Raw genomic sequence first — 57,671 nt, 5'->3', positions numbered from 1 at the left:
GGTAGACGGGCAGCAACTCTATGGACTCCCAGCTCGTAAATTGGATGCGTTTCGCGGGCAACGCATTGGCTTGATTTTCCAAGAAGCCCATTTGGTAAAAAGCCTCACCATTAAGGAAAACCTACAGATTGCACAAGGATTCGCCGGGGCAAAAATAAATAACGACCGGATCAACGAGGTATTGTCGTTACTTAACCTTGTGGATAAGGCAAACAATTATCCCAGTAAACTTAGCCGGGGCCAACTGCAACGGGCAGCCATAGCACGGGCTGTGATCAACCGACCAGCCATTTTGGTGGCAGATGAACCCACGGCATCGTTGGACGATCGTAATACTTCCTCGGTATTGGAACTGCTGCTCACGCAGGCCGAAGAACACCATGCCACACTGATTGTCGCTACGCATGACAAACGGGTCAAAACGCGGATAGCACATGCGTATCAAATGGGGATAAAACAATGAATATATTACAGATCGCCTGGAAAAGCATGCGCCAAAATCCGGCAACATCCGTGTTGGGGATACTACTCACCGCTTTTGGCACGGGAATATTATGTGTATTGCTGCTTACTTCCCGCCAAATCGAAGAACAGCTCGACAATAACAGTCGCGGAATCGACCTGGTAGTCGGTGCAAAAGGAAGCCCAATACAGCTGATTCTCAGCAGCATTTACCACATGGACAATCCCACAGGGAATATTAGCCTCCGTGAAGCACAAACACTGGCAGCAAATCCAATGGTCAAACTGGCTGTTCCACTGTCATTGGGTGATAATTACAAGGGTCACCGCATTGTAGGTACCGATAGCACATTTCTTCAGTTGTACAACTTAGCACTTGCTGAGGGCCGTATATGGCAACGCGACTTCGAAGCGGTAATCGGCGCTGAAGTAGCCCGCAAACATGGACTCAGCGTGGGTGACAAGATCTATGGCGCCCATGGGCTGAGCAGCGAGGGCCATACGCATAGCGAACACCCCTATACCATCACGGGCATCTTCGAACCAGTCCATAACGTTGCAGATAGGCTTATATTGGCCAACCTGGCCAGTGTGTGGCGCATGCATGGCGACAACGATGACGATCACGATCATGAACACGGAGAAGATGACCATGACTTGTCTGGCGTGGAAGAACATGAGCACCATCATGGTGAACAGCACGATCATGACCATAGCCATGAAGAACCCCAATTGGTCAAAAGCATCATGGGCGATATCGGTACAGGCGAACGTGAAATCACCAGCATGCTCATCCAATACCGCAACCCCGCTGCTATCGGCATGTTCCCTCGGTTGGTCAACCAAAGCACCGCGATGCAAGCGGCTTCTCCCGCCATCGAAAGTGCACGGCTATTCGCCTTGCTGGGCATCGGTATTGACTCCTTGCAGGTATTGGCCTATGTGATCATGCTGATGGCCGCCCTCAGTGTGTTTATCAGCCTTTACAACGCCCTCAAAAGCCGCAAATACGATTTGGCCATCATGCGTACCTTGGGTGCTTCGCAGGGGAAATTGTTCGGCATAGTGATTGCTGAGGGAATATTGCTTACTTTTGTAGGTGCGATATTGGGTATCGTGATTGGCCATGTTGCCCTTTACCTAATCAGCGCCAGCACAGGGGGTGCAACCACATTGCTGGAGACGCTGGTACTACTTCCGCAGGAAGCGTGGTTGGTGCTTATTGGTGTATCCATCGGCTTTGTGTCCGCCATTATCCCGGCCATTAAGGCTTATAAGACATCCATATCGCAAACACTATCAGGAAATTGACATGATGAAGCAAGTTATAATCACGGTATTGATGATGTTGGGCGCCCAGCTGGTTAACGCGCAGCAAGACAATCCCTTTGGGGAGGTGCCGGACCATACCCCCATGATGAACGACACATGGGAGACCATCAATAAACTGATGTACAAGGTTACGCATAAAGACAACGAAACCATTTACACCCCGCATTTCCCCGAAGCACTGAAAGCCATCGACAAAAAAATTGTCACCCTGCCGGGTTATTTGGTGCCTATGCATGGCGGAAGGGACCATGAAACGTTTATGCTCTCCGTATTGCCTATTATGCAATGCATGTTTTGCGGACAAAACGATATCCCTCCCATGGTGGAAATCTTTATGAAGAAGGGTAAAAAGGTACGCTTCACGGAAGAACCCATCAAGATAAAAGGTCGGGTATACCTGAATGGGAATACGTTGGAAGGGAATTCCGAAATACAGCTGCTGGATGCGGAGCTAATCAATTAAAAAGGATTCAATTTCAGCGGTTCAACATAGCCACCTCTACACAAGCCACCAACGCCGCAGTTTCCGTGCGCAATCGGCTGTCGCCAAGCGTAATGGCTTGATATCCGGCAGAAAGGGCTCCAGCGATTTCACTGGCACTGAAGTCGCCTTCTGGGCCGACCAAGATGGTATAACGGTCTGAAGGATGGGCCAGCTGGCTCGGATAAGCCTTATCGCTATCCGCACAATGTGCTATGAACTTTTGGCCATCACTGGCGGCACCTATAAACTCCGTAAATTTCATCGACTCATTCAGTTTTGGATGATAAGCCTTCATGGATTGCTTCATGGCGGATACCATAACTTTATTCAACCTATCTAACCTGATATCTTTCCGTTCGGAATGTTCGCAAATAATAGGGGTGATTTCATCAATCCCCACTTCGGTGGCTTTTTCGAGAAACCACTCCACCCTATCGATGTTCTTGGTGGGTGCAATGGCGATATGTAAGTAATAAGGTCGTTTTCCAACGTTGATGCTGACATCCACAATTTCCAAGACTGTCCTTTTGGGATGTGCATCCATAATGACGGCCGTATACCGTCCACCCCTACCATCCACCAGGTTAATCTGCTGCCCGCTGGACAAACGCAGTACACGGATGGCATGCTTGCTCTCCTCCTCATTCAGCACAAAGGCTTTATGTTGGGGCAGTATTTCTGGGGTGTAGAATAGTTGCAAACCGCGGGGTTTTATTCGTCGTCCTCATCATCGGAGGTAACCATCAGCTCCAATTTCACGAATTCAATGTTCTGTTGGGTTTTCTTCATGATGATGAAATTGTATCCATGGAACTCCTTATGTTCGCCCACGTCCGGTATTTTATCAAACAAGTCGCTCACCAAGCCGGAAATGGTATCGTAATCATTACTTTCTGGCAATTCCTTCGGCAAAAACTCGTTAACATCATGCACGCTGGCACTCGCATCCACCATGTATTCCATCTCGGATATTTTTTCCACCACGGGTGTTTCCTCATCATATTCGTCTTGGATCTCTCCTACCAATTCCTCCACGATGTCTTCGAGTGTCACCATCCCTGCCGTGCCACCGAATTCGTCGAGCACAATGGCTATCTGCATGCGCTTCTGCTGGAACTCGGCCATCAGATCGTTTATTTTCTTTGTTTCAGGGATGAAATAGGGCTTACGGATAATGTTTTTCAATACCAATTCTTTGCCTTTGGCAATGATGGGCAATATATCCTTGGCGTGTACAATACCGATAATTTGGTCAATGTTATCGTCATAGATGGGTATCCGTGAATAACCCTCCTTGTTGATGTTTTCAATAAAATCGTCCACCGGGCAATTCATTTCCGCGGCGGAAATCTTGGTGCGGGGCACCATGATGTTTTTTACAATCCGTTCGTTGAAATCAAACACATTTTTGATTAGCTCATGCTCCACCGTATCCAAAGCGCCACTTTCCCTACCTTGGTCAAGCAAGTATTGTAATTCCTCGGACGAATGGTGGGCTTCCCCCACATTGACCTGGAAACCCATCAGCTTGAGGAGCAGGTTGGCGAATCCGTTTAAAACCCAAATAATGGGCCTAAAGAGAATATAGAAAAACCGCAATGGTAACGCAATACTCATGGTAGTAGCCACAGGGCGTTGGATGGCAATGGATTTAGGTGCCAATTCACCGAACACAATATGTAATACGGTGATAATACTGAACGCCAATACATGTCCTAGATTCTTGGCCACTACGCCGGTAAGTTCTACATTGAACCAGCCAAAGATATTGCCCACGATTTGGGTCATCACGGCTTCACCCACCCAACCGAGGCCAAGGGAACACAATGTAATACCCAATTGCGTGGCGGCAAGGTATCCATCGAGGTGGCTGGTGATGTGCTTGGCCACCTGAGCCACCTGGCTACCGGTCTTGATCTTAATCTCAATTTGCGAAGCCCTGACTTTGACAATCGCGAATTCGGCAGCCACGAAGAAACCGTTGGCGAAGACCAAGAATAATGTCCAGAAAATCTGCCAGCCCATTAGTTCATTATAAGGTTAGCGAACTCTTTTTGATACAATTCAATGCTTTCCTGGATAACCTTATATGCATATGAACGACCAAAAAGGCGTTCTATGGTTACGTTTTTTTGTTCTAGTGCTTTATAGTCCTGAAAGAAACGAACAATTTCCTTCATGGTATGTGGAGGCAATTCCGAAAGGTCGTTGATGTAATTGACCGACATATCGTTCTTGGCTACGGCGATGATTTTGTCATCCTGTTCCCCATTGTCTATCATATGCATCACACCAATGACCTTGGCTTCTATGATACTCATGGGATAGACATCGACGGAACAAAGCACCAAAATATCAAGTGGATCTTTATCATCGCAATAGGTCTTTGGGATGAAACCATAGTTAGCCGGATACATCACCGAAGAAAACAAAACGCGGTCTAATTTGATGAGCCCGCTTTGCTTATCTATTTCATACTTTGCTTTTGAACCTTTAGGGATTTCGATAATAGCATTGACCGACGACGGAACGTCATCGCCTGGGGACACTTCATGCCATGGGTGTGATATGCTCATTGGGATTAGAAATTATTTTGATGATTTTTGTTATCGATGTCTTTATTACTTTTATTCAGGCGTATTTTCCGTTTCACCAACGCAATGATAATAGGTATGAATGTTAACGTGATGAAGCCGACAATGATGAATGTGATGTAGTCAATAATCTGCGGAAACTCACGGCCTAAGAAATATCCAGAGAGTGTCAACGTCAACACCCATACGATACAACCACAGACATTATATAGCGTGAATTTCTTGAAATCTACTTGTACTACTCCTGCAAATATAGGTGCAAATGTACGTATTATCGGCACGAAACGGCCAATAATCAAGGCCAAACCGCCGTATTTGTGGTAAAATTCCTCGGCCATGACCACATATTTCCGCTTGAACAGCCATGAATCCTTACGTGTAAACAGCATGGGTCCCGCTCGCCATCCAAACCAATATCCGGTAAAATTGCCAGCTACACCAGCCGCAAACAACCCTACACACAGGGTGGTGATGTCCACATTCAACATTCCGGAAGCACAAAACAAGCCGGCTAAAAAAAGCAAATAATCCCCAGGAAGAAAGAAACCGAAAAAAAGTCCTGTCTCAGCGAACACGATAAACAACACAAGGTAGAAACCTCCAGATTTTATCAATGCTTCGGCATCCAACAATTGTGAAAATGACTCCCAGAACTCTTGCATATATGTCGATTACAAAAATACGAAATATTAAACGAATAGAACAGCTTTAATTCATGGGGACGGACATAACCAATTTTCGAATCTCGGTGGCAAGCGTCACATCGAGCATGGGATTTGCGGATCCATCACTCGGAGTGATGAAGCGACAAAAAGATGTCATCATGTCCTTATTATTTGTGCGTAATTCCCAAAATCGATTCCTTGATTGCTTCTGCACTCTCGGTAAGTTCAGCTTGACTAAACTGTAACTTAGGTCGGTTGAAATTAATATCACCCACCTCATTGATGGGTACCAGGTGTATATGGGCATGGGCCACCTCCAACCCGATCACGGCTACGCCTATTTTTTCACAGGGATGTACTTTCTTTATACCTTGGGCAACGATTTTTGCAAAAATCCATAACCCCATATATTCATCATCGCCAATATCAAATAGGTAGTCTGTTTCCTGCTTGGGGATAACCAGCACATGACCTTTGGCCAATGGACTAATATCCAGGAAAGCCAAATAATCATTGCTCTCGGCCACTTTATAAGCCGGAATCTCACCGGCAACAATTTTTGAAAATATAGTGGGCATGGTATTTCTTTTTTGTTTAATGATAAGCTATACAAAAACGGCTGCTTTTTTTGAATAAAACAGCCGTTGGGTACTATTGTTTGGTATGTGCGGTTATGGCAACCCGCACATAACCGTCATATACTTACCTGGAGATGTCCAGGATTTCCAGCTCTACTTCGCCTGCCGGCACCTGTATCTGGGCCTTGTCGCCAATGGATTTACCTAACAACCCCTGGGCAATTGGTGATTTCACCGATATCTTTCCGGCTTTGAGGTCAGCCTCCGTCTCGGACACCAATTGGTAGGTCATTACGGCGCCATTTTTCACATTCTTGAGTTTGACGATAGACAACGCTAATACTTTGGATGCGTCCAATGCCGACTCGTCAATCAGGCGTGCGCTTGCCAAGGTGTTTTCCAGCTTGGCAATCTTGGCCTCATGTAATCCTTGGGCTTCCTTTGCCGCATCATATTCCGCATTTTCAGACAAATCTCCTTTGTCGCGCGCCTCGGCAATGGCTTTGGCAATCCTTGACCTGCCTTCCGTTTTGAGATACTGCAACTCTTCCTTGAGTTTTTCCAACCCTTCTTTGCTGTAATATGTTACTTCTGCCATAATTGATATGAATAAAAAAATAAAGTCAAAAAAAGAAGCAAGACCACATCATCATGATAAGTGACATGGCCTTGCTCATTCATACGAAGATAGGAAATGTTTTTTAATTATACAAAAAAGATAGCGAATACTTTAAAATGAAACGCACACCTCCGTACCTACATCATCAGTATTCCATCCCACCCATCAAGGGTTATCAACAAACTTATAACCCATCCCCCTGACGGTCTGTAAATAAGCAGGTTTATCGACATTGAGTTCGATTTTCTTACGTAGACGCACGATATGCATGTCCAATGTCCGTGTGTTCACGTTGGAACTGTACCCCCAAACCACCTCCATCAGCTCATCCCTACTGATTACCCTACCTATATTCTGCAAGAAATAAAGTAGAATGCGGTTTTCCAATATGGTCAGCTCTATTTTCTTGCCATTACGGACGAGCGAGTGAATATTGGGATGATGCTCCGTATCACCAAAACTTAACAAGTCCGCACTTTGGTTGTTGACAAAATACTTTATTTTATTTTCAATCATGGCTACCAATACATCCATGCTAAACGGTTTGGTGATATAATCGGATACCCCAAAGCTATAGGCATCAATTTTATCCACATCCTGCGATTTGGCTGTCATCATGATAATGAGGTTGGAAAAGCCCTCTTTCCGTAAGTTGGCACAAACCTCAGCGCCTTGCTTGCCAGGCAGCATCCAATCCAGCAAAACGATGTCGGGTTTCTGCGCCAATACCAATTTCTCGGCATCATCGCCGTTTCCGGTCTGCACAACCAGGTAGTTTTCGGATTCGAGGCGGTGGGCCACCAAAAAACGTAAATTCTCATCGTCTTCGATAATGGCTATTTTGATGTTTTTATACATAGTCATAAATACAATTTATTGCTGATGATTTGTGATTTACTTATATTCAGTCAATAGGGAAAATGATGCTAAACGTTGTGCCGCTCCCCAACTCGCTTTCCACGGTGATATCACCTCCCATAAAATTGACCAGTTCCTTGCAGAAGGCGAGCCCAAGCCCCACACTACCTTGTTGGTTGTACTGGTTTTGTACACGGTAGAATTTTTTGAAAATATGAGCTAATTCCTTTTTGGCAATACCGATTCCTTGATCTGCAAATTGCATGGTCACTTGTTTTCTAGACTGTATTATTTTTATATCCAGTGCCTTGTTGTCTGGTTTAGAGTATTTATATGCATTGTCAATCAGGTTTTGGAAAATACTACCCAATAATACCGGATCGATATATAATGTCCGTTTCGCATCCACCTTGCACCGAATGTCCAAGTCAATGTACTTGATCTTGGAGGCGGTTATTGTCTTATCACAAAATTCGTGCAAATCAACCTCTTCCCGCTTTATTTTTATCGATTTATTTTCAATCTGTGTAAAAGAGAGCAGGGTATTCATCAAATTATTGAGTTTATCGGCCTCTTCATCCAATATTTTTCCATAAAGCAGCCTTTCCTTGTCGGAAAGTTGTTTGGCACTATAGATATTATTGCCCGCTATTTTGATTACGCTCACGGGTGTCTTAAATTCATGGCTCAAATTATTGATGAAATCGTATTGCAGTTTGAACATCCGCCTATTTACATAAAGATTGCGGTAAATCAGGTAGGCGATGATAGCCAAGAGTAGGTAAATCGTCAGGACACTGGCCATCACCGGCAAAAACCGCCTGTTTATTTCAGACCGCAGAAATACCCGGCTCGAACTGAAATACAGCTTATAATCCGCCAATGCTCCTGGCAATGGCGTTTCAGTGGTAAACAGGTCAGGATCGGTATCGATGGATTCGTAAACCAACGGCTGAATCTGTATATATTGATATAATTCGGGAACCGTGTTTTCCAATGACAGTTTATTAGCGTCGACAAAATACGTAAGGATGTCCTGTTCGTAGCCTACATTGTGGGTATGTTGCCCATACATCAATTCCTTATATGTTTTCAAGTCATCCCTTCTGGGGATGTTCATGTATGATATTTTTCCTGGGTTTACCGAATAAAACACCTTGAATATGTCATCATCATACATTGCTTTGGATGTATCCACCCGTTCGATGAAAGCGGCAAATTTTACGGCCATGTTGTTAAAGTCATCAGACAGGGAAAGGGGTAATTGCCCGTTTTGTCTTGTTCCCCTATCCGGGCTATCTCGCTCACTACGAGCACCGTACTGATAAACTCCTTTGGGGTACACCACCAGGCTGTTTGCCGAAAACCCATAATCGATGGTTTCATCATTGCTCAATAGTACATCATAAAATATGATGCGATCCACAAACGGGTAAGTATTCAGGATGCTGTCTGCATATACGGATACACTCACCGAATCGAGATAACCTTGGTAAAATGATATTTCCGGAATCCGATTATGGAAAAAATCGTTGAATGGCGCGATGTTATGTTCCAGCACCTCCACTTTCCTGGAGGCAAATTCATTTTCCACATATTTCACGGTCAAGTTACGGGCAAGGAAAGTGGCCAATATAAACGACGCAACCACCACAACGATGAAGGCAACGATCAATATATAGTTTTTACGGTAACTGTTGCGTTGGTGCTTCATACCGTATGGGTTAAAGCGAACAAACCATCATGGATAGACGCTGCTATTGTTTCAAATATTTATCAAAGAACGCCCCCAGTTCTCTGTAGAACATGATGCGGTTTTCTTCATCACGGAAATATCGACCTTCTTCTTCATGCAGAATATAAATGATGGGGATTTTCCGTTTCTTGAGTTTCTGAACAAATTGATTCGTCTCATTAATGGTACTCCTACTGTCCTTGCCACCCTGTGCAATAAAAACAGGTATCTTGATATTGTCGGAATGAAACACCGGTGACATCGCTTTAATTAAATCGGGTTCCGTTTCCGGGTTGCCGATGATTTCATAATACATCTGTAGATAAGGCTTAAAATAAGGGGGGATTTCCCTAAGGTAAGTAAACAGGTTAGTAAATCCGGAATAGGAAGCCGCGCACTTATACAAATCCGAATTGAAACAAGCACCATGCAATGCGGAATATCCCCCGAAGCCGGCACCATAGATACCTATACGCGAAGAATCAACAATTCCCTCATCAATCAGCCAGCGTACCCCGTCGGTAATATCGTCTTGTACCTTTCCTCCCCATTCCTTGAAGCCCGCCGACCAAAATTCCTTGCCATACCCTGTGGATCCCCTATAGTTGACCTGGAACACGGCAAACCCTCGGTTTGCAAAAAACTGTACTTCTGGGTTGAACCCCCATTTGTTACGGTTAGTCGGACCATTGTGGGGGTATACGATCACAGGTGTTTTTTTGCCTTTCGATTTTGGGGGTAAGGTCAAATACCCTTGTATACGGCGGCCATCTCGTGATTCGTAGGTGATGGGTTTCATTTCCGCAAGCATACGATCTTTCAATGCCGGATTATTGTCCGCAAGTTTCACGAGCTTATCCTTGGCCATATCATAAAAATACGTGGCCCCAGGATCCTTGTCTGTATAGGTGTAAACAATAAACCGGTTATGAGCTGTATCGCGATCCAATAAGTTTATTTCATACCCTTTCAGCTTCTGGCCAATGGCCTTGTACACTTCTTCGGTTTGCTTATTTAGGAAATGGCGTTGCTTCTTCCAGGTGACATACTTCGCATAGGACATCTCGCCACGATCACTGGAGTACCCATCATGGTCTATATCTACATCGGGGTGGCTGTATATCATCTTAACCTCTTTGCCCGTTTCCATGTCGATTTCAACTAAGGCCAACTTATCCCTATTGATGTTTGAAAGCGCAAATACATGGCTCCTGTTTTCGCGTGAAAACCCCAATGGCATAATCGAGTTTCTGAAACTATTGCTCATGACGGCTCTAAATACCTCTTTTTCACTATTCCGGTACAGCATGGTTTCCTTTACGCTGTCGCTGGCCAGCGCTAGCCGCAATTTCCCATCCAAATCGGCAAACCACTTTATGATATTTCCCGGATTCTTGGCGACCAATTCCTTCTTACAGGCATTGGTATGGAGCCGGTATACATCAAAGACCGAGGAATCCCGTTCATTGAGTGATACCAACACACCATTGTTCATCACTTTGGTCGGGTATATCCAGCGCATTTTTACCATAGAAGGGGGCATTAGATGCCGCACCGCCAACGAAGCACGATTTACCGCAAACACCTGAAGGCTGTCATGTAACCTGTTTTTGGTAAAGACCAATTCGTTGTCATCGGCCCAGAAATAGGAATGGATGCCCAAATCGGTTTCCAATGTGATGCGCTGCTCATCGTTTTCCTCATCGGGATGGATCACGTAAATATTCTTTTTCCCTTCAAATAATCCCAAATAAGCGATATACTCCCCATTGGGTGATATCTGAAAATTGGTTCTTTCTGGCGCGGAAAAGAAATCTTCCACAGGAATAATGCGATCCTTATGATTATTGCAGCCCCCAAAGCAGCTTACAATAACCAACACCACTAATAAAAATACACTGTTACGTAATATATTGACCATACCCAAACTCCCATACATATCATCAAAGGTGGAAAATTTTACCGTAAAACCACTTTATGCAACCTTAATTTTACACGCTTAAAACACTCCCCAAAATTACAACTTTCTATTTTATTTGGATTGTTTATCTTCGCCAAATATTCCATCAAACCATCATGTCTCTTCATGTGCTGATGGAACACCAGTTGAGTTTTGTTTAAAGGCCCTCGCATGTTTCTATATAATGTAACCATCATTGTCGAAAATGACATCCGGGATGATGTCAGGAAGCGAATCGAAACGCTATTATTCACCCATGAGGGCAAGAAACTTCCTGTCGCATTATTGGAAATGCTAGATTCCCCACATGAAGGCACCACGTACTGCGTTCAACTGCGTTCGGAAAACATGGAGGGAATCACGTCTTTTCAAACCCATCATTTGGCCGCAATCCAGCAATTGGCAACGAAGGAGTACCCTACGAAAATTTTGCTCTTCGATAGCACCATGAAATACATAAAACACGGATAACATGAACTTCACTCACCCCCCTATACAAGGCCTCGTCATCATCGAATCACAGGTATGGAAAGATGAGCGTGGCTTTTTCATCGAAACCTATAATACGAAACCTTTCGAAGCGCATGGCATTGCACAGGCTTTCGTGCAGGATAATCTCTCCTATTCCCATCGTGGGGTATTGCGTGGCTTGCATGCACAAGCCGGGGAGAATGCCCAAGGCAAGTTGGTGCGGGTATTGCGTGGCAAGGTATTGGATGTGGTGGTAGATATCCGAAAAAATTCGGAAACCTATGGGCAAAGTTTTTCCATTATGCTTGATGAACACAGCGCCAAATCATTATGGATACCGCCAGGTTTTTTGCATGGATTCCTAGCGCTGGAAGACCACACGCTATTTACCTATAAAGTAACCGGCTTTTACGACAAAAATGGGGAATTAGGTGTACGATGGGATGATCCCGACCTTGGTATTGATTGGCCAATAAGGGAAGACCAGCTTATCATTTCCGAAAAAGACAGGCAAATGCCGCTGTTGAAAGAAATCGTAAGCCCGTTTTAAACGGGTTCGTCAGCGCTCCCCATGGAGTTGGTCTTCGTATTTGGGATCGTATTTTACTTTTGGGGTAAGGTAATGCAGCAAGATAAGCCTGGAATAGCGGAAATTGAATGGCGCAAACAGCAAGATGGCAGCCATCAGCGTACCAAGATACACCCAGGGTGATTCACTTTGGGTGATTTGGTAGGTAAGTAGACCGATAGCAATCACTTGCGCTACAGAAAAGGCATAGCTCACATACATCGCCGCATAGAAGTAGCCGGGCTCGATTTCGAAGCGGAAGCCACAATGTGGGCATATGTCATTCATACGCTGCTTTTTGAAACTATAGGTTTTCCCCATAAACAACTTGCCTATCCTACATTTAGGGCATTTGGAATCGATTACCGCTTTGATTTTGGAAGTGCGTGTGGTTGCAGCCATGGAAAAAACCGGGATATCCTAAGAAATGTCTAATTCAGAACAATGGGGTCATCATCCACATCCACAGTTTTTTTACTGCGGTACTTTTTATACCATAATATCCCCACCCCCAATGCTGCCAAGTACGGAATGGCCAACAAAAACAAAATGCCCTTATTCAGTCCTTTTCCTTGACTATTGCCGTTTTCCGTGGCATTTTCTGCCGTCAGGGAACACATGGCACATTGCGATTTTGTTGTTTCTGGCATGACAGCCACCAACATAACCGCCATGACCACTATTCCGAAAAACCGCCTCGTCGTATCCATAATGCAAACTTACGAAATTTTATTTAATGGATTAAGTAAACTGGATTTACTTCCCATTAAACACCTCGAATCGATCCCAAAAACCATCTCTGGGTAATGATGCTTGCAATTCAATAGGTTCCTTTTTGATGGGATGTATAAACGACAACTTTTTAGCATGTAGACAAATGGATCGCCTTAGACTTCCCCTTGGGTAACCGTATTTATGGTCACCCACAATGGGACATCCCATTGAAGATAACTGTACCCTAATCTGATGCGTACGTCCGGTAATTGGATAAACCTCCACAAGGTAATAGCCATCCAATGTGCCCAGCACACGATAACCCAATTCTGCCCTTACTCGGCCGGGAGCTTCCTCAGCATGGGCTTTGGTGATGTTTTTCATACGATCGCGTGATAGCCAATGGACGAGGTTTCCTTCAGGTTCTTTGGGTGGTTTCCGCACCACGGCCCAATAGGTTTTTTGGATTTCCCGTTCTTTGAAAAGATGTTGCATCCGCTCCAAGCCTTTACTCGTCTTGGCAAAGAGTATCAAGCCACTCACAGGACGATCCAGTCGATGTACTACACCTACAAAAGCCCCATTGGGTTTATTATATTTTTGGGTTAAATAGCTGTTGACCATTTCCTCCAATGGCTCGTCGCCACCTGGATCGGCTTGTACAAGGTATCCCGCCCGTTTATTGACGGCTAGCAAATGGTTATCTTCGTAAATGACGTCTTTGTCGGCAATAGGCATAGTTCAGTATCCTCACATTACGCTGCAAAGATAAAAGGTTTTGGGTAAGTTTTTGAACACTGACAGCATTTTTGGACACAGATTACACACAACCATCCGCTGAATCCGTGTCATCTGTACTCTATTTACAATCACCGACCTCCTATTACCATCAAATCTACAAATTCATTAACCGACAATACCGACAATTTTTCGATGTCCAACGATGCTTCTAGAATCTGCTTTTGCTGCTTCAGTGGGAAAATCCGAGCTAAATTAGTTTTATATTTTGCTAGCAATACCGGCATGCCTTCCTGCCTACGTCGTTTATGGCCAATGGGGTATTCTACCACCACCTCGTCCAATACCGTACCATCCGTAAATGTCACCGTGAGTGCATTGGCGATGGATCGCTTTTCAGGATCATGATAGTCCAATGTAAATTGTGGGTCTTCCATCGTTTCCATCTTTGCGCGTAGGGCATCGATACGGGGATCGGTCGCTACGTTGTCTTCATAGTCTGCCGCGGTGAGTCTCCCAAAAACCAAGGGTACGGCAATCATATACTGGATGCAATGGTCGCGGTCGGCCGGATTATGCAATGGGCCCTTTTTGTCGATGATGCGGATAGCCGCTTCATGTGTACGTATTCCAATATGATGGATATCTTCGGTAGTTTTACCCAGCTCCTGGAGCTTATGATGCAACGTCACGGCAGCTTCCACGGCCGTTTGCGAATGGAACTCTGCAGGGAAGGAGATTTTGAACAATACATTTTCCATTACATACGAGCCATAGTCCCGTTGGAATCTGAATGCATTTCCCTTGAAAAGTACATCATAGAAACCCCAAGTTTTGGCAGTAAGCACGGATGGGTAGCCCATCTCCCCGGTTTGGGCAATCAACGCCAACCTTACTGCGCGAGAAGTGGCATCTCCGGCAGCCCATGATTTGCGGCTCCCCGTATTGGGTGCATGGCGATAGGTACGGAGGGAATGTCCATCAACGAAAGCGAGCGAAACCGCATTGATCAATTCCTCACGGGTAAGACCAAGGAGCTTACCTACCACCGCTGTGGAGGCCAGTTTAACCAGCAGTACATGGTCCAGACCAACTTTGTTGAATGAGTTTTCCAATGCCATCACGCCTTGTATTTCATGCGCACGGATCATGGCATCCAATACATCACGCATGGTCAATGGTGCTTTGCCATTGGCCACTGCCGTGCGCGACAGCCAATCGGCTGTAGCCAATATACCACCGAGATTATCCGACGGGTGCCCCCATTCCGCGGCCAACCAGGTGTCATTAAAATCCAGCCAGCGAATCATTGCCCCGATGTTGAATGCGGCGTGTATGGGATCAAGTTGGTAGGGTGTTCCGGGCACTTTGGCTCCCTGGGGTACGATGGTACCACTCACTATTGGTCCAAGCAACTTGGTACAGGCCGGATAAGTCAAGGCTTCAAATCCGCAACCTAAGGTGTCCAACAAACAATAATGGGCTGTTTGGAAGGCCAATTCACTCGTGATTTCATAATTAAGCGTATAATCTACAATATCGATAATAACTTTATCCGTTTCCGGACGTACGTTTGATATGGGGGATGACATGGATAACTGTTAATGATTAATTGTTTAATGGTTAATTGATAATGACTTATTTAGCTTATTGCCTATTGTCAATCGGCACAAACTTCCGATGCTCAGGGCCGGTATAATTGGCACTGGGGCGGATGATCTTACCATCTTGCCGTTGCTCGATGACATGGGCGCTCCAGCCGGTGACGCGTGCGACCACGAAAAGCGGTGTGAAAAAAGCGGTAGGCACACCCATCAGGTGATACGAAACCGCCGAAAACCAATCTAAATTGGGAAACATCTTTTTCTCTTCCCATAACAAGGTTTCCAACCGTTCGGCAATGTTGAACAAGTCCATATCACCGGCTTCTTCCGAAAGCCCCCGAGCTACCTTTTTGATTACGGCATTCCTTGGATCGGAGATGGTGTAAACCGGGTGACCGAATCCGATGATGACTTCCTTGCGCTCCAACCGCTGCTTGATATCGGCGGCGGCCTCATCGGCACTAACATAGCGGCTTTGAATCTCGTAGGCCACCTCATTGGCTCCGCCATGCTTAGGCCCCCGCAACGCTCCAATACTCCCTGTGATGCACGAATACATATCGGAACCCGTGCCGGCGATTACCCGACCGGTAAATGTGGAAGCATTGAATTCATGCTCGGCATACAGGTTGAGCGATATTTCCATGGCCCTAATCCACGATGCGGAAGGCGCCTTGCCATGCAACAGATGTAGAAAATGTGCACCAATGGATTCATCATCGGTCTCCACGTTTATGCGTTTACCATGATGTGCATAATGGTACCAATATAATAAGGCAGAACTATAGGATGCCAACAGTTTATCGGCAATATCCCGTGCTCCCACTGGATTATGGTTTTCTTTCTCCGGATAAATGGTGCCTAATACCGACGTATACGTGCGCAGCACATCCATGGGGTGTGCCGCCGCACGGATTTGCTCCAATACCTTTTTCGCAATCTGGGGCAATCCCCGCAATGTTTTTAGCTTATTTTGGTAAGCCTTTAATTGCGCCCTATTGGGTAACTTGTCATGTATAAGCAAATGGGCAACCTCCTCGAATGAGGCACCTTCAGCCAAATCAAGTATATCATATCCCCTATAGTGAAGGTCATTGCCGCTTTTGCCTACCGTACACAATGCGGTATTGCCAGCTACTACACCAGAAAGTGCAACGGATTTCTTCGGTTTAAAACTTGTTTCTTGATTATTCGTACTCATAATTTATGCGTTTGCTGTTTTGCTACTCGCCCCCTTCGGACGTGGGGTTTCCAACTTCAGATTTCAGCCTATTTTCCATACAATTCATCCAGCTTCTGCTCAAAGCCATGATAGTCGATACTCTCATACAGCTCGGCTCGGGTTTGCATGGTATCCAATATGTGTTGTTGTGTGCCGTCGCGACGGATATGCTCGTAGGTGTTCAAGGCAGCCTTATTGGCTGCGCGGAACGCGGATAATGGGTATAACACCAAGGCGACATTCGCTTCCGCCAGTTCCTCAACCGACCAGAGCGGTGTCATCCCGAATTCCGTAATATTTGCCAATACCGGAAGGCCAGTTGTATCCACAAAAGCCTTGTATTGAGCCAGATCAGTCACCGCTTCGGCAAAGATAAAATCTGCACCGGCCTCGGCGTAGGCTGCTGCCCGTTCTAAGGTTGCGCCAAGCCCTTCATTGGCCAGTGCGTCGGTGCGGGCGCCAATGGCAAACTGTTCGTCCGTACGCGCATCCACGGCTGCTTTAAGCCTGTCTACCATCTCCTGCTTGCTCACCAATTCTTTGTTTGGCCGATGTCCACATCGCTTTGCCCCTACCTGATCCTCCATATGAAGCGCCGCGGCTCCGGCTCGGATCAACTCCTTTACCGTTCGCGCCACATTGAATGCCGAAGGACCGAATCCAGTATCCACATCCACCAAAAGTGGCGTATCACATACATTCGTAATGCGCTCCACATCGACCAGTACATCATGCAACATGGATATGCCCAAATCAGGCACACCCAGCGAACCCGCAGCAACACCACCACCCGAAAGGTATATGGCCTTGAAACCAGCCCGTGTTGCCAATAATGCATGGTTCGCATTGATTGCACCAACGATTTGCAAGGGTTTTTCGGCTTTCATGGCGGTATGCCAGCGCCCTCCGGCGGATAATTGATACCTGTTCATTCTTATTTACTTTTGTGAATTTCGTAAATATACAGGATATGATTGAAGTGGACAAGTTGGCCCGGGTTCGATCAGGGCAAACAATCAGGCCTTGATGAATAAGGATGGGACCATGGGATAATTAGCTATTGCTTTGGTCAGGCTAGCGACAAAAGTCTTCTCGAAAAAGGACTTATGTGGCCTGGCGAACACTAATAAATCCAAGTTTTCAGATTTAGCTGCCTGACTTACGGCATTCATATCTACTTTCTCCACAGGAAGCGCTTTGAAAGAAATATCCCAATCGGGAAACGCTTCATGAACTTTACGTTCCCAGCGTTCCAGCTCTTTCGTCGGTGCTTTTTCTCCGTCTTTATAGAAATGAAGCATGGTTAGATATGGACTTAAGGTAACTGCCTGTTGGAAAGTCAACAAAGCATCCAATTCGACGTCATTATAATCCGTAAAAAAGCCTACCCGTTCAAATGAAAAATCTGGCGTATCGATGGGGACTACCAAAATCGGCACTGGCGATTTTTTGATTACTTCATAGGTGGTACTACCCAAAATGCTTTCCGTGATATTGGAAACACCTTTAGTGCCCATTACCACCAACGAAATGTCTCCTTTTTTTAGTTCAGTGGTGACCACATCAATCATGAAGCCCTTAAGACATTCGCCCACTAAGTCTACATTTGGAAACTGCGTCTTGAGTATCTTCAACAAATCTGCCATCGCTTTGGTCGATTCGGTCTCGGCCCATTTAATTTGTTTGGTACTGGAACCTTCTTCTCCAAACCCCGAATAAAGTGCTATATATACATGCAACAATCGTACTTGTTGTTTGGTTGTAGCGGCCAGTGAACAAGCATATTCCGCGGCTATAAACGCATTTTCAGAAAAATCAGTAGGGACTAAAATGGTCTTCATAGTATTGATTATCACAGTTAACAAACGCTTTACTTGAGAAACAAAGTTAACTCAAATTATTAAGTATTTAATGACAGCCGTCACGCTAAATGGTAATATACATGAGAACCTGTTTAATAATTCAGGTTTCCATATCATGAAATTTTGTCTTACGTTTGTCTTATGTCTGTAAACAAAGAGATAAAACGTATCACCACACACACGATCCGCGAGATGAAAACACGTGGTGAAAAAATCGCCATGCTCACGGGCTATGACTATTCCATGGCCAGGATATTGGATGAAGCAAATATAGATATCATCCTAGTGGGCGACTCGGCTGCCAATGTGATGGCCGGATATGAAACCACTGTCCCTATCACACTCGAGGAGATGATGTACCATGCTTCATCTGTAATCCGCGCCGCCAAGCACGCATTGGTTATTGTGGATTTACCCTTTGGCACCTACCAAGGCGGCAGTAGTGATGCCTTAAAGGCCGCCGTACGGGTAATGAAGGAGACTGGTGCGCATGGACTGAAATTGGAGGGGGGAATCGAAATCAGAAAAACCGTTGAGCGCATCGTCGATGCCGGCATCCCCGTAATGGGCCATCTTGGACTTACTCCTCAATCCATCTATAAGTTCGGCACCTATACCGTTAGGGCAAAAGAAGAATCAGAGGCTAATAAATTGAAATTAGACGCCAAGCTATTGGAAGGGGCTGGCTGCTTCGGGATAGTGCTCGAAAAAATCCCCGCCAAACTGGCTGCCGAAGTGACCAATAACCTGAGCATTCCCACTATCGGTATCGGGGCAGGCCCCGATTGCGATGGACAGGTATTGGTAGTGAATGACATGCTTGGATTAAACAAAGGTTTCAAACCCAAATTCCTCAGGCAATACCTCAATCTTTATGAACAAATAGGCGACGCCGTGGGCCGATACATTCAGGACGTGAAGTCGTCGGATTTCCCAAATGAAAACGAGCAGTACTAATTGCCAAGCGCTCAGCATGTAATAATATTGAAATATAGCGCTAGCTATAAGGTAGATTCGTTAATTTGCATATTCAATTACACAACTGCAAAATGATGAGACATTACCTGACTACCTTAGTTGTTATATCGATTAGCCTATTTTCTTTTGCACAAACGAAAATACCCGCGGATTCGGTAATTGCAACCAAACACGAAACCACCATCAAGGGCCAACGCATAAGCTACACCGCTCACAAGGGAACCCAGCCCGTATGGGATGCCGACGGCAAGCCCATTGCCACGGTGGATTATACCTATTATGAACGGGATGGTATAAGTGACCGTACATCGCGCCCATTGGTGATTTCCTTCAATGGCGGCCCCGGTTCGGCATCCGTATGGATGCAAATCGCGTATACGGGCCCCGCTTTGTTGGAAATAGACGACGAAGGCTACCCCGTCCAGCCTTATGGCATCAAAAAGAACCCTTATTCCATATTGGATGTGGCGGACATCATATTTGTCAACCCGGTCAATACAGGGTATTCCCGTATTCTCGATAAGGAAGCCAACAAATCCATATTTTTCGGGGTGAACGCCGACATCAAATACCTGGCCGAATGGTTAAACACCTTTGTAACCCGCCAGAACCGCTGGCCATCGCCTAAATACCTCATTGGAGAAAGTTACGGGACTACGCGCGTATCCGGCTTGGCATTGGAACTGCAAAATTCTCAATGGATGTACCTAAATGGAGTCATCCTGGTATCCCCGACAGACCTGGGTATCAAACGCGATGGACCGGTAGACATCGCCCTCCGGCTCCCTTATTTCGCCGCCACGGCTTGGTTCCACAAGGTCCTGCCAGCTGACCTGCAGCAAAAGGACTTGACAGACATGCTGCCTGAAGTGGAGCAATTTGCTGTTAATGAATTTTTACCGGCATTGGTAAAAGGGGGTACGCTTACCAACTCCGAAAAACAGGCAATAGCAACGAAAGTTGCCCGCTATTCCGGCCTCTCCGAAAAGATCTTGCTACAAAATAACTTAGACATTTCCACATCCCTGTTTTGGAAAGAATTACTGCGTGATAAAGGCTACACGGTGGGCAGGTTAGACTCCCGTTACCTGGGTTTGGATCGCCGCGATGCAGGTGAGCGGCCCGATTTCAACGCTGAACTCACCTCCTGGCTCCATTCATTCACACCAGCCATCAATTATTACATGCGCAACGAATTGAATTTCAAGACCGACGTAAAGTATAATATGTTTGGACCGGTACACCCTTGGGACAGAAGCAATGACCGGACAGGTGAAAACCTTCGGCAGGCCATGGCGCAAAATCCATATCTGCATGTAATGGTACAATCGGGCTATTATGATGGGGCCTGCGATTATTTCAACGCCAAGTACAACCTATGGCAGATGGACCTTTCTGGCAAATTGCAAGACCGGATGAGTTTTGTGGGATATCGGAGTGGGCACATGATGTACCTCCGCAAAGAAGATCTGGAAAAAGGTAATGAGGATATCCGTAATTTTATTAGGAACAGCATCCCCGAAAAGGGTGTTCCTGCTAGGTATTGATCGCTTGCCAAATCAAATCTTTCAATTGCTGGATATTCTTACCAGCAACCGATGAAATAAATACATTTGGAATCCCTTTGGGAACTTCTTGTTGCATTTCCTGCTGGAGCTCATCATCCAACATGTCCGATTTGGTGACGGCAAGGATGCGGGGCTTATCTTTCAATTCGGGATTGAAAGCCATCAATTCATTCAAGAGTATCTGGTATTCGGCGGCGATGGTTCTATCGGTATCCGCTGGAATCATGAATAGCAACACCGCATTACGCTCAATATGACGGAGGAAACGATGCCCCAACCCCTTCCCTTCAGAAGCCCCCTCAATAATACCAGGGATATCTGCCATCACAAATGATCTATTATCTCGGTAGGAGACGATACCGAGGTTGGGTACCAACGTGGTAAATGGGTAGTCCGCGATTTCAGGTTTGGCCGCCGACACAACGGAGAGTAGGGTAGATTTACCTGCATTTGGAAAGCCCACCAGTCCTACATCGGCAAGCACTTTCAGCTCAAGGATAACCCATTCTTCCTTACCGGATTCACCGGGTTGTGCAAAACGTGGGGTCTGCTGCGTCGGGCTCTTGAAATGCCAGTTACCCAGTCCACCACGGCCTCCCGAGGTCAATACCTTCATCTCACCATCTTCCGTGATGTCGAACAGGATTTCATTAGTTTCGGCATCGCGCGCTACAGTACCAAGGGGAACCTCCAGAATTTCGTCCTTACCATTAGCTCCATGCTTCTGGGCACTGCCGCCCGGTAGGCCGCTTTCGGCGATGACGTGTTTACGGTATTTGAGATGGAGCAATGTCCATAATTGGCTGCTGCCCTTAAGGATAATATGTCCTCCCCTACCACCATCGCCGCCATCGGGCCCACCTTTGGACGTGAATTTATCACGATGTAAATGTGCAGAGCCCGCCCCACCATGTCCTGAGCGGCAACACACTTTTACATAATCAACGAAATTCGAACCTTGAGGCATCTTTTCAGCTTTCGGCTATCAGCTTTCGGCTGTCAGCACAGTTTCAACTAGTCAAACGATCAACAATCTGCCTAATTTGCGCAAAAATATCTTCAATATCCCCGATGCCATTGACTTTGGTGAGCTTACCTTGCTCCTCATAGTAAGGAAGTACGTGGATGGTTTTGTTAAAATATTCCTCAATACGCTTTTTCAATTTTTCGCTATCATCGTCAGCACGGTTGCTGATGGCTTTGCGTTTGGCAATACGTGTAGTCAATTCCTCTTCCGTAACATCGAGCGCAATCACACCTGTAATATTACTGCGCTTTGATTCCAAAAAATCGTCCAGCGCCTGAGCTTGCGCTACGGTACGGGGAAAACCATCGAAGATGAAGCCTTTCGCTCCTCGGTTCTTATTGATTTCCTCCTCCAGCATGGCAATGGTAATAGAGTCGGGCACCAATTCGCCATCGGCGATCAACTTGCTCACCTGTTGTCCCAGTTCAGTCTGGTTGCTGATATGCCCACGGAACAAATCGCCCGTTGAAATATGAACCAACTGATAATGGTCAATAAGTTTTTGCGATTGGGTACCTTTCCCTGCTCCCGGAGGGCCAAACAAAACAAGGTTTAGCATAGTATAAGCGTGAAAAATAATAGCCTAATCGATACATTGATTAGGCTATATGGATGTAACATGTGCGCTTGAAGGGAGTCGAACCCCTAACCTCCTGATCCGTAGTCAGGTGCTCTATCCAATTAAGCTACAAGCGCTTTTCCGAATCGGTCTGCAAAGATAGAAATCTGATTGATATAACGGAAATATTTTTGGAAAAAATCGGGGATTGATAGAACTGACTTGGAATACTGTCCTCATATGACTACTTTTATAGACGATGGGACACGCCCAAACTAATCTATCTTTTTATTGTTATGGAATAATATGGAGTATAATAAGAGCCTAATCAAAAGAAAACGAATCCGCATCGGAGACATCAGCGTAAGTTATTTAATCAGAGAAGCAACCAAGCCAAAAAAGACGGTTGTATTCATCCATGGATTCCCATTCAATAAAAACATGTGGATACCCCAGTTGGAATCTTTGCCACCCCAAATTACTGGTGTGGCCATAGACGTGAGGGGACATGGCAACAGCACGATGGGACATGGTTTTTTCAGCGTGGATGTTTTTGCGAAGGATTTATTGGTTTTCCTGCGGAAACTGAATATAGATAAGACCGTGCTTTGCGGTATATCCATGGGGGGATACATCGCATTGCGTGCCTACCAAATCCAGCCTGATTCGTTTTCAGGCTTAATATTGAGCGACACTAACTCTGTGGCAGACAACAATGCCGCCAAAATAAAACGATTTGATAGTATACAATCCGTTCTCAAAAATGGGAAACGGGTATTTTCCATCGGCTTTGTGAACAACGTATTTTCCAAAAAAAGCTTGGCCGAAAACGAAGAGGCTATAGACTTAATTAAAAGCAGCATACGGAGAAATACGGAAAGCGGTATCTGTGCTACCTTACTGGCACTGGCCTCCCGGACGGATACTACCGATAGTTTGAAAGCCATATCCGTCCCTTCATTGGTCATCAGAGGAGCGGAAGACAACCTCACCACAAAGGAACAATCTGATATCCTGGTGACGAACATACCTGATGCAAAATATGTGGAAATCCCTGAATGTGGGCACCTACCTAATCTGGAGGATGCCGAACATTTCAATCGGGAAATGAGTGCTTTTCTAAGCCGGGTATAATGCCCTTCGAGCGGTCCCTGCTCATCATCCCAACATCTTCAACCGCTGTTGGTAAGCATCAATGCCTTGCTGTGCTAGTTCCTTGCCCGATTCGATCAAATAACCGGCCTTGTGATAATCCCACACCCCAGTAATATTACGAGGGATATCAACTATGATATCAGGATGGTAATGTTGGATAGCCATTCGCGCAAGCTGGCATCTCATGGAAAAATAAGCCTGTTGCAAAAGGGAAATATAACCTGAATAATTGCCTTTATTTCCTTGCATTTCCGGAGCTGGGTACCGCCCATTGAGATTGACCACCACCAATAGATCACCAGTTGTCCGTTTCACATGATTGATGGGCAACGGGTTGAGGACTCCTCCATCAATCAAAATATTATCTTTGTATTTTACAGGGGTAAATATTGCTGGAATAGCAATGGAAGCCCTTACTGCTTCATAAAAACTTCCTTGGGTAAACACCACTTCCTCGTCATGCATGATGTCCGTGGTGACCGCGGCAAATGGGATGGGCAGATCTTCAATACGAACGTCTGGCATAAAGGTTTTAAGTTTATTGAGCACTTTTTCTCCTTTCATTACACCCGCGCCATTCCAGGTAAAATCCATTAAGCTGAACACATCCCTGGCCCGCAGCGTAAGCAGCCATTCCTTGAATTCGGGGAGCTTGCCCATGGCATAAATCCCACCTACTAAGGTACCGATGGATGATCCGGCAATTGATGTGATGCAAAAACCATTGGCTTCCAACGCTTCTATGGCTCCAATATGTGTAAGACCGCGGGCGCCGCCGCTTGATAATACCAATGATATGTTCATCCCAGTCATTTAAGCCTCAATTAGGTTTTCCCACGTCCAAATGTAGTCAAGATATTGTAAAAATCAGGTGGACGTATTGGATTATTGTTTTTATGTGGTAGTTTTAACTACTTCGCCACATTCCTGATCATGACATGAAGCAAACTATCAAAAAAATACTAATGATCCTTATTTTCATCTTAGCTGTTTTCACGCTTACCGTACTCATCTATATTCAACAACCTAAATTTGGGAAAGTGCCATCCGGCGAGCGTTTGGAACGCATCAAGGAATCGCCCAATTACAAAAACGGAAGCTTCCAGAACCTTAGCCATACCCCCGATCTAACTGAAGGGGCCAATTTCTTTACTGTATTGTGGAAATTCATCTATAACCGTACACCAAGATTAATTCCCACAGATAGCGTGCCACATGAGAAAACAAATTTGCTATCCCTCCCTAAGCACGAAGAAATCTTGGTATGGTTTGGCCATTCTTCCTACTTCATGCAAATTGATGGTAAGCGGATTTTGGTGGACCCCGTATTTAGCGGTTCCGCATCACCTTTGTCCTTTGCCATCAGAAGCTTCCCGGGCTCCGATGTGTATAAAACAGAAGATATCCCCGAAATAGATTACCTCTTCATCACGCATGACCACTGGGACCACTTGGATTACCAAACCGTAAAAAAACTTGAACCAAGGGTAAAAAAAGTGATTTGTGCGTTGGGGGTAGCTGCCCATTTGGAATATTGGGGTTATCCACCTGAAAAAATCATCGAATTTGATTGGTACGAATCCGCAGACTTGGACAACGGATTCAGTGTCCATGCGCTACCTGCTCGCCATTTCTCCGGCCGTGGTTTCCGCCGCAACCTGACACTGTGGGCCTCGTACGCATTGCAAACCCCTTCCATGCGCATATTCATCGGTGGCGACAGCGGTTACGACACGCATTTTGCTCAAATTGGCGAAAAATTCGGGGGATTCGATCTTGCCATTTTGGAAAATGGACAGTATAATACCCAATGGAAATACATCCATGCCCTACCCAAAGAGGTGTTGCAAGCTGCGATGGATTTACAAGCCAAGCGGATATTGCCCGTGCATTCGTCCAAATTTGCGCTGGCCCTGCATTCATGGGATGATCCATGGATAAGAATCAGCGAAGCAAACGAAACATTCAACTTGAAGTTGCTAACGCCCTTGATAGGCCAACCCGTACTGCTAAAAGACAGCATACAAGTGTATTCACGCTGGTGGGAAGGATTGAATTGACCTCCACCATAACGGTCATAATACTTCACATTGGAAGCCTTGTTTCCGGAATAAGCGCACGACTTCCTCATCAATGTCTGTGGATGATTCCATCCTGAACACATGGTCACTGTCCCGAAGGTCGAAACTGAACTGGCAATCTGGAAACCTCAAGGTAAGCCTGTCCAATATGGCTTGCGCTTGCTCCTGTTCAATCACATTGGTCCGATAGATTGTAACCAATAATTTGCCATCCAAAGAAGGTTGCATATAAACACTTTCCATATCCATAAATAAAAACGTTAAGAAGCATTTGATTGCAGTCTTCAAAAATGAAAAATTCTATTCAATAGCATCCTGTGCAAGGCGGATTAAAAACCTTCCAAAAAAATCAACATGTTGATTACGTGTCAAATAAGTACTTTAGCAGGAATAATCATTAGGCAATATGGTAATAAAAAATTATTTTTGGACCACAAACGCCGGATGAGCAATAACCATAAAACATGGACATTCACCAATATCTCCCCTTCGAAAATCTGCAAAGCTTGAGCATTGAAAACCCCAATGATATCTCCGCTACGATCCATTTGTCTCATGATGGATTGGACGTCTTTTCGGCAAGCAGCAAAAAACGGCAACGGCTTTCGATGACTGATTGCCATACGGAGCCTATACTCACTATGTATTTTTCAATAGAAGGTACCTGCCAAGCAAAAGAAAAACATTGCCCAAAAGTGTATGAACTTAAGGGAAACCAACATATCCTTAGTTTTGCGCCTTATTTCGAAGGGATTTATTCAGTGAAGGGCGAACGGATAAGTAATTTCGGAGTAAGCATGAGCGAATATCATTTCAAACGTTTGATGGTCAACGACCTTGGCTGCCTGCAACGGTTTTGGGAAAAAGTGGATCGGAATGAGGAGGCAGACATTGCCCCTGTACCACTACCCATCACGCCCCAGCAGAAAATGTTGATCCATGAGCTGCAGCATTGCACGTACACTGGCGAAATGAAAAAACTATTTTACGAGTCGAAAATCGCTGAACTTTTCCTAATACAGGCCATACAAGCGGAAACGTTCGATGGCGCCAAAGTGCAAAGCTTATCTACACAAGACGAGATGCGCCTGCATATGGCCAAAGAGTTCATTGAAATGAACATACTTGAACCATTAAACATGAGACGAATATGCCAGGAAACAGGGTTAAACGATTTCAAGCTCAAAAAGGGGTTCAAGGAACTTTTTGGCACCACTGTTTTTGAATACCTTTCCAAGCTGCGTATGCAATATGCCCGCAAGCTATTGCTCGACACATCTTATAGCGTATTCGAAATAGCTTACACGTTGGGCTATAGTGAACCCTACAATTTCACCAAGGCATTCAAAAGACATTTCGGGTATGTACCCAGCAAGCTAAAAGCCTAATGCCCCGTGAGGTTGACATCCCTGAAAACCGCTATTTTTATTCTCCGCTCCTATATTTAGAAATATCCGCTTAAAATTTCCGTACATTCGTGCTAGAAAAACCTTATTAAACCATGGAAAAGGCTATGAATCTCTCCCCGCGCAGAATTGCAATCATTGCAGCTGTGGGGGTTCTTATAATTGCTGTTGTCGCATTTGCCATTTGGAAATACAGCCAAGCGAAATCTGTAAATGCGGATAATACAGCGTTTGCAAAATACATCGAAGGCTATACCACAGGTGTGATTTCGCGTGAAGGTACCGTGCGTATACGCCTCGCTTCGCAAGTGAATTCAGTTCAGCAAACCAACCAAGAAGAAAGCCGCAAGCTTTTCAGTATCAGCCCTTCCGTAAAAGGAAAAACATATTGGACAGATGCCCGTACCGTGGAATTCGTGCCCGATGAGCAGTTCAAGCCCGGACAGGAATATCATGTGCAGTTTGATTTAGGTCAAGTGACCAAAGTAAGTAACGAACTGAATATCTTCGCATTTAATTTTAAGGTAATCGAACCCTCTTATAGCGTGGAAATTGATGGGCTGAAAGCTCAAAACAACAATGCGATGGACCGTATGAAGTTCAGTGGTAGTGTCTTCCTTGCAGACATCGAACAACCTGAACAAATCGAGCAGCTATTGGCCGTTACCTACTCCGGCAAAGCGATGCCCATTAAATGGGAGCACAATGGCCAAACCCGTGTTTCTACATTCTCTGTCGATTCCCTCACAAGAGGGAAACAACCCGGAAAACTCACGTTACAATGGGACGGAGCCCCGATCGCCTCCAAAAAGAAAGATCAAAAGGAGTTTGAGGTACCACAAACCGGCTCATTCAAGGTATTGGATATCCGTGCCGTCCATGAGCCCGAGCAATATGTACTTGTCCAATTTTCGGATCCGATATTAGTGGCACAGCACCTTGATGGCCTCATTGGCATCAGCGAAATAAACGATGTCCGGTATACGATTGATGGCAGCGAAGTGAAGGTATATGCACCGGATAGGCTTGAAGGCAGCTATGCCATCGCCATAAATGAGGGTGTGGAAAATATCAATTCCCAAAAAATCACCTCCACATATTCAGCTAATGTAAACTTTGAAAACCGATTGCCATCGGTAAGCATACCCGGAAAAGGTACGATTTTGCCAGGGTCGGGCAAACTCACCATGCCCTTTGAAGCCGTCAACTTGCGGGCCGTGGACGTCACGATCGTGAAAATCTTCGAAAACAACATCCCCCAATATTTCCAAAACACCTATGATAGCAAAGATGAATTGCGCCGGGTAGCTAGGCCTGTGGTACAGAAAACCATTGCCCTAGACACCGACAAAAGTGTCAATCTGCGGCGTAAAAATCGCTTTTCACTCGATATCGACCAGCTCCTGAAAACGGAACCCGGTGCCATCTATCGCATAGTTATTGGTTTTCGCCACAGCTATTCCGTATATCCATGCAACGGTAGCGATACCCGCGAAATCGAGGAAGCGGAAGCCAACCAAGGCGGCTATTATTACAGTGACGATATTGATGAAGATGATGAATTTTGGGCAAGATACAACAATTACTATCCCTATGACTACGATTGGGACGAACGCGATGACCCTTGCCACAGCTCCTATTACACCACTGAGCGCTGGGCCAGCCGTGACATGTTGGCTTCCAACATCGGCCTCGTTGCCAAGCGGGGCAACGACAATAGCATAACCATCGTGGCCACCAGTATCCTCACGGCCCAGCCTATGGAGGGTGTAGAAGTAAAGGTGTTGGATTATCAACAACAGGTAATCCAATCGGCCACTACCAACGGTGAAGGCTTCGCCGAATTCGAGGTACCCCGAAAACCCTTCATGCTCCTGGCAGCCAAAAACGAAGAACGTGGATACCTTAAGTTGGACGATGGTTCCGCCTTGCCGTTGGGCCGGTTTGATGTAGGTGGCGACGTGGTGCAGAAGGGCATTAAGGGCTTCATATATGGTGAACGTGGTGTGTGGCGACCTGGGGATTCGCTTTTTATGGGATTCATTATGGAGGACCAATCAGCCAATCTCCCGGAAAACCATCCAGTCACCTTTGAATTGTACAATCCCAAGGGTCAATTGAGTAAACGCTTGGTCGAATCCAAACACACCAACGGCTTTTATACCTTCAAGACCTATACGGAAACCACGGCCCCTACAGGAAACTGGTTGGCTAAGGTAAGCGTGGGTGGAGCCGTATTTCAAAAGACACTGAAGGTAGAAACCGTTATGCCGAACCGTCTCCGGATAACCCTCGATTTCGGCGGCCGCAAGACACTAGGCAAAGGTAGTACCGCCCCGATAGATTTGTCGGCGAGATGGCTCTTCGGCGCCGACGTTCAAAACCTCAAGGCCCGTGTAGAGGCTACGGTATCACCCGTGAAAACCGCATTTCCTGATTTCAAGCAATATACATTTGATGACCCCACACGTAGCTTTGCAACAGAAAGCCAAGTCCTCTTTGATGGCACATTGGATGGACAAGGTAAAGCTTCGTTTGCTGACGATATTGCCGCCACCAATAATGCCCCCGGCATGCTGCGTGCCAATTTCACGACCCGCGTATTTGAGCCTGGAGGCAATTTTAGTATTGATAACATAAGCATGCCTTATAGCCCTTATAACAGTTACGTAGGGCTCAGCACGCCACAGGGCGACCGGCTCTCCGGTTTATTACTCACCGACAAGGACCATGAGGTAACGATCGTAGACGTGGATGCTGCCGGCAAGAAAATAGCTGGAAACAGGCGCGTGCAGTTAGAGTTTTATAAAATTCGCTGGCGGTGGTGGTGGAACCAAGAGGGGGAATACCTAGGCAACTTCACCCAAGACAAATACAACCAATTGCTCAAAAAAGAAACCATCACACTCAACAATGGTACTGGCAAGTGGAACATCCGCGTGAATTACCCTGATTGGGGGCGTTATCTCGTCCGTATAGTCGATCTCGAAAGTGGCCATTCCGCTGGTAAAACGCTATATGTCGATTGGCCCGGATGGGCACAGCGTGAACAACAAAACAACCCGACGGAAGCTTCCATGCTTTCTTTTACGGCTGATAAAGAAACTTATAAAGTGGGAGAAGAAGTAACGTTGACCATCCCTTCCTCTGCGGGTGGCCGCGGGCTTATAAGCATCGAAAATGGCAGCCGCGTGCTCAAAAGTTGGTGGATAGACACTGATCAGGGACAAACTACCTATAAATTCAACGTGGAAGAAAATATGGCGCCAAATGTGTTTGTGAACGTGACGTTGCTGCAGCCGCACGAACAAACGGCTAACGACCTACCTATCCGCATGTATGGCGTGATACCGCTCATCGTTGAAAACCCGACAACCATCCTTAAGCCGCAAATTGGCATAGCCGAGACACTGCGTCCCGAAACCAAATCTAGCATCACGGTATCCGAATCCGGCGGTAAAGCCATGACGTATACCATCGCCATCGTAGACGAGGGCTTGCTCGACCTTACACGTTTCGAGACACCCGATCCGCATGCCAGTTTCTATGCTCGTGAAGCACTAGGCGTCAAATCATGGGACCTTTTCGATCAAGTGCTTGGTGCTTGGGGTGGCGATCTAGAACGTATCCTCAGCATTGGGGGCGACGGCGAAATCGACCGCAATGTGAATCCCGCCAAGGCCAACCGTTTCCAACCCGTGGTCAAATTCCTGGGGCCATTCACCTTACGCAAAGGAGGGAAAAATACACATGACTTTACCCTACCTCAATATATTGGTTCGGTTCGTGCTATGGTTATCGCTGGACAAGATGGTGCATATGGCTTTGCCGAGAAAGCCGTAGCTGTGAAGAAACCCCTGATGCTATTAGCTACCTTGCCCAGGGTCATTGGTCCGAGCGAGACGTTCAAGCTGCCGCTCACCGTCTTTGCCATGGAAAACCACATTAAACAAGTAAGCCTTGAGGTGAGCGCATCGGGAGGACTAGCTGTGCAACATGGGAAGCAAACCTTGGCTTTTACTCAACAAGGTGAGCAGATGGCATACGCGACCATCACGGCTGGCAATAATACCGGCGTGGGGAAGGTGAAAGCCATAGCCAAAAGCGGTAACGAAACTGCCGTATATGAAGTCGAAATCGATATTCGCAATCCCAACCCTTTCATCACCTCAGTAGACAAAGCCGAAATCAACGGTGGGGCCACCTGGCAACAGGAAATCAAACCGCTTGGACCTGGCAATGGCAATACTGCCATGGTAGAAATATCCTCCCTACCCCCCATTAACCTGAGCAAACGACTTGGCTACCTTATCCGTTACCCTTATGGTTGTCTTGAACAAGTAACATCAAGTGTATTTCCGCAATTGATGCTCGATAAACTGGTAGAACTGACCGAACAGCAAAAGGCATCCATGGACCGTAACATCAAGGCTGGCATTAACCGTCTCCGAAGCTACCAGTTGCCTAACGGCGGATTGGGTTATTGGCCTGGTGCCAGAGACGCTAATGAATGGGGCACCAACTATGTCGGCCATTTCTTGCTCGAAGCACAAGCCAAAGGCTATACCCTACCTACAGGGTTCCTGGATGGATGGATACGCTATCAACGGAACATGGCGCAAAATTGGGCTCCCAGCCGGTATAACTGGCGAGGTGGCGACTTGATACAAGCCTATCGCTTGTACCTACTTGCACTTGCCAAGGCTCCCGAAATGGGCGCAATGAACCGGCTTAAGGAATTCCAATACCTATCGGATGAGGCCGCATGGCGACTTGCCGCTGCCTATCAGCTGGCTGGGCAAGGTATCGTGGCCAATCAACTGGTGAAAACACGATCCACCGAAGTGAAGCCTTATGAAAATGCGGGATATACGTTTGGCTCTGCGTTGCGCGACCGTGCCATGATATTGGAGACAGTGGATTTGATGGGGCGCCAAAAGGATGCCGAGCGGCTGTTGCTTTCCGTCGCCACCGGACTGGGCAACGATAGTTGGTACAGCACGCAGACTACTGCCTACGCCTTACTTGCTATCGCTAAGTTTGGCGACAATGCACAAAGCAAAAATAACTTCTCATATACACTCAATGGTAAGTCGAACGAGGTAACAGTAAACACTTACCTGTACCGCATCCCCATTGATATGAGTAATCCAAGCAATCAGCTAAACATCCAAAATACTGGCAAGAATAAGCTGTATATTCGCCTTGTACGGGAGGGACAGTTGCCGACCGGTGAAAACCCACCAATGAACAATAATCCGGAACTACTGACCATGAACGTGCGATACACCAATGGTAAAGGCGAGGGAATAAACCCTGTGACATTGGCACAAGGCACGGATTTGGTTGCCGAGGTGACGCTTAAAAATACCGGGAGTATGGGGATGTATGAACATATCGCCTTGGCTCAAATATTCCCCTCGGGTTGGGAAATCATCAATACGAGGCTCAGCGATAATGGGGCTGCACTTCGTTCCTCTCCTGCAACTTATCAAGATATTCGCGATGACCGGGTACTCACCTACTTCAACATCAAGCAACAAGAAACGCTTACCTACCGGGTATTGCTCAACGCCTCCTATATAGGGCGGTATTTCTTGCCTGCCGTAAGTGCTGAGGCCATGTATGACAATCGGATACAAGCCATCACATCTGGCCAATGGGTACAAGTGGTGGAAGAGTAAAATTAAATAAGTGCGCTTTTGGTTTGAAGTAAATGGGCCTTGAAGTCGAGCAAGGTCTTTTTTGCCATAAAATACGCATCGGATACCAATTCGGGATAATGCTGTATGGCATTGTACATCACGTCAATTGCATAGCTGTCATATTCATTCCCATTGAAATATAACCAGTCATTCGATAGGTATTCATGGAAATGTTCCTTGGCTTGCGCTGTCAGCACTTTTTGATACGTGACTTGTCCCATCAGATCGGCGATATAAACTTTCAACGTTTTTTCAACTTGCTTAAGCTCATTAATTTTTCGGGTTATTTCCGCAACGGGCAAGTTATATTGCATGAAATGGGTGGCCTGTAGCATATCCGTGTATGCACCATACCTTTGTTCATACTCCATATCCTGCTTTTGAAACGATTGGTAGGCAGAAACGTATGCATTTTTTTTATTCAGCGCTGTCGCTAACCGCAAGAATAAGCTGTAAATTTGGCGATCGTTATTGATGATGTGCCTCCTCGATTCCAATAATTCCTTTTCTAACCAATCAATTACCTTGCGGCAATCTTTCGCATCATATTTCACACCATCATAATCGAACGACTGGATCTGATGCGTCCCTTCAACTAATTCCATTAACGCATTTCGATCATTTTCAATTGCAATAGAAGAATAAATCAAATCCACTTTATCATCCCCAAATAAATCGGCCAACGTCACTTCACCATCTTTCATATCAGCTGATGAAACCTGCTCCATAGCGATCACACCTGGGCTTTTATTATCATAATAACCATTGAAAATTTGATGGGAAGCATTTGCTTTGGACCGTCTTACATAGGCCGCAATAAATTCCTTTTTACCTTCATGGCTTACCGTTTCTGGGAAGTTGATCGTGGAAAACAGGTGCGTAGTGATTATTCGCTGTATCGCTTTCATGTCACGAAAAACCATGCCGGCCGGCGTATAAGTTTCATTCTCCTTTATAATATTGAGCCGATTCAATGCCACCACCCGTTCTTCCATACTTGGGTGTGATGCCCATTGGTTGACGATAATCAGCTTAGACTTATTATATCGCTTCACTTGGGCAAGGGTCACTTGAGGGAATCCATGCTCGACAGGTAAATTGCTTTTAGTGGCTAGAAAATTCATGAGCCACTTCTGCTGGGGATAAACATTATGTGTGACCACCGCATCCGTTATTCGATCATTATAATAAGCCACCACACCATCCAATGCGTAATTGGCCAATTCCAACCGGAGCAACGAGGCAATGAGCGGCTGTGAACCCGCTACGCTTGCGGCCACCTCGTCTGCATGAAACTCCATTTCCCGCGATAACCCCATATGGGTGAGGTTGATCGATGAATAATTCTTTCGCAATATCCATTGGATTCCTTGGACAAGCTTTACCGCAAAGCTTACGAATATGGATAGGAAGCCACTCATCTTTGCCCATTTGGCAACTAATGATTCGTATGACTCATTTTCGTAGAGCAGGTTGTAGATGATCTGGTTTACATGATAAACATAACTTCCCACTTTCATGCTTTTCTGAGAGAAATGCCCAAACTCATGCGCCAATATAGCCTTAAATTCAAGCAACGATACCGCATTTACTAACCCAATACCTATTTGAAGGTTTTTCCTAACAGGGAAAAACATGCTCCAAAAGCTCGAATCATAAAAAACCGAGGCATTGACGTCCGATGAGAGGTAGATCCGCTTTGGAAATGTAGTTTTCACTTCTTTCACGATCTCCGAAATGAAACCAAACAGTTCAGGCGCTGTTTCCCTGGTAACCTGCACCAAATGCGTGCGGTTTATTGTATGTCTTTTTAAGATAAACTTCAAGAGGAAAATCAGCACCAATATTCCCATACTGATTAAACCAGCCCCAACCATAAATGTGTAGAAAGCAGGTTTCAGCACAACCAACATCACACCAGCATAGGCACATAGGATGGTCAACCCCATGGTCAACCCTATCAATAATAAATAGGTCAACATGAATAGCACCAACGAAAAGATGACGTTGGTAACCTTGCCTTTGAAATCAGCGGATACTGCAATTGATTTGGGTTGCATATTTTCTACCTTCCCTTATATTTATCGAATGTATAGGTTCCTATAAGTGGTTAGACTTATCACCTACCTGTTCAACTTAGGGAAGTGGCAAATCGTTATCGGCGATAAAAATAGAAACCCTAAGGAAAAATAGCAAAATAAAAATGAAAAAAAATAAAAAAACTTTTTTTGAGCTTATGCTTTTAACGCCTGTTCGATTAATTCACCATAGAATTCGGTTTCCGTCATTCCTGCTGCCCGGACCTGCTGCGGAATAAAACTTTGCGCCGTCTGGCCGGGAATGGTGTTGATTTCAATAAAATAGAATTTGTCCGTTTCCCGTTCAAGGAAGAAATCGACACGCACCATTCCCTTACAGTTAAGACGGATATAGATGGCTTTCACCAGCTTTTCCACCCTCGATCGTTGTTCCAGTGTCAAGGCAGCTGGGGTGACTTCATTGGTCAGGCCAGGCACATACTTAGCCTCAAAATCGAAAAATTCCCGTTCAGTAATCACTTCGGATGCGGGCAATACGAATAATCCATCCATACGCCGGTATACCCCTATAGAAAACTCCCTGCCTTCCACAAATTCCTCAACAATAACCTGTTTGCCTGTATTTTCGGCATTAAATGCCTTTTCGATGGCTTCAGCCAACTCGCCATCGTCCTTTACCTTAGTCATCCCTATACTGCTTCCACCCGCATTAGGCTTCACGAAATAAGGTAACGACAGCTCACGGCGCACCATATCTACAGCCTCTTCACGCTGGGCATCGAATACCTGAACCGATTTGGCAAGGTGCAGATCAGGGATACCGGCCAACACAGCCTTAGTATAAGCCTTGTTCATCGTCAACGCCGAGGTAAGGGCATCACATGAAGTATAAGGCAGCCCCACCATGTCAAAATACCCTTGCAAACGGCCATCTTCACCCGGAGACCCATGCAAGATGATAAAGGCTAAATCAAAGTGGATGGTCTGGTTATCCAATTCAAGCGTGAAATTATCCCGGTTGATCTTGTGCTTGACACCATCCGCTGCAATATGGAACCAGCTATCCAGTGTGACGACGATTTGATAAACATCGTACGTAGATTTATCCAACTGTTGGTACACGAATTGTGCACTTTTCAACGAAACTTCGGATTCGGCGGTATATCCCCCAGTAATTAATGCTATTTTTGCGTTCATGGGCTACGTTAAGTTGCGCAAACTTAGATAAACTTGTTTTGATATGCAAGTAGCATACAAAGCAAGTTATAGATTAAATATAATTTGCTATGCACAGAAAAACGAATAATTTTGCTCCGTATATTTCGTTTTATTTACAAGGCATAAACTGTGGCATGAATAGCGCTGAACAATGTGCTAAATGGTGCATAGTGCCTACATTACACGATCCAACATGGTGAAATTTTTCCAATACCTTAAGACAGAAACATTCAGAAAAAATCTTATTGGTGCACTTATCGGCTTGACCGTCTTCTTTCTGATCATTTTTTTCAGCCTCCGCCAATACACACGCCACAACGAATCCGTACTCGTTCCTGAACTTAAAGGAATCCTTGTTGATGAAGCCATAAAGAAACTGCAATCCCAAGGCTTTGAATATAACCTGGACTCCGTGTATCAAATGGACGCACGACCGGGGTTGGTTATCGAACAGGATCCGGATCCCAATACCAAGGTGAAAAAAAACCGGACACTTTATCTCACCATCATCACCCGCAATGCGCCCGAAGTGGCCTTTCCAGATTTGGTTGAGAAAACTTTTGTGGAGGCACGGGCCACATTGGGTAGCTATGGCCTCAAATTGGGTGACACTACTTATATTCCGGATATCGCACGCGATATGGTATTGGATGTGAAATTCGGTGGCGAACGACTCAATGCAGGCCGCCCGATCCCCAAAGGTTCGATCGTGGACCTCGTATTGGGTGATGGTAGAGGCGCAAATGAAGTACAGATACCTGATTTGACCGGACTTACCTTGACTGAAGTACGCTTTGCGCTCCAAGGAGCCTCATTGACCTTGGGATCGGTCAATTATATGGGGCCGGTGACAGATAGCCTTAGCACTGTGGTGGTTTCACAAACACCTACACCGGAGGATGCCAAAGTCAGTATTGGTACCCGTGTAAATATCGCGCTCGCCAACGAAGAATAGGTTGTTGCTACCGGGAGGTGATGACTTGAAAGACAGCGGTACATATCAAAAACGGTTAAAATGGAACCATCATGATTTATTTAACCACACAGGGGAATGAATAAACGGCTCAAGCCTTCTTGAACACCGTTGAAAACAGAAACAATAGTGAAAAATCTGATAGCTTCATCACCGTTAAAAACAAATTATATACAGATGAAAAAAAAGAAGAAAAGACTTTACATCAAAATCTTCCTAGGCCTTGCCCTTTTGGCGGTCATGGTGGGCGGGGTAATCGCCTATAGATACTACAAAGGTTTTTTCAATCCCAATGTTACGTCGGAAGAGGAGTACCTCTATATTTACTCACATTGGGATTTTGAGGATGTGATGACCAACATCGGTGAATTGCATCTTGTTGACGATACGACTTCCTTCCGTTGGGCAGCCAATAAGATGGATTTCCCAAACCGGGTTAAAGCCGGAAAGTACAAATTGGAACCCGGGATGAACAACCGGACACTCATCAATAAGTTGGGGGGTGGTTTTCAGGACCCCGTCAAACTCCGGTTCGAAAATATCCGACTCAAGGAAAATTTGGCCGCACTGCTTGCCAACCAGCTCGAACCTGATTCCATTGCGTTCATCAACCTGTTGAATGATGACAGCCTTGCTTCGCGATATGGATTCGAGGGAGAAAATTTCTTCAGCATGTTCATCCCTAACACTTATGAATTTTACTGGAACACCACCCCGGAAGGCTTTATCGAACGGATGCATCAGGAATACGAAAAGTTTTGGAATGATCAACGCAAGCAAAAAGCGACAGACTTGCAGCTTAACTATCAGGAAGTCAGTGTACTGGCATCTATCGTAAAAGGTGAGGCGTTGCACGTTGACGAAATGCCTACCATTGCTGGGTTATACATCAATAGGTTACGGAAAAGCATGTTGTTACAAGCCGACCCGACCGTGATTTTTGCCAACAATGATTTCACGATCAGGCGTGTGCTGTACCGCCATTTGCGCACAGATTCACCATACAACACCTATTTGTACAGGGGACTCCCGCCCGGCCCCATCATGCTACCCAGCATTGCGTCTATTGATGCGGTATTGAACCATCAACAGCACAACTATTTATACATGTGCGCAAAGGATGATTTTTCAGGATATCATAATTTTGCGGTTACACAGGCCGAACATGGTGTCAATGCGCGTAAATTCCAGCAAGCCTTAAACGAACGAAACATCAAGCGTTAATGTTTATCTTTGAAACAAAAGTGAGGGTTCGCTATGCAGAAACCGATCAAATGGGATATGTTTACTACGGCAATTATGCTGCGTATTATGAAGTGGGCCGGGCAGAAATGTTACGCAGCTTAGGCTTGTCATATAAATCGTTTGAAGCGGGAGGCATTATGATGCCCGTGATGGAGCTCCATTCCAAGTTCCTGAAACCGGCAAGGTATGACGAAGAAATAACCGTGAAGGTATATCTGAAGAAAAAGCCCAGCATTAAAATCCAGTTTGAATATGAGTTGTTTAATTCGGATGGCGACTTAATCAACACAGGAGATACCAAGCTGGTATTTATAGACATGAAACGGAATAAGCCTTGCATGCCCCCTGATTATTTCATGGATCGGTTGCAAAGGTATTTTGACTAAGCAATGAACTGGCTACACCGCTTATTACTGAAATTCAAACCGTATCACCTATTCATGGAATGGACCAAGGTTGCTGTACTACCCGGTTTTGGTTCATTGCCATTATACACGGTGGCCACTTTTTTTTTCCAGGAAATTGCCCGTGAATCCATTCTCAATAAAGCCTCTTCACTGGCTTATAATTTCATGCTCGCGATTTTTCCAGGTATCATCTTTTTATTTACGCTGATACCATACATCCCTATTGAAAATTTCCAGGAGCAACTGCTCGATTTCATGGAGATGGTGATGCCCGAAAATGCCTTCTTAACCGTGGAGTCTACACTTGAGGACATCATCAAAAACCAAAATAGTGGCTTGCTGTCCGTCGGTTTTATTTTGGCCACATTCTTCGCCACCAATGGGGTGAGTTCCTTGATGCTCGCCTTCAATAAAGCCTCTCTTGTTGTGGAAAGCCGCAGTTGGGGCCGCCAACGGCTCGTGGCGATCGGCTTGACGTTGATGATCATCATGGCTTTGGCTGTGGGGATGACGGTCTTCTCGGTGGCTGGCTACGTCATCGGATACTTGAAGGAAAACATCCAAGTAAACGCAGCATTCTGGCGTTTTATCGTCACGTCCTCCCGATGGCTTATCCTGTTCGGCATCTATTTTTTGACGGTCAGCATACTCTATAAATTTGGCCCTGCATCGTCACGGAAGTGGAAGTTTTTCAGTCCCGGAGCGATGTTAGCTACCATTTTGGCTGTACTTACCTTCTCGGGATTTGCCTATTACATTAATCATTTCGGTGCATATAATAAGCTTTATGGTTCGATTGGCACCTTGATTGTCATCATGATCTGGTTGTATTTAAACTCCTTGATTTTATTGGTCGGTTTTGAGCTGAATGCCAGTATTGCACTCTCCAAGCAAAGCATAAAGATTGTACGCCCCCGTACATTCAATGCTTTTAAAGCTTGAAAAGCGTAAAAGAAACCGAAAGGTCGCAATCACTTTTATGGTCCTTTCAGTGGTCGTTCTAGTAAAATACAATTGTCAATTGTAAAATTTGGCACACTTTTGTATAGCTATATAAGAACAATCATTCCCAACTGTCATCAAAAGGCCGTTATCAACTATAATGACAAAAAACAAAAAAAACACACCGGTTGTTAGAAAGGTATTGCTAGTCAGCTTTATCTTGTTGTTCTTGATCATCGGAGGCATATTCATCTATCAACACCGCCAATATGATGGAATCGAAAAACGGCTTGTCCATGCATACCAACTGGAAAAAATGGGCTCTGAAAGCTTGAACCACCTGCTCACCATGTTTAGTGAGGCAGAAAATCGCTTTCGGATGTATACCGTCGATTTTGATACAGCCAGCTACCATCAATACCTGACCAAACTCGATTCCGTTAAGTACCTGGTTGATTCTTTAGCATCCCTGCCATTAGCTGACAATCCATTGGCAAAACAGGTTTTTGATGTGGGTGAACGCAATCAGATTTCCCTGGAATTTATAGCGCTTAAAAGAAATGTGGAATATCTCGTATTCCACACCCAAGACTCGCTAACACAAATCCAAGATTTTTCAGCGGTATCGTCCCATTTCCAAACTATCGAGCCTGAATCTATCGTGAGAACGTCCCTTCAGGACACCTTCTACAAAAAAACCGCCGACACCATTGTACGCGAAAAGCAAGGGCTAATCCAGCGGATTTTCAACGCAAAGAATGATACCATAGTGGTAAACAGACAACAAGCACAACACATCAACACTGATCAGCTTTCCGTTATCCAAACCAATAAGGTGACTTCCGGGGCACTTAAAACCAAACGTCCCAAGCGGAGTAACAATGATGCGCTCAAGGTAGCATTTACTGATCTCCAACAAAAAGAACGGCAGCTGATAAACCGAAATTTGCAACTACTGGGAGATATTAAGAGCCATATGTACAAAATCAAATCATTGGAAAATAAGGTGCTCCGTGCTGCAGAGGAAACTGATTTTGCGCTTTTCCGAAAAAATGCAGGAACATTCAGAAACCAATTGATTTTTGCACTTTCCCTTATGCTCTTGATGATACTGTCCTTGATTTATTACGATCGGTATGCCTCGTCCTATGAGCGACGCTTATACCAAGAAAAAGACTATGCATCCAAACTTGCGGAAGAGAAGACCAGCGTGTTGGCCAACATCAGCCATGAGATACGGACGCCGCTCAATTCCCTATTGGGAATCATCGACCTACTCAAAAGCAGGACAACCTCAAAAAATCCGGATGAAAAGCTGGTTGATTCGGCTTATTATTCCATCAATGTGATCAGCAGTACCATCAACGATATCTTAAGTCTCAGCAAACTTGAAACCTCAAATAAAGGGAGTATCGTGATGGATTTTTTCTCACCTGAACGAACTTGCCGGGAAGTCATTTCGCTTCATAAAAACCAAGCGGAGCTTAAAGATTTGGAAATAAGAACCGAAATCGATATCGACCCCAAGTTAGGCATTTTCAGTAATGAATTCCGGGTCAGGCAAATCGCTTCCAATTTTGTCAGCAACGCAATCAAATATTCTCATAGCGGTGATATCGTTTTCCGAGCATCCATTTTGAAGGCCAATGATTGGCAGTCTCTCCATATTGAGGTGGAGGATTCCGGGTTAGGCATTTCCGAGCAATATAGACGGCAAATCTTCCGGAAATACTACACGGTAAATAACCATTCGGGTGGTTTTGGTTTAGGGCTTTACATTTCAAAAGTCATGGCTGAAGAGCTTGGCGGAAAGATCAATTTTAGAAGTAAACTTGGTAAGGGATCGACTTTTTATATGGATATCCCCTTCGAAAAGACCATGGTGAAGGCACGTGAACAACGGACACCAAGGCTCTCGGATCTTTCCAAGGATCTGGGCATTCTGATCGTGGATGACAATCCCATCAACATTCTCTACATGAAGCAGTTTTTCACAGGGTTCAAGCGTATCCATACCGTAAATAGTGGGAAAGATGCGCTGCAAGTGTTGGAGCAGCATGCCTTTGATATTGTCATTACTGATATCAACATGCCTGATATGCGAGGCGATCAATTGCTGCAAAACATTCGATCCCGCCAAGATTACCAACAGGTCAAGATATTGGCCATATCAGCCGATTTCGCCACCTTAGGCCAGCCGAAAGAACAAGGAAACGCGATTACTTTTGACGGTTATATTGAAAAGCCCTTCACGGAAAGCGAGTTGGTGAAAGCATTGCTCGGCGCCCTTAAACATTACGAAGTTTAGGAAAAGATGAGGGGAAACCTCATCGGTTTACACGCTGAAAAAACAATGAGGTTTCGCTATCAAATTAATTTAGAGAATCCTATCGTTATTGTTGGATAGGGAGCACCAACGTACTATCGGTAGGTGTCGAGCTCGTATCCGGCGCGGCACTGTTTTCAGGCGCCTTGTCGATCAGCTCCATGAACTGGTCAAGCTTCGGCGTTATGATGATTTGGGTACGACGGTTACGTGTTTTTCCGCTTTCCGTATCATTACTGGCCACTGGATTGTATTCGCCTCGTCCGCCCGCAGTAAGGCGCTTGGGGTTCACACCGTAGTCGTTTTGTAAGGCCTGTACAACAGATGAACCGCGCAATGCACTTAAATCCCAGTTGTTGCGGATGTTCGTTTGTGAAATAGGCACATTGTCCGTATTACCTTCCACCAGCACATCGTAGTCTTTATAATCCATGATGATCTTGGCGATTTTGCTAAGTGTTTCCCCTGCCTTTTCGGAGATTTCATAACTTCCGGACTTATACAGCATATTATCCGAAAGGGAGATATAAACCACACCTTTTAATACCTGCACATCTACGTCCTGCATCTCTTCCCGACTCAGCGAACGGGTCAGTCTGTTGGTCAACACCATATTGAGTGAGTCGCTTTTGTTTTTGGTATTTACCAAGTGCTGGATATATCGGTTGGAAGCATTGATCTCGTCTACCAGTTTGGAAATATTCACGTTCCCCTGATTGGTTGAGGCAAGGCATTGGTTAAGCGCTTCTTGCAAAGCTTTTACGTTGGCACGCTCCGAAGCTATCTGGTCTTCCAGGCTTTTCACCTGGGTATTCGCGGAAGTAAGTTGCTGCTGCGCATCCTGATAGCGCTTGTTCAGCTCCTGTTCCTTGTTACGCATTTCATCGTAACTTGCCTGCAGCGACTGGTACTTCTTGTTGCTCACGCATCCGGACAACAGCAATACCATAGCCATGATGGCCATTCCTACGTATATTGGCATTCGTTTCATAACATGTTCTCCTTTCATTTTCTATTCTTTCCCTTATGTTATGCCAACTTGATGCCAAAAATGTTTCGTCGCCCGAATCTCATCCTGAAAACGATCGTAGGAGGGCGGTAACACCGCCAGTGATGGGGTTGGGGAGCGAAAAATAAGCTCCGCTCCTCAGGAATAATTACATGCAATAAGGTTGATAACCGGGCAACAAAATAAAATAATAACTCCCTAAATAAAAGTTTTTTGTATCTTTGCAGTCCTGATAAAAATCAGGAAAAGGAGACAAATTAATTAATGGCAAAAAAACAAGAAGCAGAAAAGGAACTAGCAGCGAAAAAAGCTGAACTTCAAGACACCGAGGACACCTTGGTGAAAGAAAGGGAAGACATCGAGTCGGAAGCCGATTCGAAATTCATTGACGAAATCAAGTCGACCACTTGGAGCACCCCCGACAGTGATTTTGATTGGGAAAAAGACGAGAAAGGTTTCGGCAACTACAGTGACGAAGAACGCACGAAGTTGGAAGACCTCTATGCCGGTACATTCAACTCGGTCAACAGGGGCGAAATCGTACAGGGCACAGTCGTGTCCATCAACAACAAAGACGTCGTATTGAACATAGGTTTCAAGTCAGACGGTTTGGTATCTCTTTCTGAATTCCGTGACACCCCGGATTTGAAGGTTGGAGATGTGGTAGACGTTTTCGTCGAATCACAGGAAGATGCCAACGGACAGTTGGTCCTTTCACGCAAGCGTGCCAAAACCCAGAAATCATGGGAAGAAATCAATGAAGCGCTTGAAAATGACACCATCATCGACGGTTTTGTAAAAAGCCGTACCAAAGGTGGCTTAATTGTGGACATCAAAGGTGTAGAAGCTTTCTTGCCTGGATCACAAATCGACATTAAACCTATACGCGACTACGACATCTATGTAGGTAAAACTATGGAATTCAAGGTGGTAAAAATCAACCATGAATTCAAGAACGTCGTCGTATCTCATAAAGTACTCATCGAGGACGATTTAGAAAATCAAAAATCTGAAATTGTTTCCAAACTCGAAAAAGGACAAGTACTGGAAGGTACAGTCAAAAACATCACCGATTTCGGTGTGTTCATCGATCTTGGCGGCGTAGACGGCTTGCTGCATATTACAGATATTTCATGGGGTCGCATTGAGCACCCGAGAGAAGTATTGTCATTGGACCAAACTACCAATGTGGTGGTGCTGGATTTCGACGACGAGAAGAAACGTATCGCCCTGGGTCTGAAACAACTGACAGAACATCCATGGGAATCATTGGATACTTCCCTGGAAATAGGTTCAAAGGTAAAAGGCAAAATCGTAACCGTAGCCGATTACGGTGCATTCCTCGAAATTACCCCCGGGGTGGAAGGTTTGATACACGTATCCGAAATGTCATGGTCGCAGAATTTGCGTAGCCCGCAGGAATTCCTTAAGGTGGGCGACGAGGTGGAAGCACAAGTGCTCACGTTGGACCGCGACGACCGCAAGATGAGCCTCGGCATCAAACAACTGACACCTGACCCTTGGAAAAACATCGCGGAGCGCTATCCAATAGGATCCAAGCAAAAAGCCGTGGTGAAAAACATGACCAATTTCGGTGTATTTGTAGAGCTTGAAGAAGGAATTGATGGATTAATCCACATCTCCGACCTTTCTTGGTCCAAGAAAATCAACCATCCCAATGAGTTCACCAAGGTAGGTGAAAAATTGGAAGTAGTTGTATTGGAACTCGATGAGGAAAACCGCAAGTTGAGCCTTGGGCATAAACAACTGGAAGAAAACCCATGGGATACCTTTGAGACGATTTTCACACTTGACTCCATCCATCAGGGAACGGTAATTAAAGTAGGTGAAAAAGGCAATATCGTAGCGCTTCCTTATGGCGTAGAAGGTTTCTGCCCTGCCAAACACAGTGTGAAAGAAGATGGTAGCGTCTTGAAAGCGGATGAAATCGCTGATTTCAAAATCATTGAATTCAACAAAGACAACAAACGTCTGGTTATTTCTCATTCCCGAATCTGGGAAGATAAAAGAGCCGAAGCACGTATGGAAGAATTCAATAGCCGCAAGAAAGAAGCGAAGGCAGCTTCGTCAGCCGTGAAGAAAGTGAAGGAATCCGTAGAAAAATCCACTTTAGGGGATTTGGGTGTCCTTGCACAATTGAAAGAACAATTGGAAGGCGAAGAAAGCGGCAAAAAAACCAAAAAGTAAGCACTGATCATTCATTGCTGAATAGCATAACATGCTCCCTCGTTCAAAGCGGGGGAGCATTTTTTTACTATTTACAGCTTCTTGATTTGGTAAAATAACTGGCGCAATGTATCCTCGCGGTTTTTCGTTATAGCAATTTTGGTGTGGTCAATCATCTCCAATGTCCCCCCACTTTCCTTTAATATCTTAATAACAAAATTTGGGTTAATCATATGCGAGTGGTGCACCCTGATGAAGCCATGATTCGAAAGCAGGTGCTCTACCTCTTTTAAGGTGCGACAGGCCACGTGGTGTTTAAAATCCCGATCAATAATATGTGTGTAGTTACGATCTGCCTCACACCGGATGATGTCCCTGAAATGGATTACTTCATATCCGTCCAACGTAGGGATGGCCATCCGATCAGGCTTCACAGTGGGGGTGGACAGGAATGCGGTCAGCTGTTCCAATTGTGCGGCATGCAAACGTTTATGACCCTTCGTCTCCCATTTACAGATAGATTTCTGCAAATCCTGTGGCATCAAGGGTTTCAACAGATAATCTAACGCATTATAGCCGAATGCCTGCACAGCATATTGGTCATAAGCTGTAAGGAAGATCACATCGAAAGGCAGTTCATCAGCATACTTTATGCGCAAGTTTTCCAATAATTTGAAGCCCGAATATGGCACCATCTCCACATCCAAAAACAGGATATCAAAATTACCGTCTTCATCCATGCAGTTGATAAATCTTTCCGGGTTTTCATACGCATTAATGATATCCACATTAGGGCAGGCCTCCATGGCAATTGCCCTGAAACTATCGATGGCATGGTGCTCATCATCTACGATTATGGCTTTTATTGTATCCATATGGGTAAAAATTACGGTTGTCCATTAAAATTATAGCTATTCATTATCAGAGAAGATAAATCTTACCGCTGTGCCCATCACCTCCCCGTTGTCCGAAGCCACCTCTTTGACCTCCATCTTGATTCCTACACCCTCCCTTTCATTATAAATCGCCAATCGCTCCAGGGTCATGCTTAAACCTAACATCGTACTTTTAAGCGGGTCTTCTGCACGTAGTATATGTGACTTACTAAGCCCTATACCATTATCTGTTACGGTGAGGTAATATCTTTGTTGCTGCCCCTCCAGTGAAATAGTAATGTTTTTCTGTTCCTTCCCGCTTGGCCGCAATCCATGCTTGATTGCATTTTCCACGATGGGCTGCAATAACCGGGGTGGTACTTCAATCTCATGGAGGTTGATGCTTTCATCCACCTTGATATCGAAATGGAAGCCCGTGCCCAATCGCAACCTCTCTATGGATAAATAATGCTTGACGCTTTCGAGTTCATCAGCCAATGAAATACTGTCCTTACGGCCGTTAATGAGGCTCGTCCGGAGCAACAATGCCAAGGCGTTCATATAATTCAAGGCCTCCTCCTTTTGGTCTTTCATCATCAAATCACGCACGGCGTTGATGCCGTTGAATAAGAAATGTGGATTCATCTGTGCCTCTAATGATCTTATACTGATTTGTTGAATACGTTTTTCCATTTCTGCCTGTGCGATCACTTTTTCATCCCGTTGCTTTCGTATCAATTGGCTGTAATACCCCAAAGCAAACGAAAAGCAGATGGTTTCGCCCACAATACCGACTTGTAGAACTGTCCCTGAATAGATTTCATGCATACCAAGATGTAATATGCCGATGGTGAAATCGATGGCAACCGAAACAACCACTCCAAAAAGCAAGAACACATTGGCAATAAGGAAAAATGGTTTTACGGGGCTTCTTATACGAATGATAATGATTACCAGAAGAATCACATAGACCGGCAAGAAAAATATCCGGAAAGAAAATGCAGCCAGCGATATAACTTGTCCTGAAACATCCAGCAACTGGGTAAACATCTGGAATAGACCGTATAGTCCAAGCAGCAAGATGACCCACCGGAGCAAGTGCTTCAGTATGCGGTCCTGCTTACTCATGTCCAATAGCGCGTCAGCAAAGAAAATGTAAAAGACAAACATCCAAGCAACGGCTGTCTCATTGAAATAACGCAGGTATGACAATTGATTTACCAAACTCTGTGCATAGCCAAAAAATTCATTCTCTAGACTAAAACAGAAGACCAAAGCCACAAAGAGGTATATGGTGTATAGCGTAAATACACGTTGTTTTGCTACAATAGCGTAAAACAAGAAAAAAAGGAAAATAAACGACAGAAAACCGATACCGAGTGTGTTCACCAACATTTGAAGGCCATTCCTATTCCGGGTTTGATAGATGTATTCGTAAACGGCGCCCACGGATAGCAGGTGAATGTTACCCTGCGCTGTATTTGTTGTTCCTAGCCACAAGCGATAAGTGCTGTCACGCGACAAGGGAATCGTGCTGATGTAAGGAAAATCGGGGAAATATTGATATCGGGAATAGTGTTGTGAACCCGTCGTATCGGCATACATCAACTCCCCTGCTTGGTTGTAGAGATAATTTAGTGTACGTCCGTATCGACTGTTAACCATGAATAAGGTATCATCCGAAGTCCGATCATTTACCAACGAGAAAGAAAACCACCGTAACGTTTTATACTGGCCCTGAGCCACTTTTGCCTCCGCTGGCAGCCCCATGGCTTGGCCGGTGTATGTCACATCGGATTTGCTTATAACAATACGCCCTTCTATATGGCTGGTCCGCAGTGTATCATCTGCCACCGCGGCGGGGACAGCCTTGCAACCAAAACTGGCTATGATAACAAGCAAAACCTTAAGCATTCGCATTATCCGTAAAGATAGGTAATAAATGTCCGTCGCGGAAAACCGTTGCTCAGTGAACAAAAGCAACGGTATACCAAAGGACATGAATGGCTAAGTATCGTAAAAAGAGGAAGGCTAACCCATCGTTTTATGCATCTGCATAACCATTGCACTAAGCATACCCATAGGAATCAAATGATACTTCAAAAATCCGTAGGAGTTTGTAGTAAAACCAATATCTCATCTTGCAAGGTGTGGGGTTGAACGACAAATACAAGAAGTGATGTAAAAGAACTTAAAAACCTAACAGGTTTCATAAACCTGTTAGGTTTATTTACAATTACTTACAAATGTTCAATAATTGCATTAAGCGTTTTGCTGGGTCGCATGGCCGTCCCTGCCAAATCATCATCTACAAAATAGTAACCACCGATATCTTGTGCTTTACCCTGAACAGCAATCAATTCCTGGTTAATTTGGGATTCGTTTTCCAGTAATTTGCCCGCCACGGGGGTAAATAGGGCTTTGAGCTCGGCATCCTTATCTTGCGCAGCCAATGCTTCCGCCCAATATAGTGCCAGGTAAAAGTGGGAACCTCGATTATCTATCTGGCCCACTTTTCGTGCGGGTGATTTATCATGCTCCAAAAACTTTTCCGTAGCGGCATCCAGTGTTTCCGAAAGAATCAATGCCTTGGCATTATCTTGAGTTTGGGCCACATGCTCCAAAGAAACAGCCAATGCAAGAAACTCTCCTAAAGAATCCCAGCGCAGGTATCCTTCTTGGAGGAATTGTTCCACGTGTTTGGGAGCAGATCCACCCGCACCGGTTTCGAACAAGCCACCACCATTCATCAACGGAACGATAGACAGCATTTTCGCAGAAGTACCCAATTCCAAGATGGGGAATAAATCCGTTAAGTAATCTCTCAACACGTTGCCCGTTACGGAAATTGTGTCTTCGCCATTACGGATACGGGCTAAAGAAAATTTGGTTGCCTCTACAGGGTTCAGAATCCGAATATCCAGTCCAACGGTATCATGCTCTTTGAGATAGGCATTGACCTTTTCTATGATTTGCCGATCATGTGCCCGTTGCTCATCCAGCCAGAAAACAGCAGGAATATCCGAGTTCCTTGCACGGTTTACAGCCAGTTTTACCCAGTCTCGAATCGGTGCATCCTTTGTTTGACACATCCTGAAAATATCGCCTTCTTCCACTTGCTGATCCATCAGTACATTTCCTTCTACATCGACAACTTGTATGGTTCCTTTGGCCGTTGCCCAAAATGTCTTGTCGTGTGACCCATATTCCTCAGCTTTTTGCGCCATCAAGCCAACATTAGAAACCGACCCCATGGTGGCTGGGTTGAAAGCCCCATGTTGTTTGCAGTTATCAATAGTTGCGGCATATACACCCGCATAACAACGATCCGGGATAAGCGCAAAGGTATCTTGTAATTCGCCGGCTTTATTCCACATCTTGCCCGAGCTGCGAATCATCGCTGGCATGGAAGCGTCTACAATAATATCGGAAGGAACATGCAGATTGGTAATGCCTTTATCCGAATTGACCATGGCCAAATCCGGTCCGCTTTCAAGGGCCTCCGCAAGTGCCACTTTTATTTCATCCTCCTGAGCATGCCCAGTGATTTTAGCATAAACCTCACCTAAACCATTTCTGGTATCAATTCCTAATTCGGCAAACAAGTTAGCATATTTCGTAAATACACGTTGAAAATAGACCTCCACAATAGCTCCGAAAATGATGGGATCTGATACTTTCATCATGGTTGCTTTCAAGTGTGCAGACAACAGTACACCAGCATTCTTGGCTGCATTGATCTCCTGGGCCACGAAACTTTTTAGCTGCTTAATGCTCATCCTTGAGCAGTCGACAACCTCTCCTGCCAGTAAAGGTGCTTGCGCTTTCAATGTTGTTTTCGTACCATTCTCGTCCACAAATTCAATGGTGAATGTGGTAGCTTGTGGTATCGTAATCGATTTTTCACTGCCGTAAAAATCACCTGCTGACATGGACACTACTCGTGTTTTGGAATCGGGTGTCCATGCTCCCATGGAATGCGGATGTTGCTTAGCGTAGTTTTTAACCGCCCTTGGGGCACGGCGGTCGGAATTTCCCTCTCTCAATACCGGATTCACAGCAGATCCCAAGACTTTGGCGTATCGCGCTTTGATGGCCTTCTCCTCATCCGTCTTTGGTTCTTCGGGATAACGAGGCACGGTATAACCCTTGGCCTGAAGCTCCGAGATGGCCACTTTCAACTGCGGTATGGAAGCCGAAATATTCGGTAATTTGATGATGTTGGCTTCGGGTGTAGTTGCCAATTGCCCCAGCTCACCGAGGGTATCACCAATTTTTTGGTTATCAGCAAGGTAATCAGGGAAATTGGCAAGGATCCTGCCTGCTAAAGAAATATCCTTTTCTTCTACCGCTATTCCTGCTGGGCTTGTAAATGCTTTAACAATAGGTAAAAATGAATACGTTGCTAACGCTGGTGCTTCATCAGTCTTTGTGTAAAGAATCTTAACGCTTTTTGACATATATATACGATTGATTTTTTGAGATTATCTAGGCCTGTTGACCCAAATGCGGCCACAAAAGTAACTAAAAATGATATGCATAACAAACTACCCCAAATAATACTTATCTCCATTCACTTTCAGTCGACCTTCATCCAATCGCCTACGGATAAACGCCAAGCGGGCCTCCTCCGTACCCGATTGCATACCCATCACGAGCTTATCGATGGTCAAAGGACCGTCTGATAAAGCTGCTACCAATTCAGCCAGTAAACTGTCCGCTATATCCTCCGATTGATTTGTTTTCAAGCAAAGGTCGCATATTTCGCAACGTTTTGACCGCTTTTCATCAAAATAGGCCAGCAACTGCATACTGCGGCATGTACGGATATCAAGATAAGCAAATACTTCTTTTAGCTGCTCCCGTTTGGTTTCTTTTCGCTCCTCGATGTATTGGTGGTCTATGTGCAGACGTTTATCATCAATCCGAGGACGCAAAAACTGCAATTGTGGGCTGTCGGTCTGTGGGATATAACTGATGATTTCGAGCTTTTGAAGGTATTCTAACGTGTCGACAATGTGGCGATAGCTTTTGCCCAATTTCCTTGCCAGGTCCTGCTCACGGATAGGAATAAAATAGTCAAACGCCCCTCCATAACTACGAAGCAGTGTTTTGATAAACGTATCATGGCTTACATGCTCGATCTGGAATCGATATAAGTCTTGTGAATTGACTTCAAACTTCACGCGCGATGGCAAGTACACGTTTTCACTGACGCTAATCCAGCCATCCCGCTCAAGGAATTTCAATGCACTGATTGTTTTGATGGCATCAAACTTATACCGGTTGCAAAAGTCACCAATATCAAAATCCAAGGTCAAATTCCCTCCAGCCCCATAAGCCAATTGGAAATAATTACCAAGTTGTTGGTATACCTGTTTGATGTATGCTACGGAAGGAAAGCTGAGATCGAAATTTTTCCGCAATCGGATTCGGTCGCTTTCATGATGTAACAGTACAGCATAAGCTTTTTTACCGTCACGCCCAGCTCTTCCAGCTTCTTGATAATAAGCTTCCAATGAATCAGGCAAATCCAAATGGACGACAAAGCGCACATCGGGCTTATCGATACCCATCCCAAAAGCATTGGTCGCCACGATGACCTTGGTACTGTTCTTTTTCCATGCGCTTTGTTTACGTGCTCGTTCGGGGGTTTCCAATCCGGCATGGTAGAAATCAGCCGAAACCCCTTCATGCAACAGGATACGGGCTATTTCCTGTGTCTCCCTCCTATTGCGCACATACACGATGCCACTGCCCCCAAGCTTACGGATGACACGTAGCATCCTTCCCATCTTGTCTTCTTCCTCAAAAGCCATATAAGCAAGATTTTCCCGAAAGAAACTTTTGCGTAACACGTTCTTTTGTGTGAAAGCCAGCTTCACTTGGATATCATCCACAACGTTGGATGTGGCTGTGGCCGTGAGCGCTAGGAAAGGTATATTTGAATGCAGCGTACGCAATACGACGATATTGAGGTAAGATGGTCTAAAATCATACCCCCACTGCGAAATACAATGTGCCTCATCCACGACAAAGAGGTTGACCTTCATATAACGAATTCGTTCCTGCACCAATTCATTAGTAAGCCGCTCGGGTGAGAGGTAAAGGAATTTAATATGGCCGTAGATGCAATTATCAAGCATGATATCTACTTCCCGCTTGTTCATTCCCGAAAAGATGGCTACGGCCTCAATGCCTTTTGCGCTGAGGTTTTCCACCTGATCTTTCATCAAGGCAATAAGGGGTGTCACCACGATGCATAGGCCCTCCATTGCCAAGGCCGGCACTTGGAAGCAAATGGATTTCCCTCCTCCCGTGGGCATCAGCGCAAGCGTATCATGCCCATCCAATACTGACCGGATGACTTCTTCTTGCAAAGGGCGAAAAGACTCATGTTTCCAGTATTTACGAAGGATTTCTACATTATTCATCATGCCTATACTTCTACCTATCAAACATACGCAAAATTACATTTCGAAAAGGTGTCATGCAATTACACTACTCCTTTTCCCATCGAAAAAATATATGTAAATTGGCAGGAATTAATTGTCAAAGCGGAACAATGGAACAAGACGTACCTCTTTTTATTAACCGGGATTTAAGCTGGCTATCCTTCAACGAACGTGTATTGATGGAAGCATCCAGACCTTATGTACCGCTATTGGAACGCCTGAAATTCCTTGCCATCTATTCATCCAATCTCGATGAGTTTTACCGCGTGCGCATGCCTTTATTGATGGCGTTCCGCAAACTCAACAAAAAGAACGGTCTTGTCATAGATAACTTACATGATGGCAATGTCCTGAAAGATGCCAAACGAACCATCGGAAAACAACAGGAAACGTTCGGCCGTTTATTGTGCGAGGGAATTTTGCCTGGGCTTTTGCAGGAAAATATCCATGTCTGCTATAATACACCCATTCCCGCCGAATTAATGGATCATGCCGAGCCGTATTTCCACCATACCATAGCTGCCCATTTGGAAATCACTCATCTTGATGGACGACGTTCTTTTTTCCCAAAAAACAACCAGTTGTATCTTGCTGTCATGTTTACCGGGCAAATAGACATTGCCATTGTCAATATACCGTCGGAGGCCATACCTCGTTTTTTTTCTAAAGATATCGATGGTGTGCAGTACGTGGCTTTCATAGATGACATCATCAAGCTTCTCATCGACCGATTGTTTGATGGAAACCTATCCATCTCTGGCGCCTACAGTTTCAAAGTAACCCGGGATGCGGACATCCAATTAGATGATGAATATGGGGACGACATGGCCGAAATCATTGAAGCCCAAATCAGCAAACGCGACTATGGTTTGGCCACACGTATGCTTTATGAGCCCGGCATGCCTAAATCAGTTCTCGACACGCTGATAAGCTCTTTTTCCATACGGAAAAGCAACAAGATATCGGGAGGAAATTATCACAACCTCAAAGATTTTTTTGATTTTCCGGCGAAGAAAACCGCTCTTCAATACCTCAAGCAAATTCCGATTCCTTATACCCTGGTACGTGGGACGACGCTTTTTGACGAGGTCGCAAAGCGTGATTTATTCATCAATACACCTTATGAGTCATATGATACGGTACTTCGTTTCTTCAACGAAGCGGCCATAGCCCCAGATGTCAAGGCGATAAAGACCACGATGTATCGCGTAGCACAACAATCTCGTATCATCCATGCACTTATCTCAGCCGCTAAAAACGGGAAATCAGTAACCGTTTTTGTAGAGCTAAAGGCCCGTTTTGATGAGGCCAACAACATCAAATGGGCCAAACGCATGAAAGAGGCTGGCATCAATATCCTGTATAGTATTCCGGGATTGAAGGTTCATGCCAAGGTGGCACTTGTAACGCGGGATACCGACGAGAACCCGTTGTTGGGCCTCTTGTCCACAGGCAATTTTAATGAGAACACAGCAAACGTGTACACCGACCATATGCTCTTAACCGCCCATCAGCCCATGCTGGAGGAACTTGACACCCTGTTTTCATTCCTCCAAAAACGGAAACGGAGAACGGTGGATGACCATACCGCATTCGGGCACCTGCTTGTCGCGTCATTCAATATGATGGACGAATTTATGCAGCTCATCAATGGGGAGATATGCCATTCCCGCAAAGGACTGCCTGCCCGGATTACCATCAAAATGAACAACATTGAAGAAGAGGCCCTCATCAAGAAACTCTACGAAGCAAGTCAGGATGGGGTTGAAATCAATTTGATTATCCGAGGCATATGCCGGATAAGACCTGGAGTCAAGGGATTAAGCGACAACATATCAGTGAGGCGGATTGTTGGCAGGTACTTGGAACATGGGCGCATCTTCATCTTCCATAATAATGGAAAGGAGGACATCTACATGGGATCTGCTGACTGGATGAACCGGAACATCTACCGGCGGATAGAAGTGTGCTTCCCCGTATACGATCCTCAAATCAAACAGTTAATCAAGAATCTGGTCGATCTCCAGCTAAGGGACGACGCCGCTGCGGTGGTATTGGATGAAAACTGCTGTAACGTGTCCGTACGCAACAACGAAGATTTGCATTCGCAACAGGCTATCTATGGCCTATTAGCTACCAATCGTACATCCCATTTATCAGCCGTTTAACAAGCTTGAATCGGCATCAAAAATCTAAACACCGGTATAAAAACATATTCAAAACTTCCCGACAATAGCGATACCTTGGGGTGAAGGCACAAAATTCCAAACAACGGATTGCTTTTTCTTCCATGGATGGGTGTATTTATTAGTCCCCATCCGCTTCAATACCGCATCTGTACAAAACCATGAAATCGCCGCCCCAAAGGCCAAATCCGACAACCAATGGCTATCCGAATACATGCGACCTACCGCTGTCACACCGGCCGTGGAATAAAAAATCACTTTTAATACCGGATTTTCTACCCGTCTGGCCAGCACCATGGCACTCACTAAGGCAATCTGAATATGCCCCGAAGGGAAGGAATGGTAAGCAGCTTCCGACGAAAAGGGATCGAACCGCCATGGGCCTACTTCCGTAGCCGGTCTTGCCCTTCCCGCGATGCTTTTCATACCCGTCTGGACAAGCCCGCTGGTCAAATAAGCAACTCCCAGAATAAGGCCCGTTTCTTTGGCCCATTCACTTTTACATACCAACCCTGCCAAGTAAAATCCACCGGTCATCGCGAAAGCCGCATACGGTTTACCATAATGGAAACCTGCCCGCTCAACCCCGTCCCAAACCGCGCCGCCACGATTTTGCCAAAACCGCCGTACCGGTTTATCGGCCAGTGACACCAACGCCGTACCTACCACAACACCACCGGCTTTCAACCAATCGCCCCCCTTCCACCTGATGGGTGATATGGCTGTGTGTACAAAGCCATCAGCAAAGCGGATAGCATCAGGAGTTTTCCTTTGGAGCGCTGCCGTTGTATCGTCGCGCCGTTCATCGGAAGCATACAGGAAGAATGGGAAAAAGATTAATAGGAAAATGTAGCCGATGGATTTCATGCTTTGTATACTGCTATTTCTTATCGTTAAGTTTTACTTCTTCACTCCCCAAACATACGCAAAATTGTGCTTCAATACATATGCTGGTAATCCAATGGCATTGGCTTCCGATTGAAAACGCTGTATGGTGGAGTCGTAATTGGATTCATCCAGTATCAATTGCTTGCACGTTACGGTTTCCGATAACTTTTCAAGGGTTATCCATGGGTTATTGCGCAACAATAAGATATCAACTTCCAATTGTCCGTCATAGGATTTCTTCCCATCATAGATCATTAATCGTGTGTCGCCCAGTTGGAGTACATCTTCCTTGATATAAACTTCAGGGTTAACATAAACGCTGTCCTGTTGTATAAAATGAATATCCGATGCCGGCACGCTGGCTTCCAGTTTGGGCAATACTGAATATTGGATAGTCCGGTCATCCATGGAAGGCCGACTACTATATATCCACGCTTGCTTTCTACTGATGAAACCAACAGCCATATCGCGGCGGATGTTGAAAATGACCACCTCTTGTTGGTTCAACCGTCGGAATGCACCCGAAAAGGAAGACAATATCAGTAAGGCCGAGCATCCTAAGGTACCGTATACTAAGCCTTTGTTTCGCATGACAGTGGCGAGGGTTATTGTGAGGATTAACCCGTAGGCCAATATTTCTTCCCACCAATCCAGCCAAATTCCATTGATGCTGGCCATCGGCAAATGTTCGATATGGCTTAGCACCCCATTGGTGAATACAATCAGTTTTTCAAGTACATACCCGATCCAAGATGCCAGTTGCCCCGGTGGTAACAGCAACAAAGCAAAACCCAAGTACATAATTCCGCTCGCAGGCAAGACGACAAACAGATTAGCGGGGAGGAAATATAGGGGAAATTGGTGGAAATAGTAAGCCGCCAATGGCCCCGCACCTGCCTGGGCAGAAATAGACAACAAGGTATAATCGCAAACTGGTTTGGCTAACCGATTGTTTACTGAAAAGGCTACTTGCAGCTTGGGAAGCAGAAACACGATGCCCAACACGGCGAGATAAGAGAGCTGGAACCCTAGCTCTGCAATGAATTTGGGATTGTATAACAATAGGAAAAAAGCGGAGGCCGCAATGCTATTGTATATCCTTGCTTGTTGGCTGAAACCAGAAGCCGCCATGACAAAACTGATCATGATAGAGGCCCGCAGTACTGAAGGCGAAAATCCGGTCAATAACGCATAACCCCATACACACATTAGCAAAACGAAGAATTTGACTACTCGAAGGTTCTTTCCGCGGTCCATCCACCACAATAATTTCGACAACAACCAAAACACCATCACCACATGCATACCTGATACACACAACACATGGATCGTTCCTGTAGTTGAAAAAGCCTGAAGCAGTTCCTGGCTCATGCTTGCACGGTAACCCAAAATCAACGTGGAGGCGATGGAAAGCGCATCCTTATCAGGTATATACTGCGAAAATTTGGCAACCATTCGCTGGCGTAGGCCCAACGCATACCCAACGAGTGGATTGCCCCTACCCGCTCCTATCTTTTGGATCTCTCCTGACTGCACATATAGCTGATGCCATAAATTTTTATTGGCCAAATAGCTTTTATAGTCCATTTCACCGGGGTTGTAGGGTGGTGGTACCACCCTATACTGGGCGGGGATGATAAGCTCATCACCATAGTCAAGAGCAATGGGTAGTACGGTGTCACCCACATGCACGGTAAGCATAATGCCTCCCGACATATTGGTGATGCCGTTCTTGTCGTACCCTTTCGTAATGGTCAGCGGGAAACGCACATGACTTCCCCTTCTCACCGGTTCATCAGCCACATAGCCAACCAGCGCTTTGGATTCATAATGGCTGAAGTGCATTTGGTTTATCTGTGGATGGGGTTGCCATGTCAGTATCCAACCTGTGGAAGCCAGCGACAATAGGATGAGAAAGCCCAGCGGCCCATAATATCGGTATTGCTGTAGCCGTGTAATGCATGCTATGCCCATGA

47 protein-coding genes and 1 tRNA gene (2 of these 48 running past the window's edge) are annotated in these 57,671 nt (G+C 45.3%); 18 read left to right on the top strand and 30 right to left on the bottom strand.

Features of this window, described 5'->3' with window-relative positions:
* The 3 genes in view from NF543_RS19915 to NF543_RS19905 are tightly spaced (at most 1 nt apart) and all read left to right on the top strand, a layout consistent with a single transcriptional unit that may run on beyond the window.
* A protein-coding gene (locus NF543_RS19915) for an ABC transporter ATP-binding protein (protein ID WP_257669836.1) crosses the window boundary here: on the top strand, positions 1 to 463 show its 3' portion. 200 nt of this gene lie to the left of the window's left edge; the window shows 463 of its 663 coding nt (coding positions 201-663); its start codon lies beyond the left edge, outside the window; it ends in the stop codon at positions 461 to 463.
* On the top strand, positions 460 to 1,773 hold the full coding sequence (locus tag NF543_RS19910; RefSeq protein ID WP_257669837.1) for an ABC transporter permease: 1,314 nt from the start codon (positions 460 to 462) through the stop codon (positions 1,771 to 1,773). Before NF543_RS19915 ends, NF543_RS19910 begins: the two co-directional genes overlap by 4 nt.
* A 1-nt stretch (position 1,774) precedes the next feature.
* Positions 1,775 to 2,257, top strand: a complete 483-nt coding sequence (locus NF543_RS19905) for a hypothetical protein (RefSeq protein ID WP_257669838.1) — start codon at positions 1,775 to 1,777, stop codon at positions 2,255 to 2,257.
* 13 nt (positions 2,258 to 2,270) lie between these two features.
* Here the strand turns inward: NF543_RS19905 and NF543_RS19900 are convergent, their stop codons facing one another.
* From NF543_RS19900 to NF543_RS19860, 9 genes are all read right to left on the bottom strand, one after another.
* Entirely contained in the window at positions 2,271 to 2,978 is a 708-nt protein-coding gene (locus tag NF543_RS19900) for a 16S rRNA (uracil(1498)-N(3))-methyltransferase (RefSeq protein WP_257669839.1), read from the bottom strand.
* Between the two features lie 11 nt (positions 2,979 to 2,989).
* Positions 2,990 to 4,303, bottom strand: a complete 1,314-nt coding sequence (locus tag NF543_RS19895) for a hemolysin family protein (RefSeq protein WP_257669840.1) — start codon at positions 4,301 to 4,303, stop codon at positions 2,990 to 2,992.
* The gene (locus NF543_RS19890; RefSeq protein ID WP_257669841.1) at positions 4,303 to 4,854 is read right to left on the bottom strand and encodes an inorganic diphosphatase; all 552 of its coding nucleotides are present in this window, start codon (positions 4,852 to 4,854) and stop codon (positions 4,303 to 4,305) included. The genes NF543_RS19895 and NF543_RS19890 overlap by 1 nt, the downstream gene beginning before the upstream one ends.
* A gap of 5 nt (positions 4,855 to 4,859) precedes the next feature.
* Positions 4,860 to 5,534, bottom strand: coding sequence for a DedA family protein (locus NF543_RS19885; RefSeq protein WP_257669842.1), 675 nt, complete (start codon positions 5,532 to 5,534; stop codon positions 4,860 to 4,862).
* A 170-nt stretch (positions 5,535 to 5,704) separates the two neighbouring features.
* The gene (locus NF543_RS19880) at positions 5,705 to 6,115 is read right to left on the bottom strand and encodes an HIT family protein (RefSeq protein ID WP_257669843.1); all 411 of its coding nucleotides are present in this window, start codon (positions 6,113 to 6,115) and stop codon (positions 5,705 to 5,707) included.
* Positions 6,116 to 6,239: 124 nt separating this feature from the next.
* Positions 6,240 to 6,713, bottom strand: coding sequence for a transcription elongation factor GreA (gene greA / locus NF543_RS19875; RefSeq protein WP_257669844.1), 474 nt, complete (start codon positions 6,711 to 6,713; stop codon positions 6,240 to 6,242).
* 186 nt (positions 6,714 to 6,899) lie between these two features.
* A complete protein-coding gene (locus NF543_RS19870; protein ID WP_257669845.1) occupies positions 6,900 to 7,592 on the bottom strand; it encodes a response regulator in 693 nt (230 codons plus the stop codon).
* A gap of 46 nt (positions 7,593 to 7,638) precedes the next feature.
* A complete protein-coding gene (locus NF543_RS19865; protein WP_257669846.1) occupies positions 7,639 to 9,306 on the bottom strand; it encodes a sensor histidine kinase in 1,668 nt (555 codons plus the stop codon).
* A gap of 43 nt (positions 9,307 to 9,349) precedes the next feature.
* The gene (locus NF543_RS19860; RefSeq protein WP_257669847.1) at positions 9,350 to 11,248 is read right to left on the bottom strand and encodes a S9 family peptidase; all 1,899 of its coding nucleotides are present in this window, start codon (positions 11,246 to 11,248) and stop codon (positions 9,350 to 9,352) included.
* 210 nt (positions 11,249 to 11,458) lie between these two features.
* Between NF543_RS19860 and NF543_RS19855 the strand changes: the two genes are divergently transcribed.
* Together NF543_RS19855 and rfbC are read left to right on the top strand one after the other, a co-directional pair.
* A complete protein-coding gene (locus tag NF543_RS19855) occupies positions 11,459 to 11,758 on the top strand; it encodes a DUF4286 family protein (protein ID WP_257669848.1) in 300 nt (99 codons plus the stop codon).
* 1 nt (position 11,759) lies between these two features.
* Complete coding sequence (gene rfbC / locus NF543_RS19850) at positions 11,760 to 12,308, top strand: dTDP-4-dehydrorhamnose 3,5-epimerase (RefSeq protein WP_257669849.1); 549 nt, start codon at positions 11,760 to 11,762, stop codon at positions 12,306 to 12,308.
* A gap of 9 nt (positions 12,309 to 12,317) precedes the next feature.
* Here the strand turns inward: rfbC and NF543_RS19845 are convergent, their stop codons facing one another.
* From NF543_RS19845 to NF543_RS19815, 7 genes are all read right to left on the bottom strand, one after another.
* The gene (locus NF543_RS19845) at positions 12,318 to 12,728 is read right to left on the bottom strand and encodes a DUF983 domain-containing protein (protein ID WP_257669850.1); all 411 of its coding nucleotides are present in this window, start codon (positions 12,726 to 12,728) and stop codon (positions 12,318 to 12,320) included.
* 29 nt (positions 12,729 to 12,757) lie between these two features.
* On the bottom strand, positions 12,758 to 13,036 hold the full coding sequence (locus tag NF543_RS19840) for a CAMCR motif-containing small membrane protein (RefSeq protein ID WP_257669851.1): 279 nt from the start codon (positions 13,034 to 13,036) through the stop codon (positions 12,758 to 12,760).
* Positions 13,037 to 13,082: 46 nt separating this feature from the next.
* Entirely contained in the window at positions 13,083 to 13,778 is a 696-nt protein-coding gene (locus NF543_RS19835; protein ID WP_257669852.1) for an RluA family pseudouridine synthase, read from the bottom strand.
* A 131-nt stretch (positions 13,779 to 13,909) separates the two neighbouring features.
* Entirely contained in the window at positions 13,910 to 15,370 is a 1,461-nt protein-coding gene (locus tag NF543_RS19830; RefSeq protein ID WP_257669853.1) for a bifunctional 2-methylcitrate dehydratase/aconitate hydratase, read from the bottom strand.
* Between the two features lie 55 nt (positions 15,371 to 15,425).
* Positions 15,426 to 16,583, bottom strand: a complete 1,158-nt coding sequence (gene prpC, locus NF543_RS19825) for a bifunctional 2-methylcitrate synthase/citrate synthase (RefSeq protein WP_257669854.1) — start codon at positions 16,581 to 16,583, stop codon at positions 15,426 to 15,428.
* Between the two features lie 68 nt (positions 16,584 to 16,651).
* Positions 16,652 to 17,536, bottom strand: coding sequence for a methylisocitrate lyase (gene prpB, locus NF543_RS19820; protein ID WP_257669855.1), 885 nt, complete (start codon positions 17,534 to 17,536; stop codon positions 16,652 to 16,654).
* Between the two features lie 84 nt (positions 17,537 to 17,620).
* A complete protein-coding gene (locus NF543_RS19815) occupies positions 17,621 to 18,445 on the bottom strand; it encodes a universal stress protein (protein WP_257669856.1) in 825 nt (274 codons plus the stop codon).
* Between the two features lie 162 nt (positions 18,446 to 18,607).
* On the opposite strand from NF543_RS19815, the gene panB reads away from it, so the two are divergent.
* Positions 18,608 to 19,423, top strand: coding sequence for a 3-methyl-2-oxobutanoate hydroxymethyltransferase (gene panB / locus NF543_RS19810; RefSeq protein WP_257669857.1), 816 nt, complete (start codon positions 18,608 to 18,610; stop codon positions 19,421 to 19,423).
* A gap of 92 nt (positions 19,424 to 19,515) precedes the next feature.
* Positions 19,516 to 20,991 (top strand): S10 family peptidase, encoded by a 1,476-nt coding sequence (locus NF543_RS19805; protein ID WP_257669858.1) that lies wholly within the window; start codon positions 19,516 to 19,518, stop codon positions 20,989 to 20,991.
* On the opposite strand, the gene obgE is transcribed toward NF543_RS19805, so the two are convergent.
* The 3 genes from obgE to NF543_RS19790 all read right to left on the bottom strand — a co-directional run bounded on the left by obgE (position 20,981) and on the right by NF543_RS19790 (position 22,735).
* Positions 20,981 to 21,979, bottom strand: coding sequence for a GTPase ObgE (gene obgE / locus NF543_RS19800; RefSeq protein ID WP_257669859.1), 999 nt, complete (start codon positions 21,977 to 21,979; stop codon positions 20,981 to 20,983). The genes NF543_RS19805 and obgE overlap by 11 nt on opposite strands.
* 43 nt (positions 21,980 to 22,022) lie before the next feature.
* On the bottom strand, positions 22,023 to 22,598 hold the full coding sequence (locus NF543_RS19795; protein WP_257669860.1) for an adenylate kinase: 576 nt from the start codon (positions 22,596 to 22,598) through the stop codon (positions 22,023 to 22,025).
* A gap of 63 nt (positions 22,599 to 22,661) precedes the next feature.
* Positions 22,662 to 22,735 (bottom strand) — tRNA-Arg (locus tag NF543_RS19790).
* A gap of 169 nt (positions 22,736 to 22,904) precedes the next feature.
* On the opposite strand from NF543_RS19790, the gene NF543_RS19785 reads away from it, so the two are divergent.
* Positions 22,905 to 23,732 (top strand): alpha/beta fold hydrolase, encoded by an 828-nt coding sequence (locus NF543_RS19785; protein ID WP_257669861.1) that lies wholly within the window; start codon positions 22,905 to 22,907, stop codon positions 23,730 to 23,732.
* A 24-nt stretch (positions 23,733 to 23,756) separates the two neighbouring features.
* On the opposite strand, the gene NF543_RS19780 is transcribed toward NF543_RS19785, so the two are convergent.
* Positions 23,757 to 24,557 carry a patatin-like phospholipase family protein gene (locus tag NF543_RS19780; RefSeq protein WP_257669862.1) on the bottom strand — a complete coding sequence of 267 codons (801 nt, stop codon included), beginning with the start codon at positions 24,555 to 24,557 and terminating at the stop codon, positions 23,757 to 23,759.
* 134 nt (positions 24,558 to 24,691) lie between these two features.
* On the opposite strand from NF543_RS19780, the gene NF543_RS19775 reads away from it, so the two are divergent.
* On the top strand, positions 24,692 to 25,813 hold the full coding sequence (locus NF543_RS19775; RefSeq protein ID WP_257669863.1) for an MBL fold metallo-hydrolase: 1,122 nt from the start codon (positions 24,692 to 24,694) through the stop codon (positions 25,811 to 25,813).
* Between the two features lie 15 nt (positions 25,814 to 25,828).
* On the opposite strand, the gene NF543_RS19770 is transcribed toward NF543_RS19775, so the two are convergent.
* Positions 25,829 to 26,077, bottom strand: a complete 249-nt coding sequence (locus tag NF543_RS19770) for a hypothetical protein (RefSeq protein WP_257669864.1) — start codon at positions 26,075 to 26,077, stop codon at positions 25,829 to 25,831.
* A 221-nt stretch (positions 26,078 to 26,298) separates the two neighbouring features.
* On the opposite strand from NF543_RS19770, the gene NF543_RS19765 reads away from it, so the two are divergent.
* Both NF543_RS19765 and NF543_RS19760 read left to right on the top strand, forming a co-directional pair.
* Entirely contained in the window at positions 26,299 to 27,222 is a 924-nt protein-coding gene (locus NF543_RS19765; RefSeq protein WP_257669865.1) for a helix-turn-helix transcriptional regulator, read from the top strand.
* 113 nt (positions 27,223 to 27,335) lie between these two features.
* Positions 27,336 to 32,924, top strand: a complete 5,589-nt coding sequence (locus tag NF543_RS19760) for an alpha-2-macroglobulin family protein (protein WP_257669866.1) — start codon at positions 27,336 to 27,338, stop codon at positions 32,922 to 32,924.
* 2 nt (positions 32,925 to 32,926) lie between these two features.
* Here NF543_RS19760 and NF543_RS19755 read toward each other — a convergent pair whose 3' ends face one another.
* Both NF543_RS19755 and NF543_RS19750 read right to left on the bottom strand, forming a co-directional pair.
* Positions 32,927 to 35,005, bottom strand: a complete 2,079-nt coding sequence (locus tag NF543_RS19755) for a M48 family metalloprotease (protein ID WP_257669867.1) — start codon at positions 35,003 to 35,005, stop codon at positions 32,927 to 32,929.
* Between the two features lie 174 nt (positions 35,006 to 35,179).
* Positions 35,180 to 36,181, bottom strand: a complete 1,002-nt coding sequence (locus NF543_RS19750; protein ID WP_257669868.1) for a D-alanine--D-alanine ligase — start codon at positions 36,179 to 36,181, stop codon at positions 35,180 to 35,182.
* Positions 36,182 to 36,395: 214 nt separating this feature from the next.
* Here NF543_RS19750 and NF543_RS19745 point away from each other — a divergent pair, with 214 nt between their 5' ends.
* The 5 genes from NF543_RS19745 to NF543_RS19725 all read left to right on the top strand — a co-directional run bounded on the left by NF543_RS19745 (position 36,396) and on the right by NF543_RS19725 (position 42,077).
* Positions 36,396 to 37,157, top strand: coding sequence for a PASTA domain-containing protein (locus NF543_RS19745; RefSeq protein WP_257669869.1), 762 nt, complete (start codon positions 36,396 to 36,398; stop codon positions 37,155 to 37,157).
* A gap of 195 nt (positions 37,158 to 37,352) precedes the next feature.
* Positions 37,353 to 38,399, top strand: a complete 1,047-nt coding sequence (gene mltG, locus NF543_RS19740) for an endolytic transglycosylase MltG (protein ID WP_257669870.1) — start codon at positions 37,353 to 37,355, stop codon at positions 38,397 to 38,399.
* On the top strand, positions 38,399 to 38,806 hold the full coding sequence (locus NF543_RS19735) for an acyl-CoA thioesterase (RefSeq protein ID WP_257669871.1): 408 nt from the start codon (positions 38,399 to 38,401) through the stop codon (positions 38,804 to 38,806). Before mltG ends, NF543_RS19735 begins: the two co-directional genes overlap by 1 nt.
* A 3-nt stretch (positions 38,807 to 38,809) precedes the next feature.
* Positions 38,810 to 39,769: a YihY/virulence factor BrkB family protein gene (locus NF543_RS19730; RefSeq protein ID WP_257669872.1), complete on the top strand. Its 960-nt coding sequence runs from the start codon at positions 38,810 to 38,812 to the stop codon at positions 39,767 to 39,769.
* A 160-nt stretch (positions 39,770 to 39,929) separates the two neighbouring features.
* Positions 39,930 to 42,077: an ATP-binding protein gene (locus tag NF543_RS19725; protein ID WP_257669873.1), complete on the top strand. Its 2,148-nt coding sequence runs from the start codon at positions 39,930 to 39,932 to the stop codon at positions 42,075 to 42,077.
* An 85-nt stretch (positions 42,078 to 42,162) separates the two neighbouring features.
* On the opposite strand, the gene NF543_RS19720 is transcribed toward NF543_RS19725, so the two are convergent.
* Positions 42,163 to 43,077: an OmpA family protein gene (locus NF543_RS19720; protein WP_257669954.1), complete on the bottom strand. Its 915-nt coding sequence runs from the start codon at positions 43,075 to 43,077 to the stop codon at positions 42,163 to 42,165.
* A 291-nt stretch (positions 43,078 to 43,368) separates the two neighbouring features.
* Between NF543_RS19720 and rpsA the strand changes: the two genes are divergently transcribed.
* Positions 43,369 to 45,312, top strand: coding sequence for a 30S ribosomal protein S1 (rpsA, locus tag NF543_RS19715; protein WP_257669874.1), 1,944 nt, complete (start codon positions 43,369 to 43,371; stop codon positions 45,310 to 45,312).
* Between the two features lie 71 nt (positions 45,313 to 45,383).
* Here the strand turns inward: rpsA and NF543_RS19710 are convergent, their stop codons facing one another.
* From NF543_RS19710 to NF543_RS19695, 4 genes are all read right to left on the bottom strand, one after another.
* Entirely contained in the window at positions 45,384 to 46,166 is a 783-nt protein-coding gene (locus tag NF543_RS19710; protein WP_257669875.1) for a LytR/AlgR family response regulator transcription factor, read from the bottom strand.
* A 36-nt stretch (positions 46,167 to 46,202) separates the two neighbouring features.
* Positions 46,203 to 48,080, bottom strand: a complete 1,878-nt coding sequence (locus NF543_RS19705; RefSeq protein WP_257669876.1) for a sensor histidine kinase — start codon at positions 48,078 to 48,080, stop codon at positions 46,203 to 46,205.
* A 326-nt stretch (positions 48,081 to 48,406) separates the two neighbouring features.
* Positions 48,407 to 50,626, bottom strand: a complete 2,220-nt coding sequence (locus NF543_RS19700) for an NADP-dependent isocitrate dehydrogenase (protein ID WP_257669877.1) — start codon at positions 50,624 to 50,626, stop codon at positions 48,407 to 48,409.
* A gap of 87 nt (positions 50,627 to 50,713) precedes the next feature.
* Positions 50,714 to 52,603: a RecQ family ATP-dependent DNA helicase gene (locus tag NF543_RS19695; protein WP_308379210.1), complete on the bottom strand. Its 1,890-nt coding sequence runs from the start codon at positions 52,601 to 52,603 to the stop codon at positions 50,714 to 50,716.
* Positions 52,604 to 52,731: 128 nt separating this feature from the next.
* Here NF543_RS19695 and ppk1 point away from each other — a divergent pair, with 128 nt between their 5' ends.
* The gene (gene ppk1 / locus NF543_RS19690) at positions 52,732 to 54,789 is read left to right on the top strand and encodes a polyphosphate kinase 1 (RefSeq protein WP_257669878.1); all 2,058 of its coding nucleotides are present in this window, start codon (positions 52,732 to 52,734) and stop codon (positions 54,787 to 54,789) included.
* Between the two features lie 48 nt (positions 54,790 to 54,837).
* Here the strand turns inward: ppk1 and NF543_RS19685 are convergent, their stop codons facing one another.
* Positions 54,838 to 55,674, bottom strand: a complete 837-nt coding sequence (locus NF543_RS19685) for a phosphatase PAP2 family protein (RefSeq protein ID WP_257669879.1) — start codon at positions 55,672 to 55,674, stop codon at positions 54,838 to 54,840.
* Between the two features lie 33 nt (positions 55,675 to 55,707).
* Positions 55,708 to 57,671, bottom strand: partial view of a ComEC/Rec2 family competence protein gene (locus NF543_RS19680; protein ID WP_257669880.1) — the 3' portion only. Its footprint extends 154 nt past the window's final position; 1,964 of the gene's 2,118 nt are visible here — the last part of the coding sequence; its start codon lies off the right edge, out of view — the gene reads right to left on this strand; it ends in the stop codon at positions 55,708 to 55,710.

The sequence above is a fragment of the Parapedobacter tibetensis genome, assembly GCF_024704835.1.
GTDB lineage: Bacteria > Bacteroidota > Bacteroidia > Sphingobacteriales > Sphingobacteriaceae > Parapedobacter > Parapedobacter tibetensis.
Note: the sequence above shows the minus strand (reverse complement) of the source record. Positions and strands in the feature narration are given on the sequence as shown.

Excerpts from the sequence above, each read along its gene's own strand:
- NF543_RS19705 (WP_257669876.1), bottom strand. The coding sequence starts at position 48,080 with ATGCTTAAGGTTTTGCTTGTTATCATAGCCAGTTTTGGTTGCAAGGCT.
- NF543_RS19895 (WP_257669840.1), bottom strand. The coding sequence starts at position 4,303 with ATGGGCTGGCAGATTTTCTGGACATTATTCTTGGTCTTCGCCAACGGT.
- NF543_RS19845 (WP_257669850.1), bottom strand. The coding sequence starts at position 12,728 with ATGGCTGCAACCACACGCACTTCCAAAATCAAAGCGGTAATCGATTCC.
- NF543_RS19685 (WP_257669879.1), bottom strand. The coding sequence starts at position 55,674 with ATGAAATCCATCGGCTACATTTTCCTATTAATCTTTTTCCCATTCTTC.
- NF543_RS19695 (WP_308379210.1), bottom strand. The coding sequence starts at position 52,603 with ATGATGAATAATGTAGAAATCCTTCGTAAATACTGGAAACATGAGTCT.
- NF543_RS19785 (WP_257669861.1), top strand. The coding sequence starts at position 22,905 with ATGGAGTATAATAAGAGCCTAATCAAAAGAAAACGAATCCGCATCGGA.
- NF543_RS19755 (WP_257669867.1), bottom strand. The coding sequence starts at position 35,005 with ATGCAACCCAAATCAATTGCAGTATCCGCTGATTTCAAAGGCAAGGTT.
- ppk1 (WP_257669878.1), top strand. The coding sequence starts at position 52,732 with ATGGAACAAGACGTACCTCTTTTTATTAACCGGGATTTAAGCTGGCTA.
- NF543_RS19855 (WP_257669848.1), top strand. The coding sequence starts at position 11,459 with ATGTTTCTATATAATGTAACCATCATTGTCGAAAATGACATCCGGGAT.
- panB (WP_257669857.1), top strand. The coding sequence starts at position 18,608 with ATGTCTGTAAACAAAGAGATAAAACGTATCACCACACACACGATCCGC.
- obgE (WP_257669859.1), bottom strand. The coding sequence starts at position 21,979 with ATGCCTCAAGGTTCGAATTTCGTTGATTATGTAAAAGTGTGTTGCCGC.
- NF543_RS19870 (WP_257669845.1), bottom strand. The coding sequence starts at position 7,592 with ATGTATAAAAACATCAAAATAGCCATTATCGAAGACGATGAGAATTTA.
- NF543_RS19835 (WP_257669852.1), bottom strand. The coding sequence starts at position 13,778 with ATGCCTATTGCCGACAAAGACGTCATTTACGAAGATAACCATTTGCTA.
- NF543_RS19860 (WP_257669847.1), bottom strand. The coding sequence starts at position 11,248 with ATGGTCAATATATTACGTAACAGTGTATTTTTATTAGTGGTGTTGGTT.
- greA (WP_257669844.1), bottom strand. The coding sequence starts at position 6,713 with ATGGCAGAAGTAACATATTACAGCAAAGAAGGGTTGGAAAAACTCAAG.
- NF543_RS19905 (WP_257669838.1), top strand. The coding sequence starts at position 1,775 with ATGATGAAGCAAGTTATAATCACGGTATTGATGATGTTGGGCGCCCAG.
- NF543_RS19745 (WP_257669869.1), top strand. The coding sequence starts at position 36,396 with ATGGTGAAATTTTTCCAATACCTTAAGACAGAAACATTCAGAAAAAAT.
- NF543_RS19815 (WP_257669856.1), bottom strand. The coding sequence starts at position 18,445 with ATGAAGACCATTTTAGTCCCTACTGATTTTTCTGAAAATGCGTTTATA.
- NF543_RS19775 (WP_257669863.1), top strand. The coding sequence starts at position 24,692 with ATGAAGCAAACTATCAAAAAAATACTAATGATCCTTATTTTCATCTTA.
- rpsA (WP_257669874.1), top strand. The coding sequence starts at position 43,369 with ATGGCAAAAAAACAAGAAGCAGAAAAGGAACTAGCAGCGAAAAAAGCT.
- NF543_RS19865 (WP_257669846.1), bottom strand. The coding sequence starts at position 9,306 with ATGAAGCACCAACGCAACAGTTACCGTAAAAACTATATATTGATCGTT.
- NF543_RS19840 (WP_257669851.1), bottom strand. The coding sequence starts at position 13,036 with ATGGATACGACGAGGCGGTTTTTCGGAATAGTGGTCATGGCGGTTATG.
- NF543_RS19830 (WP_257669853.1), bottom strand. The coding sequence starts at position 15,370 with ATGTCATCCCCCATATCAAACGTACGTCCGGAAACGGATAAAGTTATT.
- NF543_RS19795 (WP_257669860.1), bottom strand. The coding sequence starts at position 22,598 with ATGCTAAACCTTGTTTTGTTTGGCCCTCCGGGAGCAGGGAAAGGTACC.
- NF543_RS19910 (WP_257669837.1), top strand. The coding sequence starts at position 460 with ATGAATATATTACAGATCGCCTGGAAAAGCATGCGCCAAAATCCGGCA.
- NF543_RS19770 (WP_257669864.1), bottom strand. The coding sequence starts at position 26,077 with ATGGAAAGTGTTTATATGCAACCTTCTTTGGATGGCAAATTATTGGTT.
- rfbC (WP_257669849.1), top strand. The coding sequence starts at position 11,760 with ATGAACTTCACTCACCCCCCTATACAAGGCCTCGTCATCATCGAATCA.
- NF543_RS19765 (WP_257669865.1), top strand. The coding sequence starts at position 26,299 with ATGGACATTCACCAATATCTCCCCTTCGAAAATCTGCAAAGCTTGAGC.
- mltG (WP_257669870.1), top strand. The coding sequence starts at position 37,353 with ATGAAAAAAAAGAAGAAAAGACTTTACATCAAAATCTTCCTAGGCCTT.
- NF543_RS19750 (WP_257669868.1), bottom strand. The coding sequence starts at position 36,181 with ATGAACGCAAAAATAGCATTAATTACTGGGGGATATACCGCCGAATCC.
- prpB (WP_257669855.1), bottom strand. The coding sequence starts at position 17,536 with ATGAACAGGTATCAATTATCCGCCGGAGGGCGCTGGCATACCGCCATG.
- NF543_RS19885 (WP_257669842.1), bottom strand. The coding sequence starts at position 5,534 with ATGCAAGAGTTCTGGGAGTCATTTTCACAATTGTTGGATGCCGAAGCA.
- prpC (WP_257669854.1), bottom strand. The coding sequence starts at position 16,583 with ATGAGTACGAATAATCAAGAAACAAGTTTTAAACCGAAGAAATCCGTT.
- NF543_RS19780 (WP_257669862.1), bottom strand. The coding sequence starts at position 24,557 with ATGAACATATCATTGGTATTATCAAGCGGCGGCGCCCGCGGTCTTACA.
- NF543_RS19730 (WP_257669872.1), top strand. The coding sequence starts at position 38,810 with ATGAACTGGCTACACCGCTTATTACTGAAATTCAAACCGTATCACCTA.
- NF543_RS19760 (WP_257669866.1), top strand. The coding sequence starts at position 27,336 with ATGGAAAAGGCTATGAATCTCTCCCCGCGCAGAATTGCAATCATTGCA.
- NF543_RS19710 (WP_257669875.1), bottom strand. The coding sequence starts at position 46,166 with ATGGATACAATAAAAGCCATAATCGTAGATGATGAGCACCATGCCATC.
- NF543_RS19700 (WP_257669877.1), bottom strand. The coding sequence starts at position 50,626 with ATGTCAAAAAGCGTTAAGATTCTTTACACAAAGACTGATGAAGCACCA.
- NF543_RS19735 (WP_257669871.1), top strand. The coding sequence starts at position 38,399 with ATGTTTATCTTTGAAACAAAAGTGAGGGTTCGCTATGCAGAAACCGAT.
- NF543_RS19725 (WP_257669873.1), top strand. The coding sequence starts at position 39,930 with ATGACAAAAAACAAAAAAAACACACCGGTTGTTAGAAAGGTATTGCTA.
- NF543_RS19720 (WP_257669954.1), bottom strand. The coding sequence starts at position 43,077 with ATGCCAATATACGTAGGAATGGCCATCATGGCTATGGTATTGCTGTTG.
- NF543_RS19880 (WP_257669843.1), bottom strand. The coding sequence starts at position 6,115 with ATGCCCACTATATTTTCAAAAATTGTTGCCGGTGAGATTCCGGCTTAT.
- NF543_RS19805 (WP_257669858.1), top strand. The coding sequence starts at position 19,516 with ATGATGAGACATTACCTGACTACCTTAGTTGTTATATCGATTAGCCTA.
- NF543_RS19890 (WP_257669841.1), bottom strand. The coding sequence starts at position 4,854 with ATGAGCATATCACACCCATGGCATGAAGTGTCCCCAGGCGATGACGTT.